The sequence below is a fragment of the Reichenbachiella sp. MALMAid0571 genome, from assembly GCF_040151475.1.
Taxonomy (GTDB): domain Bacteria; phylum Bacteroidota; class Bacteroidia; order Cytophagales; family Cyclobacteriaceae; genus CAXBNB01.
Map to the genome: position 1 here is coordinate 115,344 of NZ_JBDKWG010000138.1, position 40,783 is coordinate 156,126.

Consider the following 40,783-nt stretch of genomic DNA (forward strand, 5'->3'; position numbering starts at 1 on the left):
GTCAGTGAATGGGTCAGCTATTTATTACCTGTTCTGGAAGCATCTTTGGCCAAAATGAAGGTAATGCCTCAAAGTGGTTATTGTTACCGGCAGAGAGATAAAGAGGTGGATTACTTATTGGTAGATGTAACCGAAAGGCAGGTTGTCAGAGACGTTGATCCTGATAATCAGAAGGAGTTTTACAGTGGAAAGAAGAAATTACATACGATGAAAAACCTGGCAATTACTGACCAGGATGGCTATATTGAGTTTATCAGTGAGTCTTATATGGGGTCAGTACACGATAAAGTGATTTGGGATCAAATCGAGATCAAAATGAAGGATCATAACCTATTGGCAGACTTAGGTTTTGCAGGGATAGAAAAGAATTGTCCAAATGCAATCTTGCCATTTAAGAAGCCTCACAACAAAGAGTTAACCCAATTACAAAAGCAGGTTAATAAAGCCATTGGATCAGCAAGAATAAGGGTGGAGCATGCTTTTAGCGGGGTGAAAAGGCTCAAGATCATTCGAAATAAAATCAGGCTCAAAACTTATCAGGTCAGGGATCGGGTATTCAAAATTGCTGCTGCTCTATAGTACTCCCCAATCATAGGACCACAAACTGTGGTTGTTAAGCTTTATTAAGCAGCATTTTCATACTTAATATTTGGAGCAATCCTTCCAATTCCTTGGTGTCTCCTGTTGTTGTATTTGACCATAAAAGTATCAATTCCTTGATACAATCCTAGTCCATCATTTGCTGGGTTCAAATAAATATATCTCTGTTTGAGGGTTCGCCAGAACCGTTCAATAAAAACATTATCAATAGCCCTACCTTTTCCATCCATACTGATTTTTATGTGGTTTTCTTTGAGCAGCGTTATCCATTCTTTACTAGTAAACTGAGAACCTTGATCGGAATTAATGATTTCAGGTTTACCATACCCTTCAATGGCTTTAGAGACCACTTCCAAGCAGCAGTCATTGGATAAAGAATTGCTCAGCCCCCAAGAAAGAATCTTACGGCTATATACGTCAATGATAGCTGTCAGGTACATGAATCCTTTTTTCATAGGGATATAAGTGATGTCTATTGCCCAAACCTGGTTAGGCCTTATTATTGATAGCCCTCTCAATAAATAGGGATGGATGTATTGAGACTCTCCTAATTGTGATAGATGCTTCTTTGGATAAATGGCCATATAACCCATTAACCGCATCAAACGACGGATCCTTTTGTGATTAATGTCAATGCCTTGATCCTTGAACAAATCCACCATGGTAATCACTCCAATGGTTGGGTCATCCAGTATCCACTCATCCATTTGACGCATCAGGTAGAGGTTAAAATCGCTCTCAGCCTGAACTTGGTGATAGATACCACTGCGGTGGACATTAAACAAATCACATTGCCTTCTGATGGAAACTTGAGGATGCTTTCGGTCAATTAATGAACGGCGCATCACAACAGACCGGTTTTCTTCAAGCTTTTTTTTAGAAAATCCCGCTCGATTTCCAATCGGCCGATTTTCGAATAAAGCTGATCTACATCCACCTGCTCTGCATCTTCTTTACTGCCTGACACCTGAAAGGCGGCAGAGGCATTTTCGATAAAATCCTTCTTCCACTTTGCTATCTGAGTGGGGTGAATCTCGAATTTTAATGCCAAATCAGGAAGCGATTGCCGCTCTTTAAGTGCCTCAATGGCTACTTTGGCTTTGAATTCGCTGCTGAATTTCCTTCTCGTCTTTTTCATAATACTCTACTAAGTTAATTGTTAAAAATAAACCTTAGCGAGTGGCCCTATTTTAAGGGAGTATTATACTCTGCACAATCTTAGGCTTTGCTACAGAGCTATACAAAACCAACCGTGATAAGGTTTATTTATTTATTCTAAAGAATTTCTATTTTGAACTTGTCTTAACATTCTTTTTACTCTCTGCTATTTGCTTTTCAACCAAATCCTCATTTTCAGAAGTACCAACGGCAATAATACAAGCTGCCACTCGATCTGAAGGTTTAGTAGTAAATGGAATGTTCAGTAAGAGGGTTTTTAACTGATCGGTAGTAAGTTTTTTCTTTTTGTAATAGCCGAATAAGTCACTTATATCCTTGGGATTACTATATCTACTTTTTCCTCTAAGATCATTTAAGTCTGGCTGAATCATAATTATAAATTTATCCATCCAGGAGCTATAGTCGATAATTTCTTCGTTGAAGATATTATGTGAAATATGGCTTTTCAATTTTTTAACAACACTTAATCTTTCATCATCTATATTTTTGTCTTTTTGGTAGTACTGAACAAGCTTGGTAAGAAGAGTGAGTGCTCTCTTTTTCTTGTTGGGTAACAGAGTAATTTCTTGCTTTTCGATCATCCCAAGATAGGATTTCATTAAATACTTGGAATCGTTACTCCATTCGGATTCCCTAGCCGTTGGCAGAGTACTTGAAAGCTTTTCGCAAATTTCAGACAAGTCGTTCAGCACAGCATTGTTGCTGTCAATGAAAATCCACTTCGGTGCTCTTGATGAAGTACCTCGAAAAGAAAAGAATCCAAAATTCTCCTCGCTCTCCAGTATGCTCACCTTACAACTAACAGTTGCATATATTTTTTTGTAATAGTCATAAACGTCTGTTTTGATCAAAGGAGTATCGCTATATACAAGGTTTCTCACTGGTTCAAAAGCATCATTGATGCCATCCCAGTTTTCATCTGAACTACGATAGTCTTCAAATTCTTTAATGAAATCTTTGGCATCAATCGTTTCCTCATTTACTTGATCGATAAGTTCTTCTGGAATGTCCAAATTCGATCCAATCAGATAGTCAGCCATAAAACTGATTCTTATTAACCTTTTGTCTGCCTTTAGTGCAAAAGCAGGTGAATCTTTGGGCCAATATGCCTTGATTTTAGTGTGTGGACTATCCATTCGATCTAGTCTACCAATCCGCTGTTCTGCAATTCTCAAAACGGAGGGCATATCCAAAAGAACTACGGCTGAAGCCTGCTGGAGATTGACTCCTTCTGCCATCGCATCTGAGCAAAGTGCCAGTTCGTTTTTCGCCAATGACCCAAGTTCAAAAATTTTAATAACCTTGCTCTTAGACCGCTGACTACCTCCAGTCACAACATGGGTTTTAAATTTAAGTTTCTTATTATCCGCCAGGCATTGAAGGTAATAGAGAGTAATCAGTGAGCTATCGAATGCTAAAACAAGATCATGACTCTTGAACAGATTGCAGATGGTTTCGAGTTTTGACATCTCTCTGGCATTTGATATTTTGCGAGTAAGAGATAATATCTCTTTGTATATATTGATTTCATTTAATAGCTCTTCTACATATCGATTTTCTTCCTTTAGATAATCTGGAAGCAACTCCCTTTTAAAATCGGATTTAGGAAGCTTTCCCTTAGCAGCCAATATCTGCAATGTCCCGATAATATTACCAGTATCTTTTTTTTTGCTTTTGGGAATGTTGAATTCATTAAATGCCTCCTCACTTCCTATTAGATGTTCGACTACAGCTGCCCCTGAAGATCTAAGCTTCGATTGAATTTGATAGCGAGCCAAGGCCTTTGCTATTGTCATCCTTTTTGCTAACTCTCTTTCCTGATCATCAATGGACTCATAAGGCAAAAGTAATTTTCGAAGATTGATCAATCCTTTGAGGTTATTTGTGAGTTCATTGATCTTTAATGCTATCAATATATCCTTTTTCGTTTCACCCGTTTTATAAATTTTTGGGTCGTGGATAGGATAACTACATTGCTTGCCTTCTCTATTTAAGTAAACTTCTGGTTCTTTTTTGATTAGTTTGTTTAGCTGTTTTTTAGTTCTACGAACCGTGAATTTTCGGATGTAAGACCTGAGTAATTTGGTCTGTTCGGTTGTTACGAGCCCTTTCTGTCTTCTGAGCCTTTTGTACTCCATGAGCTCGTCATCACCCAAGTTATCAATATCCAAAAGTTCAATCAATCGAAGAAGATCCTCTGCTTTTTTATTAATTGGTGTCGCTGTTGCCAAAATGGAACAATCGGCCAAAGAACTTTTTAGTGAAATACTTCTGGCTGATTTTGGGTTAAGATAGTTATGAGCTTCATCAATAATTAGAATATTAGTATTTCTCAATTCACTAATGATTCGTTCATATTTATTACTATTTGAAAAGCTCAGAACTCCACTGGAAATTGGGGCAGATTGGCTTAGATGTATCTTTTCGAATTCTTTGATCCAATTGTCACGAACAATTGGTGGACAAATAATTTTTGAATAAGTCTGATCTCCTTTGCCTAACTGCCATCTTCTACTAACCAATGCCAACTCTAAACATGCAAGCAATTTAGTTTTACCTGATCCCGTAGGGTCAGCTACCAAAACATTTCCCTGATTATCCAGTATATGAATGGCTTGGCTTATCGCCATCCATTGGCTCGGCCATAATTTTATATCATTTAAGTATTTGAATGCTTCTGGATATTCCTTTATCCAATTTCCTTCAATAAGTTCCGAGATGGCTCTACTCAAAGCCTCCTGCCAAATTACTGGCTTAAGCAATTGATTCAAAAGATCAACGATCCCGGTATAAGGTGAACTTTCTTCATAAAAGTTTTCTGCTATTAGCCTGATTGATTCATATTGATTACCATCTTCTTGAGAAACTCGAATATTGGCCTCTTTTTGTTTGGTCAATCCATTTTTGCTTAAGTTGGAAGAACCCAGCCAAGCATGATTATCTCCGATATATAATTTCGCATGCATTTTTTCTGAAATGCGAAACTCAATTGTTTTGGCCTCAATTTCATTTAACAGGTTAATTATTCCCCCGGATAGCAAAGGTGAAATGCGCCGTTCGTTAAGCCAATAATCATTTATCTCCTGTGAGAATTCTTTGACAGACCACTTTTTTCTTTGATAAACATTTGGCTCGAAACCAATGGCTATCCTTATCTTTTTACTGGAGAGTTTTGGTAACTTATCATAGAGGTCAATAAGATACGAGAGTGAGGTAAACCCAGTAATTACGAGGAATTCGGTGGATTTCTCAATATCCTCTAAAAGTATGTCTTCAATTTTTCGATAATGAGGGTGTGGTAGATTAAGGGGAAATTCATTTTGAGGTGGCCATTTTTTGCCACTGAAATCAATACCAAGCTGGCCTTCTCGATTTTCTATAGGTGGTCTATTGTTTTCATTTTTCAAACCTAAAATACCAGGTTATTCATATTGGAAAATTACTAAATAATTGTGAGTCCAACGATAGATATAGGCTATTTTAACTTTCAAGAGTCTTAGATGTCACAGATTATATTCTACCAATTCGGAGTAATAAATTTCCTTTTTCTTTCCAAATCACCACTCTGTTTTGCTGTGTCGATTCTTTCGTTTATATATTCTTTAATAGGAATGAGCTTATACCCTGAATCCATTTTTTCAACAATATTCTTAATACGAGTCCATTGTGTAGCTCTTCTATCTCCCCAGTTAACATCCCCCATTACAACACTCTGTTCGGGCAACCAGTTAATCTCCACGAAAGATTTAATATCTGAATTCGTTTGAAGATATTTCGTTAATACCTCTTCAAAAAGGTTATTAACACTATTAACAACAACATCTATAATTATTGACACTTTCTTTGGGTTTCTATAATGAGCATCAATAAATCTAAGCAAGTACTGTTCAGCTTTGCCTCTATTGTCACGTAGATTCTTAAAGAAGACATTCATGAAGTGTCCCCCAATATGGTGATAAGATTTTTTTTCTATCACAATGTTAAGTACTTGATCAAGTATTTTCGAATAATCAGGCAATACCCAAACTACAGTCAATTCTCGGTGTTCACGAAAAGAATGATGTTGCCCATCCTTGAAAATATCATATATGTATTCGATGAAAAAATCAGAGTCTCGTTCTGTAAGAACCTTCAATCCTGAACCATCATGATCATAATGAGAACTCGTCCTATGCCCCTTACTTTGTTGGTATAAATACGCCTTCTTTAATAAAGAAGTATCAACAATTGATGCGGTAACTTCTTGAAAGAAATCAAACCCTAAAGTGAAATTTAAATTTTCTTCTTCAGCTTTGTATAGAACCTTTCTAAGCAAATTCTCATATAGATTAGGATCCCGCTTTAGATATTTTTCAAATGGTTTGAAGCTTATGTAGTACCCTTCAGACAAATCATCGTAGGTTTGGTATAAGCGACTCAATTGTTTTTCATCTATGTTTTCCTCTGACATAGAACCCAAGTACTCAATTTTCCATAGATCGGGAGCCTTGTCGTTATGAAGAGAATTCCAAAACTTTTCTCGAAGTACTTTAGACTTTGAGAGGTCTTTTATTGTTCTACTGGGATAGAATCTGGAGACCCTCTCGTTTAAAATAATTTCTTTTAAGAATTGGAAACCAAGTTTTTGATTGGTGTTGAAGGTTTCATCAAGGACTATATCAAGAGTATCCCAAAAACCTTCTTTGTTATGAAAAGCATCCCAATCCCGTCCATCAACCAAGAAACCAATAAATTCTTTAAATCCCTTAACAGAGTTGAATTTCAATGAATTTCGAATGTCCTGTTCCTTAAGAATTCTAAATTCATTCCAATCATCAAATTCATATTTTTCCTTTCCGAGAAAATGATTCCAATCTGATTTTTTCAACCATTCAAATTTTTTACTGGAAAATTGCCGCTTCCATTCTACAAACTCTGGTGGTATGATTTCATTCTTCTTTGACCATGAAATCAATTCGTGAACATATTGACAATGTTTAAATGATTCCAGACTTAGGTTTTTTTCCACAATAGATATGATATACTGCAAATCATAATTGAAGATTTCTTTGTTAAAGTCCAGATGCTCTCTTTGATGAGACATTAAGACTTCAAAACATTCCTCATGAAAACCTGAAAACAAGGAGGCTAATGCTTGCCAAATTCTTTTTCGAATTTGCTCAGTCGGTTTATAAAACTGCAGCGGGTATCTATATATTGAAATAGCATTACCTCTGGCACTCTTATATTGCTGAAACTGATATTGCAATAATTTTTTTGATACAGCAATAAAACTTAAGGAAATAAGTCGATCTTGACTAGAAATCCCCTTTTCAAAAAAATCCATGAGGACTTTATGCCTTGGCAACCCGTAATCTTCATCATCATAATCTATGGAAAACATCTCATCAATCTTCTTAATGAGCTCAGGTAAATGTTGAGGGTTTTTTCGCACATATCCAAATGACAATTCCAATACATCTAATAACTTATTACCGGATATCCCCATAAACTCTCCCAATAACTTTATATAGTTATTTTGATCATAGCTAAAATCATTAGTTTCATATTTCACAACTAATACTTTGCTATTGACAGCTGGGAGACTCTCAATTTGATCAAATACATATGATAACGCTTCATCCTGTAAATAAAACCAGAAGTGATCGAGATAGTGGAACACCTTATCAACTCCTTGCAGCCTAACTTTGAACCAGAAAGACTTAAGGCTAACCTTGAGTTTCTCCATTACATTTTCATAACCAAATGTGTTATTTGCCGGTATTACAGTATCCCTAAACTTGGAAGTTATTCCATCAAAGTAATTTTCTAAAAGGCTCTCGAATGAAAGAAGTTGGTCTTTGATAAATACTTTATAAAAAAAGAAAGTGCTTACGTTCTGTTCAGCAATTTTCACATGTTCAAATTTCAGTTCAACTAATTCCAATTTCTCAAGACGATCAATAGACTGAACAAAATCTGTTTTTGAAATGGCAAAAATCTTCGTAATCCTATTAAGTAAAACGGAATCTGTATATGGAATTGAATAGAAAAATGAAATAATTCCTAGCACTTGCAAAACACATTTCTCGCTAAAGGCATCTTCGTCGTGAATGAAAGAACCGAAATAATGATCGAATAAATCTGACACATCATAAAGTGCATCAATTTTTTGTTCTTTGATTGCTAGTAAAGCGACCATTATTGCCAGACGAGGGTTTCCGTTAGCAATTTCAAAGATTTTGTTATGGTAGCGAGAATTAGTAATCTTGAAGGGATCTGATTCAATGATTTCTTTTATTTCTTCATCCTTAAATTTTTGGAGATGGAATACATTGAAATTGAACGACATCAGAACATTGCTTACTTCACTCAAAGCATAGTCCCTCACAGTGAGCAGTACTTTTAACTTTGATGGAAAATACTGTAAAAATCCCAATACCTGAGAAAATCTATCATACCGATTTACGTCATCAATAAAGAGTACGGTATGTGATGAATCAGAGACATATTGATTCAAGTCTGCAAGAATATCCGCATCCTTATTTACGATAGCATAGGACTTAAAATCATCATTATCAGATAAGAATTCTTTTATACATTCAAGTGCCAATCTGGTTTTTCCGACACCTGGAGGACCTGATAAAATTAGGAGGTGGTGATTGTTCAATAAACTCTTAGTGCTTTCCAATTCACCTTTCCGATGTTTGAATTCATTATCTAAAGGAGTTGCAATTCTTTGAGAACTATTGTTATAGTTTTTAACAAACTGATCCAATGAAATTATTTGTCCAGTATCAAGGGGTAGGCCAAGATATTCACTAGCCAGATTTCTATGATGAAGGTAAATTTCAGATGAAAGTCTACTGAGTCCATAAATTGAAACAGAGGTGTAATCGTTATAACAGTTAATTGCCTTCAGAAGTTGTTCGGTTTCTTTTGTGGATAAATCTGAATTGAAGCATAATACAACTTCTCTAATTTTGGATTTTTTTATACCTGTTTTGTTTTCATCAAAACATTTATGGATATCACCTAAGAGCTTTTCAAAAAGCCCCTTATCGAAAGTGGTTGCTTCCATAAATAGATAATCTCCATTTGCAAGTAGAAGAAATGAATCTGGAGTTCCTTTTCTTGTTTTTTGCTTATTTGGAACACTGCCTCTGCGAGAGTAAGCCTTGTAGTTTTGATTTCTTAATATCAGAAACATATCACATAGTTCCTGAAAAATATCTCCGTTAACTTGAAGTAGTCGATCAGATATATGTTGAAGCTTACTCATATTTGATCAATGTAAAAGAAAAATTATTATTTTCTTTCTTTTATAGCATGAATTACGGTTAACGGAAATAACATTAATTTGATTACTCAATTATTATCCAAGTATAGCCTAATTAGTTACTTACTTTGACTCAGGGAATTCCAGTCCCCATTCCCATTCTACGCTATTGAGTTTGACAACAAATTCATTGATCAGTGTAATCAAATCGTCAAAGGATGGTGAGTCACCATAGATCATTTGCTCTTGCATGGTTTTATAGTCAGCTTTCCATGCTTGGACATACTCCTGCGGAGGAATAGGATTGATGTGCTTGGGAGCATGATGATTGTAGTCCACTCCTCCTAATCTGGTAAAGGCATGTCTGTGCGCCACAATCGTTTCGTAGAGTTCTTTGTCATGAATTGCTTTATCGGCAAATATTGTTTGGGACAGCTGGTATATATCGTACAAGTGGCGGCTTAGGCGATCTACTCTGATTTTGTCAGTTGGTCGCTGAAATTCTTCGTGCAGTAAAAAGGCCTTCTCGAGCAGCGTTCTTTCTGGATTTACGGTAGGGATGTCTATGACTCCTTGTGCAAAGTCCTTGTCGGCATAATGTTCATCAACTAGGGATGAAAATGTTTGTACACTAAAAGGTTCTCTCAATGAACGACAACCGATCTCAACCTGTACTCTAGGCTGCATGTATCCTGGTGAGTCAATGACATTGGGATAGTAGATCTCAATGATCCTTGGATTTTGATCGCTGGACATAGGAGCTACAATCTCAAATCTGACGTCAGTCAGTCCCTTTTCTTTGAATTGGGCTTCTAGTTCAGGGTAAAAAACATCCGAGATATATTCACTTGCCTTCTTTCTTAAATTGGTTCGTTTACTTTTTGTAAGTTCACCTTCAAAACCAAAAAAACTTCGATCAACAGCCAGATCCACATCTTCCGAAAACCGATCAATGAGTCCCCATGCTTTGCTCAAAGAAGTACCACCTTTGAATACCAAATAGTTGCCGACTTCCATCTCGAAAATGATGGCCAATGTTTGTACTACCCACCAGTCTTTCTCAACTGCAAAAGGTGCCATGCCAGTATTAGCCGCAATCTCCCCATAAATGACAGCCTTATTTGCTTTGGGTATAGAATGGAAATTTACCAAGCTCATTGCTGAATGGCTTTTTGCATTATTTTTCGTATCCAAACTGGTGCTAGCTTTAAATCATGTGCCAGGTCTTTTTGATTTTCCTTCTTAAGAAGTGCAAGTATTTTCAATTCCTCTTCTGCACTTATCTTATCCTTTCCAATTTCTCTAAGTGCCTGTATTACCAGGCTACTTATTTCGCCTTTTGCCAAAAGTGTTTTTGGGGTAGTCTTTTTTAATTTGATACTCCTCTTGCTTAATTTGATCTCTCTTGGAGCTCCATCGGTAAGAAAAACAAGTTTTATTGGTATTTGAGTACTCAATCCCAGTGCATTCAGGGCATATACTCCTGTTGGAACTAAACGAATTTTATCTCTCTTTGCAATTCCCGTGGCTACTTCCTCCGCTGAGGGGAGTACTTCTCCTATGTAAGGATCGATTTTTGGGCGCACGTATATTCCTTGTGCGACTCTTTTAATTGCTCCTTTGTTTTCTAAACGCTGTAATGCTTTTCTGATCGATTCTGAAGATCCTATTTTTGTAAAGTCATCTGGAAACACCAATGCCCCCCTGGGTTTTGATTTAATGACTTTATCAATTTTATATTCATTGCTTTGCATTTCTTTATTAGTTTTGTTTTGTCACAAATTTAGTATGTTTTTGTGACAAAAAAGAGTGTTTCTGATAGCTTAGGTAATTTAGATTGGTTGCAACATATTTAATTGAAATTTGTTATGCACATACAAATAGAGAATTCATTTGCCAACAGGAATGATAAAGATTCTTACCTTAGGCAGACACAGTCTCCGCTCTGCTGTTAAATAGACAATCAGTTTTAAACACGTTTATCTTTTGAGTCCCCAAATGAGACCAGATTGCACATTTGTCTTAGCCTGCTGCGGACTCTGATACCGTAAATATTCTCAATTTCGGAACTGGTGAGGTTGGTGGTGATGTGGGTGAGCATATTGCGGGAAATGAACAAGTCGTACCGGGAGAGGACGATCTCTGCCATCACGTTGCATTCATTTCCATAGTACTTTAAGTTGTTTTCTACTCCCAGATCATCGAAACAATAGGTCTTTGGTATCCAATCGTCCGTAGCGTAGATGAAAGAACTATCGCTGTACTTTTCGATAATAGCATATCCTTCTTTTATGAATTGGTAGGATATCTTCCTTGTAGAGATCATTATGTGTTGTTTTTGTGGTGGTCGGATGTATTTCATGATGTTCAGTATGGATGTTTTGCCGCAACCGACTGGCCCCATCAATAGGATGCCTTTACCTAAGTCGATGTTTAGTTTTTCTGCGTTTTCCGGGTCTCGAAAAAAGTAGGTGAATAGCTTGAAGATAACCGGGTGGTCTTCTTCAACTGTTTTGAATTTGGAGCCATAGATTTTTTGGCCTGTTTTTTCGAGGAAGGAGAGGCATTCGGTGAAGTGGAATACTCTAGAATAGTATTCCTTATTTTGATCAGTATCTAAGTCTATTGTCTTTGGCATTTTCAATAACTCTTCCCCCTCAGGCCGGGGAGGCCTTTCATTTTTCCTTGATGAAAAACGAAACAAAAAATCAAGGGCTGTAAATCTTTCGGTGAAAAATTGAGCTGATTCTGCACGCGAAAAAAACTCGCCCAGAAAATCGGGCTCAAACAGTTTTTCGCAATTCGATTTTCATTGCTAAATTTTTCTTGACCCTCATGATTTAATGCCCAGGGTTGAATTCTTCGAATTCATGTTGAGGAATTGCTTTCATAAAGTTATCTACTTTTTAAATGAGATTCCGGGTCAAGCCCGGAATAACGTAAGGTGTTTTATTGGTCATAGTGGTTCTTCATAATTTTTATTTGATTGAATCATATTGTTTCTAAGTTTTAACTGTTTACTATGTTTTATATATGGTACCACTACCTGCCCAAAAGTGGTACTGGTGCCCGTCTCACTAGTTGTACTACCACCTGTACCGAAATTGTACATCTCAACTTTGCTTCCCTGCATCGCATTGTAAGATGGTGTGTACTTGATGTAACCCCATTCTGACAGGTCTCTTATACACTTAGAATAGGTGTTCTTTGATCCGATCTTGGAAAGGCTCATGAGTTCACTTCTAATGATGATAAAGGGATTCTGGAATCGGTTTAGATTCCAATACTGGAAGAGTGCCACATAAAGTGCTACATGGGTAGTTTTCATGCGCTGGTCTTCATATATTTTGGCGTACCAAGCGTTCATGTGTTTGATGTAATTCACTATCAGATGATCTCTTTCCAGAACCTAGCTGGGCAGTTCTTGAAAAGAGATCTTGCAGTCTACAAGGAAATTGAATATTAGATTATTGTTGATTGAATTTGTTTTCTTCTAACATCTGAAGAATATCTTCATAAGCATAGAAAATAACACCTCCAATTTTTGTGTAGGGAAGGGTACCATTCACCCTAAAGTTTTGCAGTGTTCCTGCAGATATTTTGAGGAGCTTTCTTACTTCTGAAGACTTTAGCCATTGCTTGCTTTCTGCTGACCCATTGGCAATTATTGATTTCAATTCTTTGATCAGTTCCTCTTTGAATAATTTCAAATCATTCTTTGTTAAAATTTCTAGTGACATAGAATACTAATGTTTGGTTTTAAACGAATTAATTTCACTCAAAAATGATCATTATAAGACGTAAATACAGGTCACAAACGTCACACGAATAAGTGCATTATACTGGGATTCAAATTGTTATGGTGTACAAATAATTTGCAACTAATTTTAATTGATACTGATTGAATATATTGACTAATAACACCGGTTAAAACTGATATAAAATAAGCTTAAAAAAGCATTTAATCACAAAGGGTTACTCTTTTGAAGTAACCCCTTTCAGTTGTTTAAAAAATTGATTGCCAGGTAAATAGAAAAGATAAAGATTATTTTCAAGCGAAGGTTACGTAACCCTACTGATTGAGCTCTTTTCTGAGGTAATTCATCAGTTTTATAACTACATCCCGAACAGACTGTTTGGTTGACAATTCAGGATTATAGTACTTGGTTTTGAAGCTTACAAAAGATATCTCTTCTGCCTTGGGTGTGCTTATGTTTTTGATAATACATCGAATGCTGTCGCTTACAGTATTTTTAGTGGTCTTAATGTAGCCCAAATCAGCTAGCATTTTTAGAAAATATGCTAGCTGAGCAACCGACATACCCACTTTGATCTTTGGACAATCGTGATTGTCTGATAGCTCCTTTTTGCCCCAACATCCCTCTTGTTGGGTTACATTGATATTGATGTTGAGGTCAACTACTTTCTTTTCTTCTTCCAACTTGGATTTCTTTATATCAAATATTTATTAAATCTAACCATGAGACTAAATGCTCAATTACCTTCATCTCTTCAATCTTTTCTACCAACTGAAATTTTTCACCAACTCCCTCTTCTATATATACATCTTTTGGAAACTGAATATTGTTCTTAATTTCATTTGTGTTAGCAAGTGCCCCACTAGGAGAAATTGGATTTATTATAAGCAAATTTCCTGGGCAAAAATTAGCCATCAAGTCAGGCAAATCATAATCCTCAATTGCTCCTGCGATGGTATGTGGTATAAGTTTTGGGTCGTATCGGTGTGTAATTCCAAACTCTGCATAGCTTAAGAAAGTATTATACAGTACTATATTATCAATCTTTGACTCAAATGTAGCTGCATGAAGCAGGTCACTCCCTAATCCACCAATTGCCACTAACGTTCGAGAGCTGTATTCCGTTAATTTTTTATGAGCAAAATCAACAACCCTCACTATATCCTCTGCCCTAAGACCTACGGTTGACTTTCCGGTCAATATTGCAGCAAACCACTGATTATACGAAGTACTGCCTATATAGGAGTCTCCTTTTAAATAACCCCCTCCCAGACTTCCGATACCTGGTAAATCAACCAACAAAACAGCACGACCTTCTTTTACCAAACTCAAAACCAAACTATCCTGATTGACAGCATGATTCATTCCTTTGGTATCTAGTAAAATGACTAAATTTTTCTTTGCTAATTTAATTGGTTGAAATAAAACTAGAGGAAGCATATACTCGCCACTTCCTTTAATAAAATATTTATCTAAAGTATATGTACTTCTATTAAGTCGACCAGAAAAAATAGATAACCCAAAATCATCTGGGTATTCAAACTTAGACTTGTTTGCTCCATGTTCTGAAATATTTCTCCTGTGATATTCTATATTTTCTCGACTTTCTTTTAGTGAAGATATTTGATTAGAAACAATGGCTTTGTTTAATGAAAATAGTGTTTCTCCTTTATAAGTAGTCAATATTTGACCTGTTTCGGTTATTTTCAATTCCTTTGGTGTAGGTATATCAACCATAATATCTTGAGAACTACCAGGGTTCTTTAAATATTTTTGAAAAAAAGCATACATTGCTTCTCTGTTTTTTAGAGTTGACTGATGTATGGAATCATCCTCTACCATCAAGAGTTTTTCAGAAGCTCCAAGAGCTTTATACATTTTTCTGGCTTCCTGATAAGAGTCTCTTGTTCCTTGGATACTAAAAAAATCACGTGTAGTACTTATCACCATTGTTGGCTTGGGAGCACGTGCTACCAAAAAATCAGCATGATCTAAACCTACTTCAAGCATTTTATACAAATTCTGCTCGGCACATTGAGGCCCTATGGACTTGTATAAATATTCATAACTAGTAATGTAGCACTCTGGAGCAGTTGCCAAAATACGGTCATCCAATGCCCCAAGATAAGCCGTAATATTACCTCCACCTGATCTTCCTGTCATACCGATCCTAGCTGGATCTATTTCATTTCGAGTCAACATATAGTCAATACCCCTGATCGCATCCCATATAAAATTATTGGCTACAGAGTATCCCGAAATAAGGCATTGTGCTCCTGCATAGGAATGCTCGTGATCTGGTATTGGATACATAAGTTCCTGCTTTTGCTCGTCCCAGTATTCAAATCGCTCTCCTTGTCCCATAGGGTCAATAGTAAATACGACAAAACCTTTTTTTACCAAATTAATTATAATGTGTTGATAGACCCCAACTCTAAATCCTTCCTTGCTATGTCCACAAGCATAAAAAATAGCAGGGGCATTTTTACCGACTTTGTTTGGGATATACATGGCACTTGTAACATAGTACCCTGGTTTAGATTCGTAAATAATTTTTTCTATCCTGTAACCATCCTTTTTCAATACCTCCGTCACCTGAGCATTTAGAGTGGTTTTTTGTGGGTACTCACCTATGATTTTAGCAAGTTTCCCCTTTACCACAACCTGTCTTTGCTCCCAATCTGCTTTGGTTGATAAGCGAGCTATTTGCTTCTTTCTGGCGTTAATTTGATCAAAAGCAATGGAACAAAAGTGCTTGTACAAAGAATTCTCAACGTCTGAATAATATTGCCAATATTTAAAATGCTCAACATCTTCTTGTGCATGAAGTGATGTAGATATCAGTGTGAATGTGGTGAATAATGCAAATAATAACTTTTTCATTGATAGTTTAGTTATGAGTTTTATCTGTCAAATTATTGGGTATAATCCAATGTACCTCACAACAGCTTTTTTTTTACCCTTTTAATCATCTCTAGTTCATACATATACATCCAATCGCTATTGTTGGTGGCATTGGCAATATGGTGGTGTATATTCATATCCAATTTATAGCTCGGTGGATTGGTTAAATATCTTGTTTGACTGAATACCTGTTCATATTCTTTCCTTAAAAGATTAAAATCTGAAATCTGCTTACTTAACTGAAATAGAGATTGATTGCGTTTTTTTTTGTTTTTCTCCAAATCAAATGCCTGAAGTGCTAAGAGTAGTTTTGAAGAAAATATTTGCAGCTCATTGATTTGATTCATTAAGTCTAAATGATAATGATTTTTTGTACTTATTTCATTCAATGATTGAATACGGTTTTTTATGTCCTGATATCTTTCAAGCTCAATTTTGGCTTGTATAAGACGTTCTTCATATTTTTTACTCCATTCACCGTCACTTTCCTTCGACGGTAAGGATATATAGGATACATCGTGATATTCATTACCCCATCGAGTTCCTGTTTCTAATAAGGCATTGTCCCAAAAATCACATGCTTGTTCAAGAAGGTCTTGAAACTCATAGGAAGGATTACCTGCTAGAGAGGAAAACTCTCTATGCCTATAATTAACCTTTAATTGATTCACGGTCACTTCACTCTGAGGAGACCAACTGTATTCTGCAAAGGCTACAATACTGCGCCTAAAAGTATCAAAATGTGGAGAGCTATCGTCCCAAAAAGTACACATGACACCATCAAGATTGTATTTACTTGCCAATTGGCTAAACGCTTTAATTTGAGTTATTTTAGATTCTACACGAGGAAGCATTGGAAACGTCGTTTGACCAGCGGTAGCTGCCATCGCCTTAAGTTCATTTGATTCATACCAGTTGAGTACATTCAAGTTGCCTTTAAACTCTTGGGGTACACCATAATTCCACCTCATATACACACAATTGTCGGGGAACAACTTCAAAGCATTATCTAGATTTGATTTATTCTTTTTCCACAATTGATCAATTTGATTTTCAGTGAGTGATTTGTCATAAGTTGTTTTATACAATCCAGCTCTTTTCAAAATCATATCGTCCCAAAAAATTGGTATCCTATTATGCTCCTTAGCAAATTCACAAACTTTTCGCAACCAGTACAATTGGAGTTCAAATGGCGTTTTTCCTGAGGCCTTACACAATTCTGAGATACCTAATTCACCTACTTCATCGCCACCAATATGGAGGTATTTTCCATGAGGTGTAGCTTGGATTGCATCCATATATAAGGAAAATTGAACTTTATAAGTATCTGGATTTAATGGACAAAATGCCCAATCACTTTTCTTGTCATCTCTCAAGTATTTAAACTCATCGTGTTTCAAGATGTATTCGGCATGTCCTAATCCCTGGATCAATGGGCTAATTTCAATATTACGTTCTTTGGCATAATTACTTAGACTAACCATTTCTTGTATACTTATGGCATTTTCAGCTCCAACAACACCATATTCCTTATATCTTAGTTTATCTTCAAATTCAAAAATGATAGCATTAACCTTATAAGATGAAAGTCTATCCACCAAATCGTAATAGTAGTTAATATTGTCTAAGTGGTGTTTGACATCTATATGGATAGGCCGGTATTTAATGTCCGGAAAATCCGTTATTTCACAGAACGGAATTGTTTTGCCTAGCTCTAAAGCATCTTCAGCTAATTGTTCAAAAGTTTGGCATCCATAAAATATACCTTTTACAGAACGACTTCTGACTACTACTTGGTCTTCAGAAACTATCATGCGATATCCCTCTTCTGATTCAGGAACATTTTCAGTGGTTAGCTCCAAACTTATCACTCCTTTTCCGGGAGTATTGACCCTAGACAATTGATTCAATACAGAACCCATTGGAAACCTAAAAATATTCTCTGAAATATATAGCTTATGAATTGTTGCAACATCTAAACCATCCCCTGATTGAGTTTTAATAGTTTTGGGAGAAGGCAATATTATTAATTCATCACCTATTACTCCTTTAACAAATGTGTCTGAATTTGGCACACAACTACTACTAATTATTAAAAATATTAATAAAAGGATATTTCTATATTTTCTTCTCATTTTTTCGTGTTTATGGTTAAAACCACAGTTTCATTTATTTTTCAACTTGAATCTCACCCATAGTATACCAACCTTCTTTATTGACTCCTGCAATAGCCAACTTCACTCTCGGTTCATAGGAAACAGGAGAAACTAGTGCGACCTCAATGGCGTAAGTCCCTTCTGGCATATCATATGGAATGTACAATTTCTCATCATGGAGTATGTCTCCCGGAAGCCAGGTTCGGATGTCGGCATCTGTTGGCAGAACTACTGTTTTCTCCTGATTTTTTAACCTAATGGAAAACTTATAGTCTTTGTAAATAGGTGCTACTCCTTTGTTCTCCCACCACGAGGTAATTGACAGTTGACCATGAAGTCGAACAACAGACGGAAATGTAAATTTCCTGAGTACATATCTGTATCCCATTTTATTCAGCCATTCATCTACCAATAGCCTCCACTCTTCTGGTACAGCAGAACTCTTGGCATTGAAAGAAGAAATATGCCATTGGAGGGCCTTTTCAAATATATACTTCACCGTGTCTTTGGAGTATTGGCGTGGACCCAACCACTGTAAAAATGTACCACAAATCTCCATGGCAACAGGCGCTTTCTTCCATGCCTGGCTCATGCCACTTTTGATGATGTCTTGAGGATAAATATCGCTCATGTGACTCCAGCCTCCCTCTTTCCAAAAGTTGATGTCTCCCAAGCAATCTATCCTCCATCCCAAATGACGCATATTTGGCCCTTCACCATTATTCCTGCCATTAGACCAACAGGCCGCTATATTTGTGCCTTTTACCAGCTTTCCAGGATCGGGAGCATCCCCATTTAGGGGTTGAAAAATAAGATGAGTTTTTCTGAAATTATCGAGGTAAACATTGATCAGTGCCAATCGGGTTTGATCCGTCAATAAGTGCATACCATCTCCTTCACCCCAGTGCCCGACAAAGGAAACATCCACCATTTCCAAGTCTGGATGACCATCATATCTTTGGCCTAGTGCGGCTATCATGCCTCCGAAGTATTTTAAATATGCCGGATTTTCGGCATCTACTTCCCATTTAGCTGATTTGACGTTTTTTTCCTTACCGATGATCTTTCTATACCAGAGGGGTGCGTTCTTTTCTTCTGTGCCTTCATAAGGAGATATTCTCAGCATTAATGTTTGACCTCTTTCTGCTGCCGTTCTCAAGGCTTTGTCAATCAAGTCCCAATTATAAACTCCAGGTTCAACCTCCAGAAACCGCCAATTGACACGAAAGTATGCAATGGTAGTTTGTGGATGGTTTGGATTGGTCAGATCTCCATCGAATTCCTGATATTCAATAGGAAAACCTTCGGTCCATTTGATGCCTTCATTTAAGTCATCTCCGTTGAATCTTTGAAATGTGGTAAAGCCAATCCCAGGGTTGTTAAGCACATCATTGATCTCTTTGGGAAAAACCTTCACTGCTACTTCTGGCTCTGATCTCTGTGCGAATAATGTAGAGGAAAATACTAGCGAGATAAATATTAAGATAGTCTTTGCAATACAAAGATCTGCTGATTTAAACATCGTTATTTGGTTGTAATTAGTTTTGTAAGAGTTTAGTTTTTAAGAATTTGCCTATCTATGAGCAATTGCTTTTGCAGTTTTTTGTAGTTGATATCCTGCACTGCAATCTTGTCGTCTATGGCTATACTAGCAGCGGTTGCTGCAGACTGCCCCAGAATCATAAACACCGGCTCCATACGTATAGAACCAAAAGCCATGTGTGTGGAAGATGGACATACGGGCACAAAAAGATTGGTACACTCCTGCTTCTTAGGAACAATCGATTGATAGGCAATGGGATAAGGGCCAAAACCGCCAACTTCTACATTTCCCTCATTTTTCACATAACCTTCTTTGGTAACGTATCTTTGAACATTATGTGAATCCATAGTATAAGCACCCATTCCTACCGATTTTTCCACAGGTAGTTTTTGATTGCAATGATTTTCTGTCATCACAAAATCACTAATCATACGTCGTACTTCACGTACATATAGCTGTGGCGTCCAATTGTCATATTTTTCATACTCATCCTTTGGTAGTCCCCATCGGCTGATTTCTTCTCTGATTACTTTAGGAATACGAGGATGATATGCCAATGTCCACATCAAACCCAGTTGATAGGTTTTGTGAGCTTCTCGGATTTTATCTCTAGTTTCATAATCTCCTTCAGCATAATTGTAGTTTCTGCCAATATAGTCAGTAGAAAATGGACCTCTGTTGTTCCAATCCGTTTTTCTGTTGGGCATATCAGAGGGGATAAAATATGGTGGTTTTGCCCCAGCTTCTATTGCCCTAAAAAGCAATTCATATTCTAGTTCATTGTATCCTTCCGGTTTTTTAAATGGAATTCTATTCTCAGGGACATCAGTCAAACACATTCGATAACAATAAGCTTGTATTTTACTGTCGGCAGTACCATCTCTTTGTATGTCAGGATTAATGTTGGGAAGTAAGCCACTGCTTGGTTCGCCAGTTCTGATGTAAGGATCAACACCGTCAGGAAATTGGTGGTACTCAGCAAGTGCCGTTTCCACACCATTCAGTGATTCACCATATTGATCGTTGCTTTCTCTACCCACTGTATAACTCACCCCTGATAAAGCCATTAGGTCTCCTTCATAAGTCGCATCTATGAACATTTTAGCAGAAAATGTTTTTCCAGATTCCATTTCGATTGATTCAATCTTTCCATTATTCAGCTTTACTTCAGTGTTTAGATCTAATCTTTCACTATAGATTACATTCACACCATTTTCTCGAATCATATCTTCAAATATTTCCAAAGCCATACTCGGCTCGAATGTCCACATAGATTCTTCTCCTTCTTTGGTGATTGACTGACCACCCGACTTATACTCTTCTTTTTTCTGCCATTTCCAGTTTTTAGGATCCTGATATTTTTTGGCTACACGGGTATAAAATTCTCTTGAAAGACCTCCGACAACTTGTTTGTTACCAATATCAGTTTGCCCCAGACCTCCTGTAGTCAATCCACCCAATCGATCACTAGGTTCTATTAGTACCACATTTTTTTTCATCTTTTTTACCTGAATTGCTGCTACTACTCCTGCCGAGGTACCTCCATAGATCACAACATCATACATCCTTTGACGAGCATGAGCAATAGAAAAAATTGATAAGCTTAAAAATAGGCCAGTGAATACACTTACCATATATGTATGAAGAGATGTTGAATATTTCATATTATAATATTTACTATGTGAATAAATTAAAGGCAAGCTACAGTAGAAAAAATGCTATATATAATTTCTCGAAAAAGAACATCCATAATTTAAATGTCTTGATTTTATACATATCTTTTGATGACACTTGCATATTGAAGATGATTCAGTTTCTTTTATATATCTATTTATTGTTTCTCATATTTTGGAATCAATAATACTGCAGTAAACTGCCCCGTAACCAATAGTAGCATTACACTCTAAGATAGAAACACAAAAAAATCCTCTATTTTTTCATTCTTCATATAGCTAACTGATGTTGTAATTTTCTTTAGTTTTTGTATGGATAAATATGTTTCTTCCTCACCTCCACGACACTTAAACCAAGCAATATCAGACCGTTGCTTGGTATAGTTTCAAATTCTGGTTTTCCCTCATAACAGGATTTTTTCAGGTGTCGTTGAGCATTTTTGGTACTAATTAAATTTACAGTATTAATTTTTTTTCCAAGACGTTTATTCTTCCATTCGAAGGCATAAAATACTTTGTCCCCTATCTCAATTGCATCACTATAATAGCAGCTTTCTTTTGATGTATATTCCCTAATATTCACCCCATACCGAATAGGAATAGTTTCAACAAACCCATCTTCATAAACTACTTCATACCAGCCAAAAAGTTCTGAGGTGTCATACATATTGTAGGGCATACAATAGGCGCTTGATATAAGTCCTGGGTTTATAGAGGCATGTAAAAAAATCAGACTGCTTACATTTCGTTCAATGGAAACCCCTTTTACCGCTTCTTCGAATGGGCATTTCCCATCACCTTTTACACCAACAACTATAGCATTTTTACCTGACACTTCCGAAACGATAAATTTCTTTTCGTTAATGTTCACAGAGCCATTTGACAGACTAGATAGATCCAAATTCATGCGGCGATCACCTGGCCCGCTGTTTAATTGAGCACTAATATCAACCGAGATAACTGGATCCCCATCTTCACTTGGCTGGGACTTGCCACTTAGATTTTGGCGAACAGAAGGCATGAGTTCTCGAACAGCCTTATTAAGGCTATCCTTATCAAGTTGATTGCCTGTCCATAACGAATTGGCACATCCTAGAAAACGCGATAATAGATCCCTTCCAAATATATATTCATTGGTGGCTACCCATGCGGATGGCGCTCCTCCAACAAACTTTGTCGCATCTATCCTTTCGTCCCAACTAGGGATTTGACTCTCCATATTGCCAAATAATTGTTGAAACCCTGCCTTGTTCAATGTTTCTTCATTTTCTCTTCCTCCTACACCTTCAGACCACATCCAATTCAACACCAATATATCTTTAGGGATGGATTCTTTGATCTTTTCAAAAGGGATCCCTCCAGGATTTAAATAATTTTCGCCGGTCAGTGTTTTTTTTGTTTGAATGCCTTTTCCTCTGGCTCTCTCCAAAAGATAATCTCCCCATAATGCAACTTTTACCCCCTTCTTGGTCAGATAATCATAGAGCTTATTCACATCAGAAATGTAAAGGTCAGCATAGTCTCTATCTTTAAAACTTGGGGTTTTCAGCATAGGAAAGCCTCTCCATTCATCGTGTCCGATATGAATCATCTTGGGTTGAACCACCTCTATGTATTCATCAAAAACATCAAATACCAATTCGTATGTCTTGGGGTTCGTGGTATCATATACATCTGGCCAAATGTCATCCGGGTATGCAGCCAATTCAGGGTGGGCATTGAGTAGGGCATACGCATGCGATAATGTGGGGATCTCTGGGATGAAATCGATAAAATTAGTGCGGGCGTATTGTACAATATTGCGGGTGAATTCCTTATCAAGGATTTCCCCGTCTCCAGCATCTTGGTGATTAGAGTTTCGATCATAACCATATAAACCATCAAGCTCAGGTGTTTGGGTATAATTCATATCTTTGGCAAACAACGACCAGCCGGCATTTATCTCAGGATGCCGATCTGAGCGAAAACCGTTGAACTCTACGAACAGCTTATTGAACTTGTACAGTGCCATGAAGTCTTTGACGAATCGTTTGAAATAAGCTACATTTTCCGAACCTGGTACAAAAAGGCGGATACCCCTGAATTCAAAGTTTGGCCAGTCCCTGACTGTGAGGCATGGAATTTGAAATTTTTCTTGTTTGTTTATTAGCTGACGTAGCGATTGTAAGCCGTAAAATGCGCCCGCTTCGTCCCATCCAGCTATAATTACCGTCTTTTTTTCTACTATTAAGACATATCCCTCTTTACCCGGGCTTTTGCTTGTAACATCAATATCCCGATCCTGACAGTAGCTTTTTATCAGTGGGTTATCAATAGTACCCATTACGATGTTGTTGGTATTCGCTGGTATTTCCGACACAACCTGGGTTTGCAATGGTATATGATACTTATCTACCATGTCATTGACTAGAAATTCCGCAAGTTCACGGTCTGCATTTGAGGCGTCTTGGGATAGCAGTATCTTAGTTTTACTGTCTAGAATAAATGACCCTGTTGATAATTCTATTTCCTGTGGTTGAGGAAAAATAAAGGGAGTCTCTCTAGCATAAAGAAAATTGAAATTTAAAACAATCGTGATTATTGTAAAGATTGTATTTATACGTTTCATAGGAATTTTTGAGGTTTATTTATCTTTCATTACAGATTACATTCACACATTTTCACCAATCATATCTTCAATATTTCCAAAGCCATGCTGGGTTCAAATGTCCACATAGACTGCTCGCCTGTCTTGGTAGCTGGTTGTCCGCCTGACCTATACTCTCCCCTTTTCACCATTTCCAATTCTTTGTATTTTCTTCTATGCTTAGACATAATCATCTCTAACATTACAATGCTCTCTATAGAGTTTAACCAATATTGGTGTGAATCTAAATTTAGTTATTAAAATAAAATGATCGGTCTACCGATCGATACAGCATGAAAATTTCTATTCAGCATGATGATCAACATTCACCATAATGGATACAATTCCTTACATCTTAGGTCATAACAATCCTTCACAATCAATTTCATTTAATGTGAATTCTCATTGATGAATATTTGCTAAAGCATTAGTAAGTGATTTTCCAAATTAACCATAAATTCAAGTAAAGAAGCGTAACTTAGACGGTAGGTCTGTTTGGTGATTTGATAGTGAAAATATAAAAATGCTACTTGTTTTAAACAAGTAGCATTTTTATATTATTTAGTTAAAATCCAGGGTTATTAGTGTTAATCTCTGGGTTTACGTCTATTTCTTCCTGAGGTACTGGAAATAACGGATCCAATGCTAAATTGCCTATTGGAGTATCAAACTTAGAACTGGAAGAGGCATCCAGAAAATCAGAATGAAAATGTCGTTTTACTTGATTAAATGTGCTACCAATGGTACCCCATCGGATTAAGTCAAATAATCTCACACCTTCCATAGCAAGTTCTACTCTACGCTCATGTCGCACCAAATCAACCAAGTCTCCATCTGAGGCTGTTTTATCAGGCATATCTACTGAAGTTCGAGACCGTACCTTATTCACCCAAACTAAGGCTTCAGCGTTACCTTGTTCAGCTAAAGCTTCAGCCAATATTAAATATAATTCAGCTAAACGCATTACCGGAACATCCAGACCACTCCACTCCACTTTTGCTAAACCTTTAACTGAACTGATCATTTTACGCACATTCAAACCAGTGGGTGACCATCTATAATCATACTCAACCATATCGCCTGCCGTATATGTTACGTCCCAAGTAATTGTATCTCCTGCTGCATCGATACGTTGATGGGTATAATCAAAATCCTCTGCACCATTATAGACTTCAAAATCATGTTCCGGAGAATACAGAGTAAATTCTCTTCTTGGATCTCCATCTTCGAATGCATCATATAAATCTCGTTGAGGCAGTGCATACCCCCAGCCATCTCCATATATGTCTGTACGAAGTGCTGGCGGTATATCTCTACAAAGACGCTGAACAGTCATGTTCTGTCCAAAAAAACCATCATTCTCTATAAAACTCCAATGGAATAACAATTCCGAATTACCTTCTTCCGACCAAATCGACAAATAATCATCCTGTAATGCATAACCAGAAGATTCTGCTATACTTATTGCGTCCCTTGCAGCAGTTTCCGCATCTCCCCACTGTTCCAAAACCAAATAAGCTTTAGCTAGAAAAGCTGCAGCTGTAGCCTTAGTAGGAGCACCTTCAATGGTTGCAGTTGTATTGAGGTCATCTTTGGCATCCTGAAAATCTTTAACAACTTGTGCCATAATCTCTTCCTTGGATGTACGTGGTGAATAAAATTCAGAAAAATCCGAAGCAGCACTAGTATATAATGGGACTGCACCATACAGAGATGTTAGGAACATATAGTTAAATCCTCTAAAAAATTTTGCTTCAGCAATATACGGCGCTTGCATCTCCGGAGTGAAATTTGGATCCGAAGAATTGGGAATATTTTCAATAGCAAAATTTGCTGCGTTCACAGATTCGAAGGGATATGTCCACCATTTTCTTACAACCCTATGAACTGGAGTTATATTCCATTGTTCAAGTGCTATTGAACTAGACCTTGCAGGCCTCCAATAACTATCGTCGGTCATAGCGTCCAAATGAATATTCATATCCCTAGTTACCATATCTGGGTGGCCTCCCATTTGCCAGGGATGATAAATAGCATTTACTGCATTCCGGGCACTCGTAGCATTTACAAAGAAGTTTCCAGGGTTCGCTGAATCTTGTGGAAATCTGGTTAAGAATTCATCATCATTGCAACCCGTTGATAGGAGCAATAAAACCATAATCACACCAATTGATATATTATTGTATATATTTTTCATCATTTTTCCAATTTAAAATATTAAAATGTTGCTTTCACTCCCAAAATCCACGTTCTTGGTTGAGGAACACCCGTCAATGGATCTGATAAAGTATCCACTTCTGGTCCATCATAATTAGTGAAGGTAAAAGCATTTTGTACGCTTACATAAAATCCAAGTTGACTCATATTAAGTTTACTGCAGAAATTCTTAGAAACGTTATAATTAAGGTTTATATTCTTCACACGCAAATAGGAAGCATCAAAAATCCAGAATTCAGAAAATGTATCATTACTACCTGCTTGATCCTTTGATAGTTTTGGCCAAGTTCCGTTTGGATTATTTACAGCATCGTATCTATTCAATATCCTGGCGTCTTCATTTCGCGCTGAAGAAGACATCAAAGTGATAAGATTACTGAAATCACCTACTTGCAGCTTCTTGTCAACACCCTGAACTCCTTGAAATTGTACTTGTAAGCCCCAGTTCTTGTAATTTACCGTACCAAGTAATCCATAAACCAAGTTAGGATATCTGTTACCAATAATAGTGCGGTCTGCACTATCTACCTGTCCATCAGGCACACCTGTTAGTTCTCCTTCTTCATCATGCCCGTCAATATCCAGCAATGCGATATCTCCTACTTCCTTAGTCGTAAACCCTCCTGACTCGTAAAGGCTCAATTGACTGGCATCAGTAATGATCCCATCTGACTTGTAGCCAAAAAATGATTCTACGGGATAACCTTCCACTAAGCCTGAAGTCCTCAGGTCTCTACCTTTCAAGTCTGTTACTTCGTTTTTAACATGGGTCATGTTGAAATTCACATCATAATACCAATCGGATTTATGAGTTTTATATCCAATTTGCATTTCCCATCCCGTATTACGAACCTCAGCTGCATTGATTTTAGGTGTTCCGTTCAACCCTGTGGATGTTGGTATTGGATCTGAAAAAATCAAATCATAAGTATCTTCTACAAAATAATCAAAAGTAGAATAAAGCTTACCATTCATCATTTCCACATCTAAGCCAATGTCCTTTTTTGAAACAGACTCCCATTTCAAATCTTCATTTACAGCCGAGGTAAGGGTGATTCCCTGAGCCTGAAGATTATTTATAGAAGAATTTCTGGAACTAAGTGTGGCACTGGTACCATAGCTAGATATACTTAAAATATTTCCCAATTTTCCATAGCTTGCTCTGATTTTCATGTCGCTGATAAAATTTACGTTTTGTAAAAACTTTTCTCGACTAATCCTCCAAGCTAAAGATGCAGATGGAAATACTCCAAACCTGTTGTCTTTACTTAATCTGGAAGTACCGTCCCGCCTAACAGTTGCTGTAAGGTAAAACCTGTTGTCATAGTTATAATTTACTCTTCCAAATATGGAAGTAAAAGCCCAGTCAGAATAATCATTGTCATTGGTCTGAGAGCTAGGATCTCCAGCAGTAAGGTATCGTATGTAATCAGCTGGTGTGCCAGAACGACTTCCCCTTAAAGTTTCATTTGTGTTCTCCTCCCGGGAATACCCCAATAGTCCTTTGATATTATGTACTTCGTTGATGGTAGTGGTATAATTCAGTAAATAATCACTGATCCAATGAACATTTTCTTCATGCGCTTTAGAGGTTAAATTTATAGTTGAACCTTCCCAACCATAAATTGGATCCACACTTGGAGTAAATTGAGTTCTACGTTTATCGAGATAGTCTATGCTTCCACGAGCCGTAAAGTCCAATCCTTCTAACAAATCAACAGTAAGGAAAATATTTCCTTGTAGTCCTTTTTGATTAGTCTGAAGTACACTGTTTTTTGCCAAGTAAACTGGGTTTGAGTAAATATGTTCAAGATTTGAATTGAATAATTTTGCGTAATCATTAGTGCCATCCTCAAACATTCTAGTCACAGGTGGCTTCTGCAATGCTAAACGATAATTGTCTCCTGATCCTTCTTGTGTGGAAGAAAAAATATTTAATGAATTACCAAATTTGATTCGATTCGTAACCTTGTGGTCTGAATTAAAAGATAAGGTTAATTTTTTAAACCCTGTTTCTATAACCATGCCTTTTTGATCCAAATACCCAGCTGAAACAAAGTAATTTGATTTTTCCGAACCACCAGCAACCGATAAATCATAATTTTGGATTACACCAGTTTGTGTGACTAAATCTAACCAGTCTGTATCTACACCATCATAGTAGCTCAAAACCTGACTATCCCAAGGCAAATCTAAACCAGCGTTGGTATAAGATTCCGTCCACAATTCTACGAATTGATCTGCATTGAGTAATTCAATTTTTAAATTACTTTCGGTCTGAACTCCATAGTAGCTATTAAACGTAATCTCTGGTTCGCCTTTGCCAGTACCTCTTTTGGTAGTAATCAAAATTACTCCATTTGCCGCTCTAGAACCATATATTGCAGCAGCAGAAGCATCCTTCAATATGGAAACAGATTCTATAGTATTTGGGTTGAGGTTATCGATACTCGTCGTAATTACTCCATTCACCACAAAAATCGGGGTATTAGTTCCATTTATAGACTGAACACCCCTTACCAACACATCTGAACTAGAGCCTGGTAAACCAGACTCACTAGAAATCTGAATACCTGCTGCTCTACCTTGAAGTATTTGTAAAGGTGTTGTCGCTGGTATGCGATCAAAATCATTGGTAGATACTGAAGTAATTGCATCTGTAACATCTCCTCTTTTAGAGGTGCCATAGCCAACTACAACAAGTTCATCCAATTGTGTAGCATCTAACTCCATTTGAATATCAATAGTAGTTCGTCCCGCAATTGACACCTCTTGAGTCATATAACCCACGAAAGAAATAGTCAACACAGCGTCATCTGCAATTGATAATTGGTATTTACCTTCTATATCTGATGTGGATCCTATTGACGTTCCTTTGACTAAAACAGATGCTCCTGGTAAACCTTCACCATTTTCATCAGTGATTCTACCAGAAATATCAACATCTTCAACGACAATGATTTTGTTTTGCGATGCGTCTTTTCCATTGTCTTTTAACACCAAGATCTGGTTGTTAATTCGTTTAAACTTTAAATTGGCCTCCTTAGATACCTTGAGTAGTATCTTTTCAACACTGACATTCTTTTCATTCATACTAAAACGAATCTTTGAATTTAGGACCGCCTTATTATAGCCGAATTTAAATTGTGTAGCACTTTCAAGTTTTGAGAAAGTCTCTTCAAGTTTTGCCTCTTCTATTTCAAAATTTAGTCTCACATCAGCTAAATTCTGACTATTTGATTCTCCGGCAAGCAATAATTGTGTGGCTATTACCTGAATCAGAAATATTTGACATGCCTTTTTTGATGCAAACATCAATAGGTTTATTAATGATGAATTCATATTTTTGTATAATTATATGTTTGTCCGGATTGCCTTCCGGAATAAATTTTACGATAAGTTGAACCCGGTTCTCTGTTAGCGCAGTGCCGGGTTTACTGTTCTTACCTAGTAAGAACAGTTTGTAGTTTTAGTCGATATTTCTACATAGGCTTGTTTTTCTAACTTCTACATCCAAGACCTGTGATTTTCACAATGCCATTATTCAAATGAGTATTTACTCCTGTTACAGTTTCTAACTGTCCTAAAACATGCTCCAAGCTCTGATTATCAAATGTCAACCTTAAATTACAATGGTTAGCCTGATCTGTATCAAATTCAATTTCAACTCCGTACCATCGCTCAAGCTCAGTAGCTATTTCAGGTAAAGTGTTTCCATTGAATTGTAAAATCCCTTTTCGCCATGAAGTATATTTCCCAATATCAACAGTGGACATTGATAAGCTATTATTGATAGACTCGTAAGTGGCTTGTTGTCCTGAGAGAAGTTCTAGTCGTTCATTATTTGAGCTTACTGCGACTTTTCCAGTCTCTACAGTCACTTTCAACTCTTCGTCTGGGTATGCGCTTATGTTAAATGATGTCCCTAGAACAGTTGTAGTAATATCTTCAGTTGATACTATAAATTTCTTGTTTGGATCCTTTGTAACTTCGAAATAAGCCTCTCCTACAAGTGTAACAGATCTGATATCAGAAAAAACTTCAGGGTATGACAAAGAACTCCCTGAGTTAAGACGGACTTGAGAACCATCTGGCAGTTTTAAAGTCATCTTTTGACCATAGGTAGCGGTTTTTGTGACAACCGATATTTCTCTAGTTTTATTTGTATTTGTATTAATGTAACTAAAGGTGAGTCCAAGTCCAATGATCAAAATAATCGATGCAGCTATTTTCAACCACAAATTCTTATTTGGTCTATTCTTTTGTAACTTTAGATCGATATTGTATAATACCTCATTTCGGATAGTTTCTTTCTTCTCTATTCCGATTTCATCCCATATATCATTAGCATCCTGAAATGAATCAAAATAACTATGAAGCATTTCCTTTTCCTTTGCTGAACAACTTCCTTGTTCATATTTTTCAAGGAGTTGTTTTAGGTTAATTTCTACTTTCATCTTGTCCTATTTGTACTTAAGTACCATAGGAGCAATGAACTACTGGAATTTTTTTTATTTTTTTTATTATTTATTACAAATAGCCATCTCCTAATGTAGGTTGTAAAGTAATTATTTTAACTAATAATAGAGATAATGGTGTTAACGTGGACTTTAGGTGTTTCAAAACCGTGTGTAGATACCAATCAACTGTTCTGGGTGAAAGATTGAGTTTTTCAGCTATTTCTTTATTACTTAGATTATCAAACCGACTTAACTTGAATATCTCTTTGTATTTCTCAGGAAGTTGATTCAGACTATTTTCTATTGACTCTTCTAAATCTTTTAATTCCAATTGTTCTTTAGTGTTATTGACACTGAACATCTCTTGAAATTGAGGCTCATGTACATCTGAAAATTTTGTTCTTCTGAGCTGCTTTAACGCCTGAAAACGTGCAGTACTATACAAATAACCACCAAGGTTTGAAACAACTAGCTCTGTAGACTTATTCCAAAAATCTAAAAACACATCTTGTACCACATCTTTTGTAGCAGCTTCATCTTTGAGTAACTTATATACCACTTGAAAAAGATGATCCCAATACCTATCATAAATTGTATTGAAAGCCTGCCTATTACCCTTTTTCATTTGAGTAAATAGGGTTAAATCCAATATTTTCTTTTTATGGTTTATTTTCATCTCCTTAACCAAAATTACCCAAAATTGATCAAAAAAAATGAAGTGCCGGTGTATTGTTAAGAATAGATGTACTTTAATTACTTAATAGTAATGATTTAGTAACTCTGGTAGAGAATAAATTATTCCATAGAAAAAGTGATGCTTAGCAACAACAAAAACCAATGAATATTTTGGGACATTGTTAATGTTAAACCATTTTTTGTTTGATTTATTTTGACATAATTCACCTTAATTTATAAGTAAAAGTTCGGTGGGCAAATTTCAAAAAAACACACAACTAAAACAGTTATTTACAAAATAATGTGTAATCATGGTATGAATAAGCGTCCATTCCATTTGGTTCATATACGAACCTACTATACGGTTACCAATTCGGTTGCCTATATTCCTATAAAGTTATAACTGATTGATTATCAAACGAGTAAAATGAGAGTTCAAGTCCCTCCTCCTCTGCAATAAAGCCCCCATAATTAATTTTATTGGGGGTTTTTACTTTTGTAGGGCTACAGATTTAAAACGGAATAAACAAATAGCCAAATATCAGAGTTGGCTTTCAATCCTCTTCTTTTGTTACTGTTGGTATAATCGTAGAAAAAAAGGCAGGGTTTGTTTCCCTAGTAAATCAATTCTCAAAACCGTTCGTATTAAGTAATAAATATATTACTTTTGAATCTGTGAAATACAATGATCTTTTCAAATTATTAAAAAAAGACGGGTGGTATAAGGTAAGGCAAAAAGGTAGTCATGTAATTATGCAACACCCTGCAAAGCCAACACAATTGACCGTACCTAATCATTCAGGAAAAGAAGTGAAAAAGGGACTGCTGTCTGCCTTACTTAAACAGGCAGGCATTAAAACGAACAAAAGATGAAAAAACCAAAGGTTAAAATAACAGTAACAAAAGAAGATACTGGATACAGCGCAACCGCTTTGATTGGTGATAACTTTATAGCAACCGAATCAGAAACATTTGATGAGCTTAAAGAAATGGTGCTTGAGGCTGTCAACCTTTCTTTTGAGGAAAAGGGTTTGGTTTACACCTTAGAGGACATTCAATTTGAATACGACCTTGAAAGCTTCTTTGACTTTTACAAGGTAATCAACGCAAAGGCACTTTCCGAACGTATAGGGATGAATCAAAGCCTTTTATCTCAATATATCAAAGGAATTAAGAAGCCTTCTGCTCTCCAAACAAAACGAATTCTTCAAGGTGTTCAGCAAATAGGAAGGGAACTATCGGAAGTTCGTTTTTTGCTTTAGGATTTAATCTAAAAAAAATACTCTGAGCTCTGTCTGGGGTAAGTTATTTTTTTATAGGGTAGTCTCATTTGTAAAACTCCAACATAAATCGTTCTTCTCCCGGATTTTATTTATTATATTTATTGATGGAAACTAAAAAATAATATTATGTATAAACTAATGATTAAAGGTTTGATCCTGACGTGTTGCGTATTACTTTCATTTTCAAGCTTTGCTCAGGAAGGTACCTGGACTGGTGAAGTGGTGGATTTGGATTGCTATGTGGGCAATGGTTCAAAAGGAGCCGACCATGCACAATGTGCAAAATCGTGTATTTCAAGCGGTAAGCCTATGGGGTTGCTAACGGAAAAAGGTGATGTAATGCTTTTGGTAGCAGGTGCCAAAACCGAAGCATTAACCAATTTGGCTGGAGAAAAAGCTGAAGTAAAAGGTAAAAAATCTACACGTGGAGGAATAACCATGATAGTGGTTTCTGATGCTAAAAAGTCTGGCTGAGTTTGAATTCTGAAGCTTTGAATTGCAAACAACCTCCAAATTTACTTATTGAAATTTGGAGGTTGTTTGGTTTTAGAGAAGTCTGGTTTGTTCTGTTTTTAAATAGGATTGCACAAAAAGTAAGGCTATAAAAGGATGGTATAAATTTTCATCCTTTGATGTTATTTATTTTATAACTAATATTAATTACAAACTATAATTATACAGGGATGAGCACACCAAAACAAGTACATGTAAAGGTTGGACACAATGGCTATACTACAGAGATCACAGCCGGAAATCACAGTTTGCTGGCAGACGAACCTAAAGAGGTTGGAGGAAATGATCTTGGGCCAAATCCTTATGCGTTGCTGTTGTCAAGCCTGGGGGCTTGCACCGCAATTACAATTAAAATGTATGCCAATAGAAAGGAATGGAAGTTGGATGAAGTACTGGTAGGATTGAGTCATTCGAAAGAATACACTAAGGATTGTGACGATTGTGAACAAAGCAATGCTAAAATTGACTTTATTGAAAGGGAAATAGAACTGATAGGTGATTTGGATGATACACAAAAGGCACGTCTGATGGATATCGCAAATAAATGCCCGGTACACAAAACTTTGCACAGCAAGATAGAGGTAGAGACAACATTAGTTAGCACATAAAAAAAGCGAAAAGAACCAACCTTTCGCTTTCTAAATTTTTTAGAAAAAGACCTTTATACAGTGTAGTTGCTTAGCATTACCGGCATCACCAACATCAAAAGGTCTTCGTTTTCATCTTGCTCTACCGGTACAATCAAACCAGCCTTATTAGCTTCAGAAAATTTCATTGTTACTTCTTTGGAATGAATGTTTGCCAGCAATTCGATAAGGAATTTGCCATTAAATCCGATTTCGATATCTTCTCCGTCATGATCGCAAGACAGTCTTTCGTTTGCTTCATTTGAGAAGTCAAGGTCTTCAGAAGAAATAACCAATTCACTTCCGGTAATCTTCAGTCTTACCTGATGGGTGGTTTTGTTGGCATAGATTGCAATCCTTTTCAGGGAACCCAACAACTCAACTCTATTGATATTCATATTGTTTTCATTGCCAACAGGGATCACATTTTCATAATCAGGATAGCGTTCATCAATTAACCGGCAAACCATGAAGATATTTCCGAATTTGAAAAATGCATTGGAAACATTGAATTCTACGTTCACATTGGTGTTTTCAGATGGTAGTGTTGACCTCAACAGCGTAAGGGCTTTTCGAGGTACTATCATGGAGTTGTCACTCTCAGAGGCTATATCCACTCTTCTGTAACGGATCAATCTGTGACCATCGGTAGCTACAAAAGTGGTGTTGGTGTCTGTCAGGTTCATATAAACCCCTGTCATGGCTGGTCTCAATTCATCATTGCTGGTAGCAAGGATGGTATTGGTAATGGCATTCGCCAATACATCTGAAGAGATGTTGATAGAATTGCCGTCCGATACGGTAGGTACTTTAGGAAAGTCTGTAGCATTTTCTCCTGATAATTTATAACGCCCGTTATCAGAATTGATTTCTATGCTATAGGTATCTTCATCGATGCTAAATGTAACAGGTTGTTCAGGAAGATTGTTCAGTGTCTCCATCAATATTTTTGACGGTACAGCAATACTACCATTTTCCTTTGCTTCCACTTCCAATTCTGTTACCATAGAAGTTTGTAAATCGGATGCTGTGACAGTTAACGTTCCATTATTGATTTCGAACAAAAAGTTTTCCAATATAGGAACCACAGGATTGGTGGTAATCACCCCGTTGATGGCTGCCAGTTCTTTTTTAAGATAAGATGAAGAAACTATAAATTTCATTCTGCCGAATTGTTTTAAGTAAAATTAAAAGATGAAAGACCGATTTCAAGCGGGTTGACGACCGAGTCTCAGGGTAACGATAGCGAGGATCAATTGTAATCCCGGAATATCATTGCGCAAAATAATCATGTTTTACTGAAAAGACAATGACTATTTGGATATGAATTGGTCTTTTTCAGATAAAATGTTTGACATCCTTTTCGAGTCTATCACCATCATTTCTTCTTTTCGACCCACTACCAAATAAAAGTTTTGACCTTTTAAAAGAGGAAAGATTCTGAGATTTGCATCTTTGGTCAGGTCAATATCATGAATTGTGAGTTTGGCAATGGGGGTTGTTTGGCATAAACTATCGTATTTTGGATATTTCCCTTTTTCCAGATAATCATTGATTTGAAAATACTCGTATTGACTCATGTATGTCATGAGTGCCGTGGTGTCGAGTTTGTTTACTCCTTCGACGGCAAGGAATTTGTTGTCGAAATAAATTTTGAGTTTTTCATTTTCATCCATATAGTCTATTTCCAAAGATTTGAGAGATCGCCAGGTGCTGGAGAACAGTAATCTATCTCGCCATTGATTTTCTGTCAGCTCGAAAATACCGGATATATAGTTGTTGTAGCCCGGTATTTCTACAAAGTAAGCCTTATCATCTTTCATGTAAAAGGCATCTTTTTTGGAAGCATTGCCTCCTGCCACAAATTCCCATTGTGAACCATCATCATATTTTAAAGAGACTTTGCGGCCCTGCTCTTTCAAATTTCTCACAATTTCATCATGATTCAGTTTAGCAACAGGTCGTTTTACTTTCACCTGAGACAAGATGGATTGCATAATATGAATCATATTGGGATCAGCCAGATATTGATCGTTTAGTGTCCATCCATTCGTAGTTTTAGTCAGTTCGTTGGTGTAATTCCGGCCAGTAATTGTAACGGATGTGATGGCAGATGTATCGTTTACAGCAAACATGTTTACATCAAAAGACCTGTGGTTTTCTCTTTTACCTGTAAGTGCAATAATCACTGAAACAACAATCAGTGCTACTAAAATGATGGTAAGTTTTGTGTTTTTTTTCATTTAGGGTTGTACCTGTCTGATTGTAAAAGCTGCTGTTTTTTTTGTACAAAAAGGCAAATGTAATATTTTCTTTTACCATAAATTTATATTGAAAGTTTATTCATATTCCTATTTTGAAGTTCTCCGTTTTTTTGCCTTGTCAATTTTATGATTGATGTCTGCTTTTGTTCCCATAGATGTAGCTATCGAGAATTTTCCTTTCACATTTTCAAATCCTGACGTGTCATGGTCGGGATAGTTGTAGAAGTAATTTACCTGTAGGGTGTTCAATACTTCTTTCCATTCCAGTCTCTCAAAATTGGTATAGGAATGCATGTTGTTTTCAAGACCGCTTTTTAATTCTTCAGTGTTAGTCGGCCACCTTCCATCATGAGTAAATTTGAAGGTTATAAGGTCTCTCTGAAGCTTCACGATATCCTGATTATTAATAGGAATCATGGCACTTTCCGTTCGGGCAGGTTTAGAGGGTTTACATCCGTATATTAAGATCAGAAGTGTGAAAACAAGAAAAGCGATTTTGTTATTCATAAAGTTAATTTTTACGTATATGGTGTATTCAGCAACAATTTAACCAATTTTGTTTTTTACAAAAATCTTTATTCCAACTGGTTATGTCTATCAAATTGAAAGTGTACGAAAAGTGTGTGGAACTGGTCGATCAAAAAGTGTTGATGGCTCAAAAAGCTATGAAAGATGCCCAGGAATCGGCCAATTCTGAAGAAAAAAGTACTGCTGGTGATAAATATAACACGGCTCGTGCTATGAGTCAGATTGAACGGGATATGCATGCAAAGCAATTCACAGAGGCATTGCATTTAAAGCAAATATTGGAAGGGATTACGATTTCCAAACCGTCAAAAAAAATTCAAGTGGGTTCATTGGTTCTTACATCTATTGGTAAATTTTTCATGTCTATCGCATTGGGAAAACTGAACATAGATGGTGAAGATATTTTTATAATATCTCCAATATCTCCTTTGGGTCAGTTGATGTTGGATAAAAAAGCTGGTAAGAAGGTAAAACTCAATGGCAAGGAGATAGAATTGCTTGAAGTTTTATAGATTAAAACTTCAAGCAAAGCCATAAGTGTCTATGCTATTGCAATAGGAGCGCTGATGCATTCATCAGGAATGTCAAAGGCATCCACCAATGCAACAGCATCTTTTCTCAAGTCAAGACAAAGATCATTCACCATTCTGCGAATGGCCTTGGTTTTTACACCTTCCATGTAATCGTGTTCCAGATACCATCCCTTATTTTTTTCTATAGTAGATAAAGCGTACAATTGGCAAACTTTTTTCAAAATAGGCTTCAGTCTGTCAGGAGTGGTTTTTATGCTATTTTGGAATTCCTGCAAAACAACTCTTTCAATATATGCATGCCCAACATTTATCATGTGGTATTGGCAAAGGTTAAATGCATCAAAGGAATCTACTCCCTGATCAAGGTGATGTTTTAGTCTGTTGGCAGCAGAAGTCAGAATACTTTTTTCCCGATATTGAAAAGCCTCAAGGTGAAATTCAGAATCCAGAAGGTGTTCTGGATCGGTTTTTCTTATGACGATGGGGTTTTTACTCAATATACTTGTGCCTGCTATTTCAGCTACATATTTCACAATGCCGAAAATATTGATGTCGTGGAATTCCTGTTTAAACTCTGTTAACCTGCCTTTGGCTACCAACTGCATTAATACGGTATTATCACCTTCAAAGGTGGTGAAAATATCCGTGTCGGCTTTTAGAGCAGCAAAACGGTTTTCTGCCAGGTATCCTTTTCCTCCGCATGCTTCCCGACAGGTTTGTAATGTTTCTGTGGTGTTCCAGGTGCTGTATGCTTTTAATCCTGCAGCAAGCGATTCTATTTCTCTTGAGTCTGCTTCAGATTTATTCACATACCTGTCGGTAAGGTATTGCAAAGCAAAATGAAGGGCATAGGCATTAGCCAGTAAAGGCATCAACCTTCTTTGATGTGTTCTGTAGTTGAGTATGGGAATCTCCAGCTTACCTGATGGACCAAATTGTTTTCTCGAATTCCCGTAACGAATGGCAATGGTTAGACCGGATTTAGCAGCACTCAATCCGGCTCTGGGAATTCCTATTCTCCCACCTACAAGAGTGGCCAGCATTGTGAAAAATCTTTTGTTGTCGCTGGAAATAGAGCTTTGGAAATTTCCATTTTCATCCACCGAAGCAAACCTGTCCAGCATATTTTCTTTAGGAATACTCACATGATCGTATTTTATTTTACCATTGTCCACTCCGTTAAGTCCAAGTTTTGCTCCACAGTCTTCTATTTCAATACCGGACAATAAATTCCCTTGCTTGTCTCTAAGAGGAACAAGAAAGGCGGCTACTCCATAGTGGACATCATCAATGATAAGCTGAGCAAATGTAGTTGCCATTTGACCATGCAGAGCAGCATTTCCTATGTATTCTTTTTGTGCCTGATCTGTAGGGGTATTGATGATGAAGGTATCATTTTCTTTGTTGTAGGTAGCAGTTGTTTCTATTCCCTGTACATTCGATCCATGCCCGGTTTCAGTCATGGCAAAGCATCCCGGAAGTTTGAGGGTTCCGATATCTCGCAGGTATTTTTTGTGGTGTTTTTCTGTGCCCAATAAGTAAACCGACATACCAAACAATCCGAATTGAACTCCAAATTTTATTACCATACTCAGATCATGATAACTTAAGACTTCCATGGCGGTAAAATATTTCATCATATCGCCTTCTCCTCCGTAAGCTTCAGGGTATGCCAGGCTACCGATTTTATTGGAGGCAAGAGTTTTACACCATTCCAGTACTTTTTGCCTATACTCCGGTAGGGTAGGGTTTCCCAGGTATTTAAACTCCGGTCGTGTTATGATGGATTTGATTCTGGAAATGGTTTCAGCCTGAGTGCCATCCAGATATGTGGTCAATTGTTTTACATCAAACAGAGATGCTTCAACAAATTTTTCACTGTCGGTTATTGAAGATTCAAATATGTCAGGAATCATTCGGTGGTGCTCACTGCCTAAAATCCCCAAAGCCAATTCTATTTCTTCCAGTGCCTGAAGGTTTTTCTCAAGGGTTTCGTCGGTTTCATGGATACCAACAGTTGCCATATTGGCTGCAAGTTTAATGAGAGATTCCTTTGATTCCCGAGGCAGGTTTTTAGCACTACTTTGAATAAGCAACAACCAACCCTTGATTTCACTTGGGCTGGGAGGATTGATAGGGTTCAGCCATTCAGCGAGTTGGATCTGTTCATCTTCTGTCAGCCAACTTTGCTTTTGAATTATTTTGTTTATTTCATCGAGCTCAGCCCGGTTGAGAATGGCATCAGCCCATGCTATGTATATGACAGGCAGAAAGCGAAGCAGGTTTGGAGTATATAATGAAGGGGTCATTTTGTGTTGTATTTTACTTGTACAGTGTACTAACGTTCCAATCTCCTAAATTATTAATTTTTAAATCTGTTTTACTAAGTTTCGTCCTATTTGATAAAGCAGATGTATAAAAAAAATCCCTGAACGTTTAGTATGTTCAGGGATTTTTTTGCGTTTTTAGTAAACTAATTTAATCAGCCTTTTTCTCTTTCATTATTTTTCGTAATTCATCTTTTTTGTTCAAATAAGAATCAAACTGATCTGTATTGAAAATTTCTTTTAGCTCCTTGTCTTTAGCTTTGCCATATTCCTTAATGGTTCGAAATTTTTCGACTTTACGACCAGAACTGTTTTTCAATTCTTCTCCTTTTTGTGCATATTTCAGGTTCACCTCATAGGCTTGGTCTTTTTGATCTGGAGTAAGCTCAAGTTCACTTTCCATCCATGAGGTTAATTTCTCACTTCGTTCTTCCGGAGTTTTTTCCATCCATTCTTTTGCCTGGGCATTGCTTGCCAGTGGTATAATGAAGAAGAATACCAGTAAGTATTTTGGTTTTAAGCTATTCATAATTATTGTAGTTTAAAGATACGTTTATTGTTTATAGAGACTAGCCTTGCACTATTTCTCCTGATTCAAGATTGATAATATAAGTTTCACCACTGATGGTAACCGATGCTTCGCTATTGCCCAGATATACAACTGTACTTGTAAACCCGAAACTACCCTTTCCTTCCAATTCCCCACTAATGTTGACAGTGGCTGTTCCACTTTCAATTTCATAGGTAGATTTGTTAATCATTAAATCTGTCAGGATAAATTCAAGATTGCTGTTGGTGGCATTTTGATTTCTCACTTTGGATTGAAAAGAGCCATCCCTGGTGTAAGAACCATTTAGTACATATTTGCTTTCAGACAACTCTAAACCTGAAAGCTTCCATGTGGCAGATCCGGTGTTCGAAGATGAAAATCTGGTTGATTCATAGTCTCCTTCATAACCTATTGTAAACCCGATGTAAGAAGGTGTGTTAAGATTGGTGCAAACTACTTCATAACTATAACTGAAGCTATAGTCATAAGTGATTAGTGCACCATCAATATTAGTTTTTACAAATGTGGAGTCTTTGGAAAAACCACAAGAGGTTGTCCTTCCTCCTGATTCGGTATCTTCTACATCTTTGGCTAAGACAGCTGAAGTAGTCATCGATGATGTAGCACCATAAGACTCATCAGCAAGTGAAGCAGCTACTATTTCTACGGCTTCTTCATTTGATATTACACTTGTTAGGTTCTCATCGTCCTTGCATGCGGCAAAATACAAGAGGCATGTAGAAAATAGAATTACATTTTTAATTGTTTTCATTTTTTTGTCTTTTTTTAAATTGATATTGCCTCTTTGATGTATTTTGTGTGTTATGGTTTAATTAAAACAACCCGTTGTGCTAATTAAGTGATAGCGACTTTTAAATTGTTTATTGGTCTGTTGAAATCAAATTTGTTGATAAACTGGATCAATGTCAATGCGGTGATTTTAGCCAAAATCCTGGTTTTAAATCCCAGGAAAGATTTAGCATAATTTCTTCGGATCATAAACTGATCACAAAGTTGAGAAAACAATGTTTCTAATCGTTTTCTGGTTTTTCTGAAAACCCATGCTTGCTTTTGATAGGTTTTTTGGTTGTTTCTTTTAGGAGTATCCAA

Annotated in this window: 33 protein-coding genes (1 of these 33 running past the window's edge); 6 read left to right on the forward strand and 27 right to left on the reverse strand. The window is 36.7% G+C overall.

The features are described 5' to 3' along the window. A protein-coding gene (locus AAOP42_RS14905) for a transposase family protein (protein ID WP_349529338.1) crosses the window boundary here: on the forward strand, positions 1 to 579 show its 3' portion. The gene continues 144 nt to the left of window position 1, outside the view; only the last 579 of its 723 coding nucleotides appear in the window; its start codon lies beyond the left edge, outside the window; it ends in the stop codon at positions 577 to 579. Positions 580 to 623: 44 nt separating this feature from the next. Here AAOP42_RS14905 and AAOP42_RS14910 read toward each other — a convergent pair whose 3' ends face one another. From AAOP42_RS14910 to AAOP42_RS15005, 20 genes are all read right to left on the reverse strand, one after another. Continuing rightward, positions 624 to 1,445 (reverse strand): IS3 family transposase, encoded by an 822-nt coding sequence (locus tag AAOP42_RS14910; RefSeq protein WP_349529339.1) that lies wholly within the window; start codon positions 1,443 to 1,445, stop codon positions 624 to 626. After that, positions 1,445 to 1,738, reverse strand: coding sequence for a transposase (locus AAOP42_RS14915; protein ID WP_349529340.1), 294 nt, complete (start codon positions 1,736 to 1,738; stop codon positions 1,445 to 1,447). Before AAOP42_RS14915 ends, AAOP42_RS14910 begins: the two co-directional genes overlap by 1 nt. Before the next feature lie 148 nt (positions 1,739 to 1,886). Then, positions 1,887 to 5,186 carry an SNF2-related protein gene (locus AAOP42_RS14920; RefSeq protein ID WP_349529341.1) on the reverse strand — a complete coding sequence of 1,100 codons (3,300 nt, stop codon included), beginning with the start codon at positions 5,184 to 5,186 and terminating at the stop codon, positions 1,887 to 1,889. Positions 5,187 to 5,296: 110 nt separating this feature from the next. After that, the gene (locus AAOP42_RS14925; RefSeq protein WP_349529342.1) at positions 5,297 to 9,040 is read right to left on the reverse strand and encodes an nSTAND3 domain-containing NTPase; all 3,744 of its coding nucleotides are present in this window, start codon (positions 9,038 to 9,040) and stop codon (positions 5,297 to 5,299) included. Between the two features lie 120 nt (positions 9,041 to 9,160). Next, positions 9,161 to 10,195, reverse strand: a complete 1,035-nt coding sequence (locus AAOP42_RS14930) for a nucleotidyl transferase AbiEii/AbiGii toxin family protein (protein ID WP_349529343.1) — start codon at positions 10,193 to 10,195, stop codon at positions 9,161 to 9,163. After that, positions 10,192 to 10,791: a DUF6088 family protein gene (locus tag AAOP42_RS14935; RefSeq protein WP_349529344.1), complete on the reverse strand. Its 600-nt coding sequence runs from the start codon at positions 10,789 to 10,791 to the stop codon at positions 10,192 to 10,194. The genes AAOP42_RS14930 and AAOP42_RS14935 overlap by 4 nt, the downstream gene beginning before the upstream one ends. 215 nt (positions 10,792 to 11,006) lie before the next feature. Next, positions 11,007 to 11,675, reverse strand: coding sequence for an ATP-binding cassette domain-containing protein (locus AAOP42_RS14940; protein ID WP_349529345.1), 669 nt, complete (start codon positions 11,673 to 11,675; stop codon positions 11,007 to 11,009). 318 nt (positions 11,676 to 11,993) lie between these two features. Further along, positions 11,994 to 12,404 carry a hypothetical protein gene (locus AAOP42_RS14945; RefSeq protein ID WP_349529346.1) on the reverse strand — a complete coding sequence of 137 codons (411 nt, stop codon included), beginning with the start codon at positions 12,402 to 12,404 and terminating at the stop codon, positions 11,994 to 11,996. A 100-nt stretch (positions 12,405 to 12,504) separates the two neighbouring features. After that, a complete protein-coding gene (locus tag AAOP42_RS14950) occupies positions 12,505 to 12,777 on the reverse strand; it encodes a helix-turn-helix domain-containing protein (RefSeq protein ID WP_349529347.1) in 273 nt (90 codons plus the stop codon). Between the two features lie 332 nt (positions 12,778 to 13,109). Continuing rightward, the gene (locus tag AAOP42_RS14955) at positions 13,110 to 13,478 is read right to left on the reverse strand and encodes a hypothetical protein (RefSeq protein ID WP_349529348.1); all 369 of its coding nucleotides are present in this window, start codon (positions 13,476 to 13,478) and stop codon (positions 13,110 to 13,112) included. 16 nt (positions 13,479 to 13,494) lie between these two features. Then, a complete protein-coding gene (locus AAOP42_RS14960) occupies positions 13,495 to 15,678 on the reverse strand; it encodes an alpha/beta hydrolase family protein (protein ID WP_349529349.1) in 2,184 nt (727 codons plus the stop codon). Between the two features lie 56 nt (positions 15,679 to 15,734). Next, positions 15,735 to 17,834, reverse strand: coding sequence for a family 20 glycosylhydrolase (locus tag AAOP42_RS14965; RefSeq protein ID WP_349529350.1), 2,100 nt, complete (start codon positions 17,832 to 17,834; stop codon positions 15,735 to 15,737). Positions 17,835 to 17,868: 34 nt separating this feature from the next. Continuing rightward, a complete protein-coding gene (locus AAOP42_RS14970; RefSeq protein ID WP_349529351.1) occupies positions 17,869 to 19,377 on the reverse strand; it encodes a DUF4832 domain-containing protein in 1,509 nt (502 codons plus the stop codon). Between the two features lie 32 nt (positions 19,378 to 19,409). Further along, positions 19,410 to 21,062 (reverse strand): FAD-dependent oxidoreductase, encoded by a 1,653-nt coding sequence (locus AAOP42_RS14975; RefSeq protein ID WP_349529352.1) that lies wholly within the window; start codon positions 21,060 to 21,062, stop codon positions 19,410 to 19,412. Between the two features lie 310 nt (positions 21,063 to 21,372). Then, positions 21,373 to 23,679, reverse strand: a complete 2,307-nt coding sequence (locus AAOP42_RS14980; protein ID WP_349529353.1) for a glycoside hydrolase family 20 zincin-like fold domain-containing protein — start codon at positions 23,677 to 23,679, stop codon at positions 21,373 to 21,375. Between the two features lie 59 nt (positions 23,680 to 23,738). Further along, positions 23,739 to 23,885 (reverse strand): hypothetical protein, encoded by a 147-nt coding sequence (locus AAOP42_RS14985; protein ID WP_349529354.1) that lies wholly within the window; start codon positions 23,883 to 23,885, stop codon positions 23,739 to 23,741. A 377-nt stretch (positions 23,886 to 24,262) separates the two neighbouring features. Further along, on the reverse strand, positions 24,263 to 25,897 hold the full coding sequence (locus tag AAOP42_RS14990) for a RagB/SusD family nutrient uptake outer membrane protein (RefSeq protein ID WP_349529355.1): 1,635 nt from the start codon (positions 25,895 to 25,897) through the stop codon (positions 24,263 to 24,265). Positions 25,898 to 25,914: 17 nt separating this feature from the next. After that, entirely contained in the window at positions 25,915 to 29,256 is a 3,342-nt protein-coding gene (locus tag AAOP42_RS14995; protein WP_349529356.1) for a SusC/RagA family TonB-linked outer membrane protein, read from the reverse strand. Positions 29,257 to 29,414: 158 nt separating this feature from the next. Next, a complete protein-coding gene (locus tag AAOP42_RS15000) occupies positions 29,415 to 30,371 on the reverse strand; it encodes a FecR family protein (RefSeq protein WP_349529357.1) in 957 nt (318 codons plus the stop codon). Positions 30,372 to 30,444: 73 nt separating this feature from the next. Continuing rightward, complete coding sequence (locus AAOP42_RS15005) at positions 30,445 to 30,999, reverse strand: RNA polymerase sigma-70 factor (RefSeq protein ID WP_349529358.1); 555 nt, start codon at positions 30,997 to 30,999, stop codon at positions 30,445 to 30,447. 725 nt (positions 31,000 to 31,724) lie between these two features. Here AAOP42_RS15005 and AAOP42_RS23795 point away from each other — a divergent pair. The 4 genes from AAOP42_RS23795 to AAOP42_RS15020 all read left to right on the forward strand — a co-directional run bounded on the left by AAOP42_RS23795 (position 31,725) and on the right by AAOP42_RS15020 (position 33,453). Further along, on the forward strand, positions 31,725 to 31,922 hold the full coding sequence (locus AAOP42_RS23795; protein ID WP_502947665.1) for a type II toxin-antitoxin system HicA family toxin: 198 nt from the start codon (positions 31,725 to 31,727) through the stop codon (positions 31,920 to 31,922). Beyond that, positions 31,919 to 32,311: a hypothetical protein gene (locus AAOP42_RS15010; protein WP_349529359.1), complete on the forward strand. Its 393-nt coding sequence runs from the start codon at positions 31,919 to 31,921 to the stop codon at positions 32,309 to 32,311. Before AAOP42_RS23795 ends, AAOP42_RS15010 begins: the two co-directional genes overlap by 4 nt. A gap of 147 nt (positions 32,312 to 32,458) precedes the next feature. Continuing rightward, positions 32,459 to 32,806 carry a hypothetical protein gene (locus tag AAOP42_RS15015; protein ID WP_349529360.1) on the forward strand — a complete coding sequence of 116 codons (348 nt, stop codon included), beginning with the start codon at positions 32,459 to 32,461 and terminating at the stop codon, positions 32,804 to 32,806. Between the two features lie 209 nt (positions 32,807 to 33,015). Beyond that, complete coding sequence (locus tag AAOP42_RS15020; protein ID WP_349529361.1) at positions 33,016 to 33,453, forward strand: OsmC family protein; 438 nt, start codon at positions 33,016 to 33,018, stop codon at positions 33,451 to 33,453. Between the two features lie 53 nt (positions 33,454 to 33,506). On the opposite strand, the gene dnaN is transcribed toward AAOP42_RS15020, so the two are convergent. From dnaN to AAOP42_RS15035, 3 genes are all read right to left on the reverse strand, one after another. Next, positions 33,507 to 34,634, reverse strand: a complete 1,128-nt coding sequence (gene dnaN / locus AAOP42_RS15025) for a DNA polymerase III subunit beta (protein WP_349529362.1) — start codon at positions 34,632 to 34,634, stop codon at positions 33,507 to 33,509. 150 nt (positions 34,635 to 34,784) lie between these two features. Beyond that, complete coding sequence (locus tag AAOP42_RS15030) at positions 34,785 to 35,714, reverse strand: DUF4340 domain-containing protein (protein ID WP_349529363.1); 930 nt, start codon at positions 35,712 to 35,714, stop codon at positions 34,785 to 34,787. Positions 35,715 to 35,822: 108 nt separating this feature from the next. Continuing rightward, the gene (locus tag AAOP42_RS15035; RefSeq protein ID WP_349529364.1) at positions 35,823 to 36,242 is read right to left on the reverse strand and encodes a hypothetical protein; all 420 of its coding nucleotides are present in this window, start codon (positions 36,240 to 36,242) and stop codon (positions 35,823 to 35,825) included. An 83-nt stretch (positions 36,243 to 36,325) separates the two neighbouring features. Here AAOP42_RS15035 and AAOP42_RS15040 point away from each other — a divergent pair, with 83 nt between their 5' ends. Further along, entirely contained in the window at positions 36,326 to 36,775 is a 450-nt protein-coding gene (locus tag AAOP42_RS15040; RefSeq protein ID WP_349529365.1) for a 3-oxoacyl-ACP synthase, read from the forward strand. Positions 36,776 to 36,804: 29 nt separating this feature from the next. On the opposite strand, the gene AAOP42_RS15045 is transcribed toward AAOP42_RS15040, so the two are convergent. The 4 genes from AAOP42_RS15045 to AAOP42_RS15060 all read right to left on the reverse strand — a co-directional run. Then, positions 36,805 to 39,105, reverse strand: coding sequence for an acyl-CoA dehydrogenase family protein (locus tag AAOP42_RS15045; protein ID WP_349529366.1), 2,301 nt, complete (start codon positions 39,103 to 39,105; stop codon positions 36,805 to 36,807). A gap of 169 nt (positions 39,106 to 39,274) precedes the next feature. Continuing rightward, positions 39,275 to 39,652, reverse strand: coding sequence for a DUF4890 domain-containing protein (locus tag AAOP42_RS15050; protein WP_349529367.1), 378 nt, complete (start codon positions 39,650 to 39,652; stop codon positions 39,275 to 39,277). A gap of 40 nt (positions 39,653 to 39,692) precedes the next feature. Continuing rightward, positions 39,693 to 40,445, reverse strand: a complete 753-nt coding sequence (locus AAOP42_RS15055; RefSeq protein WP_349529368.1) for a hypothetical protein — start codon at positions 40,443 to 40,445, stop codon at positions 39,693 to 39,695. Positions 40,446 to 40,528: 83 nt separating this feature from the next. Continuing rightward, positions 40,529 to 40,783: transposase (locus tag AAOP42_RS15060; RefSeq protein ID WP_349527252.1), on the reverse strand; the 255-nt coding region annotated here is incomplete at its 5' end.

Excerpts from the sequence above, each read along its gene's own strand:
- AAOP42_RS14985 (WP_349529354.1), bottom strand. The coding sequence starts at position 23,885 with ATGTCTAAGCATAGAAGAAAATACAAAGAATTGGAAATGGTGAAAAGG.
- AAOP42_RS15030 (WP_349529363.1), bottom strand. The coding sequence starts at position 35,714 with ATGAAAAAAAACACAAAACTTACCATCATTTTAGTAGCACTGATTGTT.
- AAOP42_RS15055 (WP_349529368.1), bottom strand. The coding sequence starts at position 40,445 with ATGAAAACAATTAAAAATGTAATTCTATTTTCTACATGCCTCTTGTAT.
- AAOP42_RS14980 (WP_349529353.1), bottom strand. The coding sequence starts at position 23,679 with ATGAAACGTATAAATACAATCTTTACAATAATCACGATTGTTTTAAAT.
- AAOP42_RS15005 (WP_349529358.1), bottom strand. The coding sequence starts at position 30,999 with ATGAAAAAGGGTAATAGGCAGGCTTTCAATACAATTTATGATAGGTAT.
- AAOP42_RS14945 (WP_349529346.1), bottom strand. The coding sequence starts at position 12,404 with ATGAACGCTTGGTACGCCAAAATATATGAAGACCAGCGCATGAAAACT.
- AAOP42_RS14990 (WP_349529355.1), bottom strand. The coding sequence starts at position 25,897 with ATGATGAAAAATATATACAATAATATATCAATTGGTGTGATTATGGTT.
- AAOP42_RS14995 (WP_349529356.1), bottom strand. The coding sequence starts at position 29,256 with ATGAATTCATCATTAATAAACCTATTGATGTTTGCATCAAAAAAGGCA.
- dnaN (WP_349529362.1), bottom strand. The coding sequence starts at position 34,634 with ATGAAATTTATAGTTTCTTCATCTTATCTTAAAAAAGAACTGGCAGCC.
- AAOP42_RS15050 (WP_349529367.1), bottom strand. The coding sequence starts at position 39,652 with ATGAATAGCTTAAAACCAAAATACTTACTGGTATTCTTCTTCATTATA.
- AAOP42_RS15000 (WP_349529357.1), bottom strand. The coding sequence starts at position 30,371 with ATGAAAGTAGAAATTAACCTAAAACAACTCCTTGAAAAATATGAACAA.
- AAOP42_RS14940 (WP_349529345.1), bottom strand. The coding sequence starts at position 11,675 with ATGCCAAAGACAATAGACTTAGATACTGATCAAAATAAGGAATACTAT.
- AAOP42_RS14910 (WP_349529339.1), bottom strand. The coding sequence starts at position 1,445 with ATGCGCCGTTCATTAATTGACCGAAAGCATCCTCAAGTTTCCATCAGA.
- AAOP42_RS14960 (WP_349529349.1), bottom strand. The coding sequence starts at position 15,678 with ATGAAAAAGTTATTATTTGCATTATTCACCACATTCACACTGATATCT.
- AAOP42_RS15045 (WP_349529366.1), bottom strand. The coding sequence starts at position 39,105 with ATGACCCCTTCATTATATACTCCAAACCTGCTTCGCTTTCTGCCTGTC.
- AAOP42_RS14935 (WP_349529344.1), bottom strand. The coding sequence starts at position 10,791 with ATGCAAAGCAATGAATATAAAATTGATAAAGTCATTAAATCAAAACCC.
- AAOP42_RS14965 (WP_349529350.1), bottom strand. The coding sequence starts at position 17,834 with ATGAGAAGAAAATATAGAAATATCCTTTTATTAATATTTTTAATAATT.
- AAOP42_RS14915 (WP_349529340.1), bottom strand. The coding sequence starts at position 1,738 with ATGAAAAAGACGAGAAGGAAATTCAGCAGCGAATTCAAAGCCAAAGTA.
- AAOP42_RS14925 (WP_349529342.1), bottom strand. The coding sequence starts at position 9,040 with ATGAGTAAGCTTCAACATATATCTGATCGACTACTTCAAGTTAACGGA.
- AAOP42_RS14930 (WP_349529343.1), bottom strand. The coding sequence starts at position 10,195 with ATGAGCTTGGTAAATTTCCATTCTATACCCAAAGCAAATAAGGCTGTC.
- AAOP42_RS14950 (WP_349529347.1), bottom strand. The coding sequence starts at position 12,777 with ATGTCACTAGAAATTTTAACAAAGAATGATTTGAAATTATTCAAAGAG.
- AAOP42_RS14975 (WP_349529352.1), bottom strand. The coding sequence starts at position 21,062 with ATGAAATATTCAACATCTCTTCATACATATATGGTAAGTGTATTCACT.
- AAOP42_RS15010 (WP_349529359.1), top strand. The coding sequence starts at position 31,919 with ATGAAAAAACCAAAGGTTAAAATAACAGTAACAAAAGAAGATACTGGA.
- AAOP42_RS14970 (WP_349529351.1), bottom strand. The coding sequence starts at position 19,377 with ATGTTTAAATCAGCAGATCTTTGTATTGCAAAGACTATCTTAATATTT.
- AAOP42_RS15020 (WP_349529361.1), top strand. The coding sequence starts at position 33,016 with ATGAGCACACCAAAACAAGTACATGTAAAGGTTGGACACAATGGCTAT.
- AAOP42_RS15040 (WP_349529365.1), top strand. The coding sequence starts at position 36,326 with ATGTCTATCAAATTGAAAGTGTACGAAAAGTGTGTGGAACTGGTCGAT.
- AAOP42_RS15035 (WP_349529364.1), bottom strand. The coding sequence starts at position 36,242 with ATGAATAACAAAATCGCTTTTCTTGTTTTCACACTTCTGATCTTAATA.
- AAOP42_RS15015 (WP_349529360.1), top strand. The coding sequence starts at position 32,459 with ATGTATAAACTAATGATTAAAGGTTTGATCCTGACGTGTTGCGTATTA.